The organism is Flexivirga oryzae, assembly GCF_014190805.1.
Lineage (GTDB): Bacteria > Actinomycetota > Actinomycetes > Actinomycetales > Dermatophilaceae > Flexivirga > Flexivirga oryzae.
The window spans coordinates 287,864-345,534 of sequence record NZ_JACHVQ010000001.1 but is presented as its reverse complement, the minus strand read 5'-3'; the positions used below and the strand labels follow the sequence as shown (position 1 = coordinate 345,534).

General features: G+C 68.7%; 49 protein-coding genes (2 of these 49 running past the window's edge). 11 read left to right on the top strand and 38 right to left on the bottom strand.

The features are described 5' to 3' along the window. The 8 genes from FHU39_RS01600 to gatC form a co-directional block, all read right to left on the bottom strand. Positions 1-461, bottom strand: partial view of a hypothetical protein gene (locus FHU39_RS01600; RefSeq protein WP_183318358.1) — the 5' portion only. Its footprint begins 301 nt before the window's first position; the window shows 461 of its 762 coding nt (coding positions 1-461); it begins with the start codon at positions 459-461; the stop codon falls past the left edge of the window. Between the two features lie 3 nt (positions 462-464). Continuing rightward, on the bottom strand, positions 465-956 hold the full coding sequence (locus tag FHU39_RS01595) for a SigE family RNA polymerase sigma factor (protein WP_183318356.1): 492 nt from the start codon (positions 954-956) through the stop codon (positions 465-467). 162 nt (positions 957-1,118) lie between these two features. After that, a complete protein-coding gene (gene ilvD / locus FHU39_RS01590; RefSeq protein ID WP_183318354.1) occupies positions 1,119-2,972 on the bottom strand; it encodes a dihydroxy-acid dehydratase in 1,854 nt (617 codons plus the stop codon). A gap of 46 nt (positions 2,973-3,018) precedes the next feature. Beyond that, a complete protein-coding gene (locus tag FHU39_RS01585) occupies positions 3,019-3,543 on the bottom strand; it encodes a SixA phosphatase family protein (RefSeq protein WP_183318352.1) in 525 nt (174 codons plus the stop codon). 12 nt (positions 3,544-3,555) lie between these two features. Beyond that, on the bottom strand, positions 3,556-4,485 hold the full coding sequence (locus FHU39_RS01580; protein ID WP_183318350.1) for a 2-hydroxyacid dehydrogenase: 930 nt from the start codon (positions 4,483-4,485) through the stop codon (positions 3,556-3,558). A 211-nt stretch (positions 4,486-4,696) separates the two neighbouring features. Continuing rightward, the gene (gatB, locus tag FHU39_RS01575; protein ID WP_183318348.1) at positions 4,697-6,211 is read right to left on the bottom strand and encodes an Asp-tRNA(Asn)/Glu-tRNA(Gln) amidotransferase subunit GatB; all 1,515 of its coding nucleotides are present in this window, start codon (positions 6,209-6,211) and stop codon (positions 4,697-4,699) included. After that, on the bottom strand, positions 6,211-7,728 hold the full coding sequence (gene gatA / locus FHU39_RS01570; RefSeq protein ID WP_183318346.1) for an Asp-tRNA(Asn)/Glu-tRNA(Gln) amidotransferase subunit GatA: 1,518 nt from the start codon (positions 7,726-7,728) through the stop codon (positions 6,211-6,213). Before gatA ends, gatB begins: the two co-directional genes overlap by 1 nt. Positions 7,729-7,736: 8 nt before the next feature. Then, positions 7,737-8,033, bottom strand: coding sequence for an Asp-tRNA(Asn)/Glu-tRNA(Gln) amidotransferase subunit GatC (gene gatC, locus FHU39_RS01565; RefSeq protein ID WP_183318343.1), 297 nt, complete (start codon positions 8,031-8,033; stop codon positions 7,737-7,739). Between the two features lie 150 nt (positions 8,034-8,183). On the opposite strand from gatC, the gene FHU39_RS01560 reads away from it, so the two are divergent. Continuing rightward, entirely contained in the window at positions 8,184-8,828 is a 645-nt protein-coding gene (locus tag FHU39_RS01560; protein WP_183318341.1) for a cytidylate kinase-like family protein, read from the top strand. Positions 8,829-9,096: 268 nt separating this feature from the next. Here the strand turns inward: FHU39_RS01560 and FHU39_RS01555 are convergent, their stop codons facing one another. From FHU39_RS01555 to FHU39_RS01510, 10 genes are all read right to left on the bottom strand, one after another. Then, positions 9,097-9,801 (bottom strand): nucleoside/nucleotide kinase family protein, encoded by a 705-nt coding sequence (locus FHU39_RS01555; RefSeq protein WP_183318339.1) that lies wholly within the window; start codon positions 9,799-9,801, stop codon positions 9,097-9,099. 23 nt (positions 9,802-9,824) lie between these two features. After that, complete coding sequence (locus FHU39_RS01550) at positions 9,825-10,265, bottom strand: DUF6278 family protein (RefSeq protein ID WP_183318337.1); 441 nt, start codon at positions 10,263-10,265, stop codon at positions 9,825-9,827. Positions 10,266-10,307: 42 nt separating this feature from the next. Further along, complete coding sequence (locus FHU39_RS01545) at positions 10,308-10,775, bottom strand: mycothiol transferase (RefSeq protein ID WP_183318335.1); 468 nt, start codon at positions 10,773-10,775, stop codon at positions 10,308-10,310. Positions 10,776-10,867: 92 nt separating this feature from the next. Beyond that, entirely contained in the window at positions 10,868-11,566 is a 699-nt protein-coding gene (locus FHU39_RS01540; RefSeq protein ID WP_183318333.1) for a 4a-hydroxytetrahydrobiopterin dehydratase, read from the bottom strand. A 26-nt stretch (positions 11,567-11,592) separates the two neighbouring features. Then, positions 11,593-13,743 carry an NAD-dependent DNA ligase LigA gene (ligA, locus tag FHU39_RS01535; RefSeq protein WP_183320822.1) on the bottom strand — a complete coding sequence of 717 codons (2,151 nt, stop codon included), beginning with the start codon at positions 13,741-13,743 and terminating at the stop codon, positions 11,593-11,595. A gap of 372 nt (positions 13,744-14,115) precedes the next feature. Next, positions 14,116-15,117, bottom strand: coding sequence for a uroporphyrinogen decarboxylase/cobalamine-independent methonine synthase family protein (locus tag FHU39_RS01530; RefSeq protein ID WP_343065691.1), 1,002 nt, complete (start codon positions 15,115-15,117; stop codon positions 14,116-14,118). 49 nt (positions 15,118-15,166) lie between these two features. Continuing rightward, on the bottom strand, positions 15,167-16,039 hold the full coding sequence (locus FHU39_RS01525; protein WP_183318331.1) for a septum formation family protein: 873 nt from the start codon (positions 16,037-16,039) through the stop codon (positions 15,167-15,169). A 5-nt stretch (positions 16,040-16,044) separates the two neighbouring features. Then, positions 16,045-16,998 carry a septum formation family protein gene (locus FHU39_RS01520; RefSeq protein ID WP_183318329.1) on the bottom strand — a complete coding sequence of 318 codons (954 nt, stop codon included), beginning with the start codon at positions 16,996-16,998 and terminating at the stop codon, positions 16,045-16,047. A gap of 94 nt (positions 16,999-17,092) precedes the next feature. Beyond that, complete coding sequence (gene mnmA, locus FHU39_RS01515) at positions 17,093-18,184, bottom strand: tRNA 2-thiouridine(34) synthase MnmA (protein WP_183318327.1); 1,092 nt, start codon at positions 18,182-18,184, stop codon at positions 17,093-17,095. Next, positions 18,184-19,431, bottom strand: a complete 1,248-nt coding sequence (locus tag FHU39_RS01510; protein ID WP_343065690.1) for a cysteine desulfurase family protein — start codon at positions 19,429-19,431, stop codon at positions 18,184-18,186. The genes mnmA and FHU39_RS01510 overlap by 1 nt, the downstream gene beginning before the upstream one ends. Positions 19,432-19,527: 96 nt before the next feature. Between FHU39_RS01510 and FHU39_RS23940 the strand changes: the two genes are divergently transcribed. Continuing rightward, positions 19,528-20,604, top strand: a complete 1,077-nt coding sequence (locus FHU39_RS23940; RefSeq protein WP_246336138.1) for a hypothetical protein — start codon at positions 19,528-19,530, stop codon at positions 20,602-20,604. An 89-nt stretch (positions 20,605-20,693) separates the two neighbouring features. Here the strand turns inward: FHU39_RS23940 and FHU39_RS01500 are convergent, their stop codons facing one another. From FHU39_RS01500 to FHU39_RS01485, 4 genes are all read right to left on the bottom strand, one after another. Then, positions 20,694-21,659, bottom strand: a complete 966-nt coding sequence (locus FHU39_RS01500) for an electron transfer flavoprotein subunit alpha/FixB family protein (protein ID WP_183318320.1) — start codon at positions 21,657-21,659, stop codon at positions 20,694-20,696. 28 nt (positions 21,660-21,687) lie between these two features. Next, complete coding sequence (locus FHU39_RS01495; RefSeq protein WP_183318318.1) at positions 21,688-22,473, bottom strand: electron transfer flavoprotein subunit beta/FixA family protein; 786 nt, start codon at positions 22,471-22,473, stop codon at positions 21,688-21,690. Between the two features lie 169 nt (positions 22,474-22,642). After that, positions 22,643-23,008 (bottom strand): hypothetical protein, encoded by a 366-nt coding sequence (locus FHU39_RS01490; protein ID WP_183318317.1) that lies wholly within the window; start codon positions 23,006-23,008, stop codon positions 22,643-22,645. A 93-nt stretch (positions 23,009-23,101) separates the two neighbouring features. After that, complete coding sequence (locus FHU39_RS01485) at positions 23,102-23,647, bottom strand: hypothetical protein (protein WP_183318315.1); 546 nt, start codon at positions 23,645-23,647, stop codon at positions 23,102-23,104. A 68-nt stretch (positions 23,648-23,715) separates the two neighbouring features. Between FHU39_RS01485 and glgX the strand changes: the two genes are divergently transcribed. Beyond that, positions 23,716-25,857 (top strand): glycogen debranching protein GlgX, encoded by a 2,142-nt coding sequence (gene glgX, locus FHU39_RS01480; protein ID WP_343065689.1) that lies wholly within the window; start codon positions 23,716-23,718, stop codon positions 25,855-25,857. Positions 25,858-25,944: 87 nt separating this feature from the next. Here the strand turns inward: glgX and FHU39_RS01475 are convergent, their stop codons facing one another. From FHU39_RS01475 to FHU39_RS01440, 8 genes are all read right to left on the bottom strand, one after another. Beyond that, the gene (locus tag FHU39_RS01475; RefSeq protein WP_343065688.1) at positions 25,945-27,318 is read right to left on the bottom strand and encodes a GH1 family beta-glucosidase; all 1,374 of its coding nucleotides are present in this window, start codon (positions 27,316-27,318) and stop codon (positions 25,945-25,947) included. Beyond that, positions 27,315-29,306: a cellulase family glycosylhydrolase gene (locus FHU39_RS23935; RefSeq protein ID WP_343065687.1), complete on the bottom strand. Its 1,992-nt coding sequence runs from the start codon at positions 29,304-29,306 to the stop codon at positions 27,315-27,317. The genes FHU39_RS01475 and FHU39_RS23935 overlap by 4 nt, the downstream gene beginning before the upstream one ends. After that, positions 29,303-30,145 (bottom strand): carbohydrate ABC transporter permease, encoded by an 843-nt coding sequence (locus tag FHU39_RS01465; RefSeq protein ID WP_343065686.1) that lies wholly within the window; start codon positions 30,143-30,145, stop codon positions 29,303-29,305. The genes FHU39_RS23935 and FHU39_RS01465 overlap by 4 nt, the downstream gene beginning before the upstream one ends. Further along, the gene (locus FHU39_RS01460) at positions 30,138-31,130 is read right to left on the bottom strand and encodes a carbohydrate ABC transporter permease (protein ID WP_183318311.1); all 993 of its coding nucleotides are present in this window, start codon (positions 31,128-31,130) and stop codon (positions 30,138-30,140) included. Before FHU39_RS01460 ends, FHU39_RS01465 begins: the two co-directional genes overlap by 8 nt. Then, entirely contained in the window at positions 31,130-32,449 is a 1,320-nt protein-coding gene (locus FHU39_RS01455) for an ABC transporter substrate-binding protein (protein ID WP_343065685.1), read from the bottom strand. The genes FHU39_RS01460 and FHU39_RS01455 overlap by 1 nt, the downstream gene beginning before the upstream one ends. 160 nt (positions 32,450-32,609) lie before the next feature. After that, positions 32,610-33,626, bottom strand: a complete 1,017-nt coding sequence (locus tag FHU39_RS01450; RefSeq protein ID WP_183318309.1) for a LacI family DNA-binding transcriptional regulator — start codon at positions 33,624-33,626, stop codon at positions 32,610-32,612. A gap of 36 nt (positions 33,627-33,662) precedes the next feature. Beyond that, complete coding sequence (locus FHU39_RS01445; RefSeq protein WP_183318307.1) at positions 33,663-34,070, bottom strand: hypothetical protein; 408 nt, start codon at positions 34,068-34,070, stop codon at positions 33,663-33,665. Between the two features lie 58 nt (positions 34,071-34,128). Further along, positions 34,129-34,446, bottom strand: coding sequence for a hypothetical protein (locus tag FHU39_RS01440; RefSeq protein WP_183318305.1), 318 nt, complete (start codon positions 34,444-34,446; stop codon positions 34,129-34,131). A gap of 144 nt (positions 34,447-34,590) precedes the next feature. Here FHU39_RS01440 and FHU39_RS01435 point away from each other — a divergent pair, with 144 nt between their 5' ends. Beyond that, a complete protein-coding gene (locus FHU39_RS01435) occupies positions 34,591-36,144 on the top strand; it encodes an FMN-binding glutamate synthase family protein (protein WP_183318303.1) in 1,554 nt (517 codons plus the stop codon). Beyond that, positions 36,141-37,865: a thiamine pyrophosphate-dependent enzyme gene (locus FHU39_RS01430; RefSeq protein WP_183318301.1), complete on the top strand. Its 1,725-nt coding sequence runs from the start codon at positions 36,141-36,143 to the stop codon at positions 37,863-37,865. Before FHU39_RS01435 ends, FHU39_RS01430 begins: the two co-directional genes overlap by 4 nt. Positions 37,866-37,974: 109 nt before the next feature. On the opposite strand, the gene glgP is transcribed toward FHU39_RS01430, so the two are convergent. Continuing rightward, positions 37,975-40,569 (bottom strand): alpha-glucan family phosphorylase, encoded by a 2,595-nt coding sequence (gene glgP, locus FHU39_RS01425; protein WP_183318299.1) that lies wholly within the window; start codon positions 40,567-40,569, stop codon positions 37,975-37,977. Positions 40,570-40,693: 124 nt separating this feature from the next. Between glgP and FHU39_RS01420 the strand changes: the two genes are divergently transcribed. From FHU39_RS01420 to glgB, 3 genes are read left to right on the top strand one after another with little or no spacing between them, the layout of a single operon-like run. Then, positions 40,694-42,745: an alpha-1,4-glucan--maltose-1-phosphate maltosyltransferase gene (locus FHU39_RS01420; protein WP_425484748.1), complete on the top strand. Its 2,052-nt coding sequence runs from the start codon at positions 40,694-40,696 to the stop codon at positions 42,743-42,745. Between the two features lie 6 nt (positions 42,746-42,751). Then, positions 42,752-44,473 carry a maltose alpha-D-glucosyltransferase gene (treS, locus tag FHU39_RS01415; protein WP_183318295.1) on the top strand — a complete coding sequence of 574 codons (1,722 nt, stop codon included), beginning with the start codon at positions 42,752-42,754 and terminating at the stop codon, positions 44,471-44,473. 3 nt (positions 44,474-44,476) lie between these two features. Next, entirely contained in the window at positions 44,477-48,187 is a 3,711-nt protein-coding gene (glgB, locus tag FHU39_RS01410) for a 1,4-alpha-glucan branching protein GlgB (protein WP_183318294.1), read from the top strand. Positions 48,188-48,257: 70 nt separating this feature from the next. Here the strand turns inward: glgB and FHU39_RS01405 are convergent, their stop codons facing one another. Further along, positions 48,258-50,219, bottom strand: coding sequence for a S53 family peptidase (locus FHU39_RS01405; protein ID WP_183318292.1), 1,962 nt, complete (start codon positions 50,217-50,219; stop codon positions 48,258-48,260). A gap of 189 nt (positions 50,220-50,408) precedes the next feature. On the opposite strand from FHU39_RS01405, the gene pgm reads away from it, so the two are divergent. From pgm to FHU39_RS01390, 3 genes are read left to right on the top strand one after another with little or no spacing between them, the layout of a single operon-like run. Beyond that, positions 50,409-52,058, top strand: a complete 1,650-nt coding sequence (pgm, locus tag FHU39_RS01400; protein WP_183318290.1) for a phosphoglucomutase (alpha-D-glucose-1,6-bisphosphate-dependent) — start codon at positions 50,409-50,411, stop codon at positions 52,056-52,058. Between the two features lie 18 nt (positions 52,059-52,076). Further along, on the top strand, positions 52,077-52,691 hold the full coding sequence (locus FHU39_RS01395) for a nucleoside/nucleotide kinase family protein (protein WP_183318288.1): 615 nt from the start codon (positions 52,077-52,079) through the stop codon (positions 52,689-52,691). After that, complete coding sequence (locus FHU39_RS01390) at positions 52,688-53,200, top strand: P-loop NTPase family protein (RefSeq protein ID WP_183318286.1); 513 nt, start codon at positions 52,688-52,690, stop codon at positions 53,198-53,200. The genes FHU39_RS01395 and FHU39_RS01390 overlap by 4 nt, the downstream gene beginning before the upstream one ends. A gap of 3 nt (positions 53,201-53,203) precedes the next feature. Here the strand turns inward: FHU39_RS01390 and FHU39_RS01385 are convergent, their stop codons facing one another. The 6 genes from FHU39_RS01385 to FHU39_RS01360 form a co-directional block, all read right to left on the bottom strand. Beyond that, positions 53,204-54,475 carry an ATP-grasp domain-containing protein gene (locus FHU39_RS01385; RefSeq protein WP_183318284.1) on the bottom strand — a complete coding sequence of 424 codons (1,272 nt, stop codon included), beginning with the start codon at positions 54,473-54,475 and terminating at the stop codon, positions 53,204-53,206. A 3-nt stretch (positions 54,476-54,478) separates the two neighbouring features. Beyond that, positions 54,479-55,222: an alpha/beta hydrolase-fold protein gene (locus FHU39_RS01380; protein WP_183318282.1), complete on the bottom strand. Its 744-nt coding sequence runs from the start codon at positions 55,220-55,222 to the stop codon at positions 54,479-54,481. A gap of 73 nt (positions 55,223-55,295) precedes the next feature. Beyond that, positions 55,296-55,508 (bottom strand): ferredoxin, encoded by a 213-nt coding sequence (locus FHU39_RS01375; protein ID WP_183318280.1) that lies wholly within the window; start codon positions 55,506-55,508, stop codon positions 55,296-55,298. After that, positions 55,498-56,583 (bottom strand): NADH-ubiquinone oxidoreductase-F iron-sulfur binding region domain-containing protein, encoded by a 1,086-nt coding sequence (locus FHU39_RS01370; RefSeq protein ID WP_183318278.1) that lies wholly within the window; start codon positions 56,581-56,583, stop codon positions 55,498-55,500. The genes FHU39_RS01375 and FHU39_RS01370 overlap by 11 nt, the downstream gene beginning before the upstream one ends. Further along, the gene (locus FHU39_RS01365; protein WP_183318276.1) at positions 56,580-57,137 is read right to left on the bottom strand and encodes a ferric reductase-like transmembrane domain-containing protein; all 558 of its coding nucleotides are present in this window, start codon (positions 57,135-57,137) and stop codon (positions 56,580-56,582) included. Before FHU39_RS01365 ends, FHU39_RS01370 begins: the two co-directional genes overlap by 4 nt. Further along, positions 57,137-57,671 carry the 3' portion of an FAD:protein FMN transferase gene (locus FHU39_RS01360; RefSeq protein ID WP_221185092.1) on the bottom strand. Its footprint extends 383 nt past the window's final position, so 535 of the gene's 918 nt are visible here — the last part of the coding sequence; its start codon lies beyond the right edge, outside the window; its stop codon occupies positions 57,137-57,139. Before FHU39_RS01360 ends, FHU39_RS01365 begins: the two co-directional genes overlap by 1 nt.

The window sequence follows — 57,671 nt, the reverse complement described above, 5'->3', positions numbered from 1 at the left end:
GACGCCTCGGGCTGACCCGGAAGCTTCAGGGTGGTGTAGACGAGCAGGGTCTCGCCGTTGGACAGGTGGTAGTAGAGCTGCCACTCCGTGGCATTCGCCGCCTGGTCGGCCGGCAGCGGTGTGTTGCGGTTCCAGTCGCTCGGGTAGACGTTGTACGGCGCCGGCAGCTCGGGTGCCGCGGCGGCCACGGACGCCTGCATCCGCTCGCCGACCGGGTTGGCGGTCGCGAGGTGCTTCAACTGTCCGGCCGGCTTCGGCGTGTCGGCCGACCGGCCGGCGTGCACGAGCGGCACGGCGGCTGCCGCGACCGCGGCCACCGCGACCACCGTCCCGGTGGTGTAGGCGACGGTCCGGCGACGACGATGACGACGGCCGCCGGTCAGCACCGCGTCCAGGTCGGGGCCCGGAAGCCCTTCGGCGGCTCGGTCGAACTGATCTCGCAGCAGTTGCTCGACAGTCATTGCTCAGTTCCCCTCGATCGGTTGTGCCAGTGATGTCTCCAAGCGGGCCAACGCCCGCGCGGTCCTGCTCTTGACGGTGCCTTCCGGCAGTTGCAGCACCTGCGCGACCTCCCGCACCGACAGGTCCTCCAGGAAGCGCAGGGCGATGACGGCACGGTCCTGCTCCGGCAGCTGCGTCAGCACGTCGACGAGTTCGGCACGCTGGTGGTCGGCGGCGACCGGCTGCTCGGGCACCCGGTCCGTGGCGAATTCGCGCCGGCGCGAGCGCCATACGGCGATGCAGGTGTTGATCAGGGCACGCCGGGCGTAGGCCTCCGGGTTACCGGTCCGGATCCGCGGCCACCGCGCGTAGATCGCGACGAACGTGGTCTGCACCGCGTCCTCCGCGGCGGCCGGGTTGCCCAGCATGGCGTAGGCGGTCCGCATCAGTGTGCGTTGCCGCCCCAGGAAGAACTCGGTGAACTCGCTCTCCCACTGCGGTGTTCGGAACGCCATCTCGCCATACCTCCCTCACGTGGCTGTCCACGTGCCGTCACCCCTCAAGAGCGCGCAGCAGGGTGATCGGTTCCCGGTCCCCGACAGTTTTTCAGCCGGGGGTGAGAACGGCCGGCCCCGCTGCCGGAGAAGGGCAGCCGGGCCGGCCGGTTCGGTGGTGGGTCAGTGGCGGGTCGGCACCTCACGCACGGCGCCGCGGTCGGCCGAGGTCGCCATGGCGGCATACGCCTGCAACGCCTTGGTGACCACGCGATCACGCGACACCGGCTGCCAGGGCCGCTCGGCGGCCTCCATCTCGGCGCGCCGGCGCTCGAGCTCGGCGTCGTCCACCTGCACCTGCAACGTGCGGCTGACCACATCGATGAGGATCGGGTCACCGTCGCGGACCAGACCGATCGCCCCGCCCGCCGCGGCTTCCGGTGAGACGTGCCCGATCGACAGCCCGCTCGAGCCGCCGGAGAACCGCCCGTCGGTGACCAGGGCGCACTTCTTTCCCAGGCCGGTGCCCTTGAGGAACGCGGTGGGGTGCAGCATCTCCTGCATGCCGGGGCCCCCGGCGGGGCCCTCGTAGCGCACGACGAGAACCTCGCCGGGCTGGACGACCTTGTTGAGGATGACCTCGACGGCCTCCTCCTGGGACTCGACGACGCGGGCCGGGCCCTCGAAGTGCCACAGCTCCTCCTCGACGCCGGCGGTCTTGATGACCGCGCCGTCCGGGGCGATGTTGCCGCGCAGGATCGCCAGGCCGCCCTCCGCGGTGTAGGCGTGCTCCTTGTCGTGGATGCAGCCGTTCTCGGCATCGGTGTCGAGGTCGGCCCACCGGTTGTCGGTGGAGAACGGTGTCGTGGTGCGCACTCCCCCGGGTGCGGCGTGGAAGAGCTCGATCGCCTCGTCGGTCGCCTTGCCGGAGCGGATGTCCCACTCGTCCAGCCACTTCTCCAGCGTCGGCGTGTGCACGGTGGTCACGTCGCGCTCCAGCAGGCCGGCGCGCCGCAGCTCGCCGAGGATCGCCGGTATGCCGCCCGCGCGGTGCACGTCCTCCATGTGGAAGAACGAGTTGGGCGCCACCTTCGACAGGCAGGGCACGCGCCGGCTGATCTCGTCGATCGTGGCGAGGTCGAAGTCCTTGACCTCGCCCTCCTGCGCGGCCGCGAGGATGTGCAGCACCGTGTTGGTCGAGCCACCCATCGCGACGTCGAGCGACATCGCGTTGCGGAACGCCGCCGAGGTGGCGATGTTGCGCGGCAGCGCCGAGTGGTCGTCCTGCTCGTAGTAGCGCTGGGCCAGATCGACCACGACCTGCCCGGCGCGCTCGAAGAGTGCGCGGCGGGCGGCGTGGGTGGCCAGCGTGGAGCCGTTACCGGGGAGCGCGAGGCCGAGGGCCTCGGTCAGGCAGTTCATCGAGTTGGCCGTGAACATGCCCGAGCAGCTGCCGCAGGTGGGGCAGGCGGACAGTTCGATCTCGCTGAGCTTCGCCTCGTCGACGTTGTCGTCGGCCGACGCCGAGATCGACGTGATCAGGTCGGACGAGGGGTGCACGACGCCGTCGACGACGACGGACTTGCCGGCCTCCATCGGGCCGCCGGAGACGAAGACCGTCGGGATGTTCAGCCGCATCGCGGCGTTGAGCATGCCGGGGGTGATCTTGTCGCAGTTGGAGATGCACACCAGTGCATCGGCGGTGTGCGCGTTGACCATGTATTCGACCGAGTCGGCGATGATCTCGCGGCTCGGTAGCGAGTAGAGCATGCCGCCGTGACCCATGGCGATGCCGTCGTCGACCGCGATGGTGTTGAACTCGCGGGGTACGCCGCCCGCCGCACGCACACCCTCCGCCACGATCTCGCCGACGTCCTTGAGGTGAACGTGGCCCGGCACGAACTGTGTGTACGAATTCGCAATCGCGACAATCGGTTTGCCGAAGTCGTTGTCCGTCATGCCGGTCGCCCGCCAGAGCGAGCGGGCGCCCGCAGCAGCGCGTCCGAAGGTAGTTGTACGAGACCTCAGAGCTGGCATGGCGCCAGTGTACGACCGGCCGTCCACGGACTGGGACGACATCCCATCAGTCGGACGCGCGTGCGGTGTGCATGTCGACCAGGCGCGCGGTGCCCGGCGCGAGGTCCTGCCACGCCACCTCGACGTCCAGAACGGCCGCCGTGCAGGTCGAGAAGCCGCCGTCCAGGCTCGGCCCGTCCGGGTCCTCCGCAGCGCCCTCGGTGAGGGTCGCGGCCAGCCCCGGCATACCCGGCGCGTGGCCGACGAGCGCGATGGACCGGGCCGACCCGCCCTCCTGCGCAACGACGTTCAGCAGCCGATCCGCGGACGCGTTGTAGATGCGCCGGTCGTGGTCGACGAGCGCGCCGAGGCCGCTGCTCTCGACGATGTCCGCCCAGGTCTGGCGGGTGCGCACGGCGGTCGAGCACAGCACCAGGTCGACGCGGACACCCCGCTCCTTGAGCCACTCGCCCATCGCCCGCGCGTCGGCGTGACCGCGCTCGGTGAGCGCACGCTCGTGATCCGGGCTGCCGCCGGGGTCGGCCGTCTTGGCATGGCGGATGACGACCAGTTGGCGGGTTGCTGCAGTCATGCCGAGATCATGTCATTGCGGGCCGGTCGCAACCACGTTCTGGAGGGGTTCGTCGGCGGCGAAACGGGCCAGTTCGCGGCGCAGCAGGCGTAGGGCGCGCGGTTCGAACGCGGTCGACGCGCCGCCGATGTGCGGTGTGATCAGCACGCCGTCGGTCCGCCACAACGGGTGGTCGCCCGGCAGCGGCTCGGGGTCGGTGACGTCGAGCGCAGCACGCACCCGGCCGCTGGCACACGCCTCCACCAGGGCGTCGGTGTCGACGACGCCTCCCCGGGCGACGTTGACCAGCAACGCGTTGGGCGGCATACGGGCCAGGAAGTCGGCGTCGACGAGGTGCCGGGTCGCATCGGTGAGCGGCAGGATCAGGAAGACGACGTCGTGTGCCGGCAACAGCGCCGGCAGCTCGTCGATGCCGTGCACCGTGTCGACGATGTCGTCACCCGCACGCGCCCTCGACGCCACCGCGGTGATCGAAACCTCCATGGGCACCAGGCGTTTGGCGATCTCCAGCCCGATCGACCCGTAGCCGACGATGAGGGCCTTGCGGTCGGCCAACGACGGTAGCCCGGCCAGCCGCAGCCATTCGCCGTGCTCCTGGGCGCGAGCAGCCTGCGGTATGCCGCGCTGCGCGGCGATCGCCAGGCCCACCGCGAGCTCGGCGGTCGAGGTGTCGTGAATGCCGCGCCCGTTCGCGAGGACCACGCCGTCGGGCAGGTACTGCAGCGCGTGCTCGAACCCGGCGGTCACCAGCTGGACCGCGCGCAGCTTCGGCAGCCCCGCGAGCCTGGCCAACCGGTTCGGGTTGCTCATGTACGGCGGCACGACCAGCTCGATGTCGTCCCGCGGCGGTGCCCCCGTCATGTCCCACACGACCGGCTGCACACCCTCGACATCCGCCAGCGCGGCGGCCCAGTGCTCCTCCGGCAACGACACGACACTCATGCCCCGAAAACTAGCGCGACCCGCCACGCCCGCCACACAGCGGCCCAGGTCACCGCCGACCGCGCACACCCCCAGCCGAGAGGCCCACAAACCACCGACCGGCTCAGAAATATCGGTCGTTCGAGCCCGTTTTGGACCGGACTTGCTGAGCCTTTCGGTGATTAGTAGGCCTGTCGGTGAACTGGGGATGCCGGTGAACTGGGGATGCCGGTCAGCCGGTCAGCTTGGCCAGGATCAGCTCGCGCGCCTTGGCCGCGTCGGCCTGACCCTTCAGCTCCTTCATCACCTGACCGATCAGCGCGCCGGCGGCGTTGAGCTTGCCGTCGCGGACCTTGGCGGCGATCGCCTCGTTGGCAGCGATCACCTTGTCCACCGCCGCCTCGAGCGCGCCGTCGTCCTGGACCAGCTCCAGCCCGCGGGCATCCGCCACCTGGGTCGGCGAGCCCTCGCCGTCGATGACACCTTCGAGCACCTGGCGGGCCATCGAGTCGTTGAGCCGGCCACCCTTGACCAGGCCGTCCAGCTCGGCGACGTACGCGGGCGTGACGTTGAACTCGTCGATCGCCTTGCCCTCGACGTTGGCGCGCCGCGCGAGTTCACCGGTCCACCACTTGCGTGCACCGGCCGGCGTCGCGCCGGCAGCGACCGACTCGTCGATGAGGTCGATGGCGCCGGCGTTGATGACGTCGCGCATCTCCAGATCGCTGTAACCCCAGTCGGATTGCAGCCGCTTGCGACGCTGCGCCGGCGGCTCGGGCAGGGTGCCGCGCAGCTCCTCGACCAGCTCGGCGGCCGGGGCGACGGGCACCAGGTCGGGCTCCGGGAAGTAGCGGTAGTCGTCGGCGTCGGACTTCGGCCGACCGGCCGTGGTGACGCCGGTGTCCTCGTGCCAGTGGCGGGTCTCCTGGGTGATCGATCCGCCGCCGTCGAGGATCGCGGCCTGCCGACTGATCTCGTAGCGCACCGCGCGCTCGATGGACCGCAGCGAGTTGACGTTCTTGGTCTCGGTGCGGGTGCCGAGCTTCTCGGTGCCGATCGGTCGCAGCGACACGTTGGCGTCGCAGCGCACCGAGCCCTGCTCCATCTTCACGTCGCTGATGCCGAGCGCCTTGACCAGGTCACGCAGGGTGGCGACATACGCCTTCGCGATCTCAGGTGCCCGATCCCCTGCACCCTCAATGGGTTTCGTGACGATCTCGATGAGCGGGATGCCGGCCCGGTTGAAGTCGACGAGGGAGTACTCGGCGCCCTGGATCCGGCCGGTGGCGCCACCGACGTGCAGCGACTTGCCGGTGTCCTCCTCCATGTGGGCGCGCTCGATCTCCACCCGGAACGTCTCGGTGCCCTCGCCGGACGCCGCCGGGATCTCCACGTCGAGGTGGCCGTCGAAGCAGATCGGCTCGTCGTACTGGCTGGTCTGGAAGTTCTTCGGCATGTCCGGGTAGAAGTAGTTCTTCCGGGCGAACCGGCACCAGGACGCGATGTCGCAGCCCAGTGCGAGGCCGAGTCGGATCGCCGACTCCACGGCCTTGCCGTTGACCACCGGGAGCGCACCGGGCAGACCCAGGCACACCGGGCAGACGTGCGAATTGGGTTCTGCGCCGAAGACGGTCGCGCAACCGCAGAACATCTTGGTGTCGGTGTTGAGCTCGACGTGCACCTCGAAACCCATCACCGGGTCGTACGTGGCGAGCGCCTCGTCGTAGTCGATCACTGCGTCGGTCATCAGCCGGCCGCCTTTCCTGCCAGAGCCGGTGCTTGCGCCAGGATCGGCGCACCCCACTTGTCGTGCAACGCGGCCTCGAGCGCCGCGGCGACCTCGTAGAGTCGCTCGTCCTTGGTCGCCGGTGCGAGGATCTGGAAACCGCTGGGCAGTCCGTCCTCGGCCGCGAGGCCGTTGGGGATCGACATACCCGGAACTCCGGCGAGGTTCGCCGGGATGGTGGCGACGTCGTTGAGGTACATCGCCATCGGGTCGTCCAGCTTCTCGCCGAGCTTGAACGCCGTGGTCGGCGCCGTGGGCGTGACGAGCACGTCGACCTTTTCGTATGCCGCCGCGAAGTCACGCGCGATCAGGGTGCGGACCTTCTGCGCCTGGCCGTAGTAGGCGTCGTAGTAGCCCGCGGACAGCGCGTAGGTGCCGAGGATGACGCGGCGCTTCACCTCGTCACCGAACCCGGCCTCGCGGGTGGCCGCCATGACCTGCTCGGCGCTCGGGCTGTCGACACCCTCGGGGCCGACGCGCAGGCCGTAACGCATCGCGTCGTAGCGCGCCAGGTTGGAGCTGGCCTCGCTCGGCATGATCAGGTAGTAGGCGGCCAGGCCCTTCTCGAAGCTGGGGCATTCGACCTCGACGACACTGGCGCCACGATCGACGAGCAATTGCACCGACTCGTCGAAGAGCTGCTTGACACCGGGCTGGAAACCTTCACCCGAAATGCCTTTGATGACACCGATTTTCATACCGGAAACGTCGCCGCGGCGGGCTGCTTCGACGACCGGTGGCACCGGCGCGTCGATCGACGTCGAGTCCATCACGTCGTGGCCGCCGATCACCTCGTGCAGCAGTGCGGCGTCCAGCACCGACCGGGTGCACGGGCCGGCCTGGTCCAGCGAGCTGGCCAGCGCGATGATGCCGTACCGCGAGACACCGCCGTAGGTGGGCTTGGTGCCGACGGTGCCGGTGACCGACGCGGGCTGCCGGATCGAACCGCCGGTGTCGGTGCCGATCGCGAGCGGCGCCTCGAACGCGGCGACCGCAGCGGCGGAGCCGCCACCGGAGCCGCCCGGGATGCGCTCCGGGTCCCACGGGTTGCGGGTCGGCCCGTATGCCGAGTGCTCGGTCGAGCTGCCCATCGCGAACTCGTCCATATTGGTCTTGCCGAGGATCGGCATACCAGCAGCACGCAGCTTGCTCACCACTGTCGCGTCGTACGGCGGGATCCAGCCCTCCAGGATCTTGCTGCCCGCCGTCGTCTCCAGGCCCTTGGTCGCCAGGATGTCCTTGACAGCGATCGGCACGCCGGCGAGCGCGCCGAGTTGCTCGCCGGCGGCGCGTGCGTCGTCGACCGCCTTGGCCGCAGCGAGCGCACCCTCGGCGTCGACCTGCAGGAAGGCGTGGATGTCGCCGTCGACGTCGGCGATGCGGTCCAGGTGGGCCTGGGTGACCTCGACGGACGTCGTGTCGCCCGAGGCGAGAGCTGCGGCGATCTCCGCCGCGGTCATCCGGGTGTAGTCGGTCATCGGGTCCCTCAGTCCTCGTCCAGAATGCGCGGCACGGCGAAGCGCTCGGCCTGTGCCTTCGGTGCGGCAGCCAGTGCCTGCTCCGGCGTCAGGCTCGGGCGCACGACGTCCTCACGGGTGACGTTCTCCAGCGGCAGCGGGTGCGACATCGGCGGAGTGTCGTCGGCGGCGATCTCGCCGACCGTCGCGACGAAGCCGACGATCTGGTCCAGCTGACCGGCCAGCCGGTCGAGCTCGGCGTCGGTGAGTTGGATGCGGGCGAGCATGGCGACGTGGGCTACCTCGTCGCGGGAGAGCGCAGACATGGCGACGAGTCTATTTCGCGTTCATCGGCACGGTGCGCCCGGCCGGACCCTGCGGCCCGCTAGGTTCGGACGCCACACTGGTCACAGCACAGTGATACAACTTGATAGCAGACCAAAGTTTCTCCGAAGTCGCTCTCCGAGGAGGCTGTCATGCCAGGGATCACCATTTCGTCCGCCTACGGCGCCGGGGGTGGTGTGGTCGCCCCGCGAGTCGCCGAACGCCTCGGTTTCGCCATGCTCGACCGGGCCATCAGCGCCCAGATCGCCCAGGATCTGCAGGTGTCCCTCGACGAAGCACAGGAGGGCGAACGCAAACTGAGCTTTGCCGACCGCTTCTTCCGCAACCTCGCGCCGCTCGCCGACACCATTGCCGGTGGCGCCGCGATCGCCGCTGCCGACGGCGCCGCGGCACAGGAGTTCCGCGCGGACGCCAACCGCATCATGTGCGAAGCGCTGGCGAAGGGGGCCGTCATCCTCGGCCGCGGTGGGGCTGCCGCGATGCAGAGTCGCACCGACGTCCTGCGGATCCGTCTGTATGGCGCCCCCGAGGAGCGGATCCAGGCCGCGGTGAAGTTCGGCGTCGTCGGCGCGGAGGCCGCCGAGGAGAACCTCCCGAAGGTGGACGCGGCCCGGGCGAAATACGTCCAGCACCTCTACGGACGGGACATCGACGACCCGGCGCTCTACCACCTGCAGCTCAACACCCCGCGGCTGGAGCTGGACCAGTGCGTGGACATCATTCTCGCGGCATACCAGGCGTTCACGGCTGCGCAGCAGCCGACCGAGCACGCCTGATCCGACGCTGGACCCGCGCAACTGGTCGAGAGAGCACTTGTTGCCGTTTCAGCACCCTCGAAACGACGACAAGTGCTCTCTCGCGGGTATGACGCCCCGCGACTCACCTCACCGCGCCGCCGGGCATGCCCCGTTTCGAGCCTGCCGTCGTCGATGTCCAGATAGGTCTCGATCTCCGCATCGGACCACCGCTGACCGACAGGCCCACAAAACGCCGACCGGCCCAGTAATAGCGCCCCTGCTGGGGTCCTCGTTCTGAGCCTTTCGGTCATTGCTGGGCCTGTCGGCGATGTGGATGCCGGTCGTCCTCCACCGCCCGGTTGCGCAGCGTGGGCCGCTCGAGGTCGGTGTTGTCGAACACCCACGTGCTGTGTGAACGCGGGTCCGCCTCGGCGAGGTAGAGCCGCTGGCCCCCGACATACCGTTGGTTGACCGGCGCCTCCGGGTCAGGGTCATGGGTTCCTGGGAAGCGCGCGTTGCCCCGGGGCACGGTGATCTCGAGTGGTGCGTCGACCCAGACCGTGGCGTCCCACACATCCGCGAGCTCGGGACGTTGTAGGAAGATGCCGTCCACCAGGACGATTACGTCCGAGGAGACGTCGACCGTCGCAACGTCGACCGCTTCATCGGCGTCCACATCCCAGACTGCCGGAGTGATCGGCTGTCGGGCCCGCGCAGCGTCCACCACGAGCGCGCGGAACACGTCGTACCGGTAGGAACCGCGGTAGAAACCCTCCGCCCCCAGGCCAGCGGCCACGCGCTCAGCCTTCGGTCGGTGGAACCCGTCGATGCTCACGTTGAGGATGGGGCGGGTCGCGGCATCCGCCAGAGCAGCGAGTTCCTGGGCCAGATATGTCTTGCCCACGCCATCGAAACCATCGATCGCGATCAACGCCGGCTCGTCCGGCCGGACCGCTTGCAGCGCGGTGAGCAGTTGGGTCACCACGCGTTCGCGCAGAGTCAGCCCATCCACCTGCGCAACTCTACGAGCCCGGTCTATCGCACGTCGTTGTACATCTCGCTGAGGCTCCTGCGCCGCGACCGCATTCGATGCGCAGCCTCGGCGATGACGTCGAGGTCACGGCCGGATCGCAGGTGTACGACAGGATGCCCGTTCGGCCACGCTCGCCATGCCGAACCGGGGATGTTCTTGACGATCACGGTTCCGAGGTAACAGCCGACCTCGTTGCCCAGGCGCGGCCCGATCCCGGGCTCAGCGCTCCATGCGTCGAGTTGCTGATCCAGCCCGAGCAGGCTGCCGGGAGTGTCGTCCAGGACGACGTCGTGCTCCCTTGCCCATCCGCGCAGCGCCTTGCACTCACCCAGCAGTTCAACGAGCTGAGCCGGGTCGACATCACTGGATGGCCCGAAGACGCCGACACCACGGGCGGCTCCATGCTTTCGCCCGGGCAACCACGACCGCCACAACCCAGACACAAGGCGAGTGTGGCAGGCAGACCGGGCGCCCGCCAGTGGCGGTCACCGAGCCCGCACGATGTCGGCGGTGATGTCCAGATGGCCGCGGTGCTGGGACAGTTCCTCGTAGACGTGGATCAGGACACCGCCCTGGGTGCGCACCTCGTCCCGGTCCAGGTCCCGCTCACGCAACGGGCCGCGTGGCGGCGCCGAACCGTCGAACCCGGCGAGGTCCTGTGTGAAGGCGTCCCGCTGGCGTTCCAGCAGCAGGATGAGCTCGTCGACGGAGCCGGACGAGGTGAACTCGGCGGGACGGTCACGCGTGATCTCCCGATCGGCCAGCACCTGACCGCCCCAGAACTCCAAGACCCCGCAGCAGTGCCGCACGATCTGGTATGCCGTGTTGCCTCCCGGCAGCCCCGTCTCGGCGTTGGCGAGGTCGTCACCCAGCTCGCGCAGCGTGGCCGCCATACCGGTCAGGGCACGGTCGACGTGCACCAGCACGACGTCCAGCGGAACCTCTTCGGGCATCTGTGAAACTCCTTGTCGTTATTGCCGCTTCGCGATCTCGATACGCGACCTCGTTCCTCGGTCGCTACTCGATCCGCAGGGTTCCTCGGTCGCTACTCGGCCTCGTCGGGAGACAGGGCGACGCAGAGGACGCCCCTGTTGCCGTCCTGGTCGGCGAGCACGGTGAGCGACGGGGACTCACTGTCGTCGACGACGGTCGCACCCGCGGCGACCGCTGCGGCGATCCGTTGCTCGGCCGCCTCCGGTGCGACGTAGACCTCGACGTGGAACCGCTGGGCCGAGTCCTCGCCGTCGCCGAACCAGAGGTTGGGAACGCGGCCCCGGGCGTCGCGGATCTCGTCGCTGGGTGAGCCATAACCCTGGGACTCGGGGTCCCCGGTGAGCAGCGCCGCCCAGACCGGGGCGATGGTCTCCGAGTGCTGGGTGTCGAGGCCGAGCTCCATGACACTCACCGAGGCCGGGTCCGCGTCGAGCCCGTGCTCGGCAGCGATCCCACTGATCCGCCTGGCGAGGTCGACGTCCTGCTGGGTGACCCATTCGACGACGAGTTCGGTGCCGTCGTCGGTGCGGTAGATCGCGTCAGGGCTGACGAGCCGGAGGTCGACATACCCGTCGCCGATCGTCACCCTCGGGTGGTGCCCGACGGCGTCACCCGCTTCCCCCACGGTGCTGACGAATCGTGCGCCGGTGCCGAAGTCCGCAACGAGGTACCGGGCGTGCAACCCCTGTGCCAGCTTGCGCCAGTCGGCCAGCTGAGCCCTGACGATCTGATCATCCTTCAGCATGTCCATGCCGGACGACCCTAGCTGCGATGCTGCTACCGCGCAGGCAGCTCGAGGGAGTCCGCGGGCGGCGGTTCAGGATCAGACTGCTCCGGCCCGTTCGCCAGCAGCGCCTCGAAACCCTCCTCGTCGAGGGTGGGGACGCCGAGCTGCTCCGCCTTGTCGGCCTTGGAGCCGGCGTTGGCGCCGAGCACGACATACGAGGTCTTCTTGGAGACCGAGCCCGCCGCCTTGCCGCCGTGCGCGATGATCTCCTCCTTGGCCGAGTCGCGCGTGAAGCGCTCCAGCGAGCCGGTCACGACGACCGTCAGACCGGTCAACGTCTGCGGGATCGACTCGTCACGCTCGTCGGCCATCCGGACCCCGTCGGCGGCCCACTGCTCGACGATCTCACGGTGCCAGTCGACGGTGAACCAGTCGGTGACGGCCTGCGCGATCACGCCGCCGACGCCGTCCGCGGCCGCCAGGTCCTCGACGGATGCCGCCCGGATCGCCTCGATCGAACCGAACTCGGTCGCGAGCGCCCGTGCGGCGGTCGGGCCGACGTGCCGGATCGACAGCCCCACGATCACCCGCCAGAGCGGCTGCTCCTTGGCCTTGGCGAGATTGTCGAGAAGACGAACTCCGTTGGCGGACAACACCTTTCCGTCGACAACGACGTCCTCCGGGTCGGTCTTCTTCGCCGCGCGGGTGTAGAGCGGCACCGTGATCAGCCGCTCGCGGGTCAGCCCGAAGAGGGTGGACTCGTCGGTCAGCACACCCGACTCGAGCAGGGCCACCGCGCCCTCCCAACCGAGCGCCTCGATGTCGAACGCGCCACGACCGGCCAGTCCGAAGAGTCGCTCACGCAGTTGCGACGGGCAACTACGCGAGTTGGGACAGCGGATGTCCTTGTCACCGTCCTTCTCGTAGGCCAGCAGCGTGCCGCACGACGGGCAGTGCGTCGGCATCTCGAACTCCCGCTCGCTGCCGTCGCGCAGGTCGACGACCGGCCCGAGGATCTCGGGTATGACGTCACCGGCCTTGCGCAGCACCACGGTGTCGCCGATCAGGACACCCTTGCGCTTCACCTCGGATGCGTTGTGCAGCGTGGCGTTCGCGACCGTGGATCCGGCGACCACGACGGGCTCCATCACCCCGAACGGGGTGACCCGCCCGGTGCGCCCGACGTTGACCTCAATGTCGAGCAGCTTGGTGTTGACCTCCTCCGGCGGGTACTTGTACGCGATCGCCCAGCGCGGGGCGCGCGACGTCGCACCGAGGGCACGCTGCACCGGCACCTCGTCGACCTTGACGACGACGCCGTCCAGCTCGTGCTCCACCGAGTGCCGGTTGGCTCCGGCCCATTCGACATACTCCTGCACCTGCTCGGGGGCGCGCACCACCTTGTAGTGCGTGGACGTCGGCAGCCCCCACGCGTGCAGCAGCTCGTAGGCCTGCGACTGACGCTGGATGTCCAGCCCACGACGCGCGCCGATGCCGTGCACCAGCATCCGCAGCGCGCGACTCGCGGTCACCCGCGGGTCCTTCTGCCGCAGTGAACCGGCGGCGGTGTTGCGCGGGTTGGCGAACGGTGGTTTGCCGGCCTCGACCAGGGAGGCGTTGAGCTGCTCGAAGTCCGACATGCTCATGAAGATCTCGCCGCGCACCTCGACCAGCTCGGGCACGTCCTCCCCGGTCAGCTTGTGCGGAATGCCTTGGACCGTGCGGACATTGGAGGTCACGTCCTCCCCCGTGGTGCCGTCGCCGCGGGTCACACCGCGCACCAGCCGGCCGTTCTCGTACGTGAGGTTGATCGCCAGGCCGTCGATCTTCAGCTCGCACAGGAAGTGCAAGGACTGGTCGCCGGCCTCCCGCTGCACGCGCGCGACCCAGGCCGCCAGCTCCTCGGCGCTGAAGACGTTGTCGAGGCTGAGCATCCGCTCGGCGTGCTTGACCGCGGTGAAGTCGGTGTTGAAGATCGCGCCGCCCACCTGCTGGGTCGGGCTGTCCGGCGTCCGCAACGCGGGGTGGGCGTCCTCGATCTCGTTGAGCCGGCGCACCAGCCGGTCGTATTCGCCATCGCTGACCGTGGGCGCGTCGCGCACGTGGTAAGCGAACTGGTGCCCCCGCACCTCGTCGGCGAGCTCGGTCCACTCGTGCCGGATGTCTGTCGGGATGCCGTCGGTCTCGGTCACGGCTGCCATCCTGCCGTATGGCGGCGACAGCACAGCGCCATACCTCGTGGCGGTGGTGGGCGTCCGGCGAGGAAGTCCCCACTGGGGCGACCTACGCATGCCCGGGACGCCACCACCCGCACCGGAATCCCCACTGGGGCGACCAACGCACACCCGGGAGGCCCCAGCCCGTACCGGACTCCCCACTGGGGCGACCTACGCACGGCCGGGACGCCACCACCCGCACCGCAGTCCCCACTGGGGCGACCTACGCACGGTCGGGACGCCGTAGCCGTTCCGGAATCCCCACTGGGGCGACCTACGCACGCCCGGGACGCCACCACCCGCACCGGAATCCCCACTGGGGCGACCCACGTACGGGCGTCGCGGCGCCCGCGGGGGTCACTCGGCGACTGCGTCGCGCAACATGTGTGCGGCGTCGACGGTCAGCCGGCCGATGCGTATGGCGTCAGCGGGTGCGGCGCCCGCCAAGCCGCACGCGGGTGTCACGACCAGCCGCTCGAACAGCGCGGTTTCCAGCCCGACCCGGTGCCACTGCTCGATGAACGGCTCCACGTGGTCCCGGGGGTGGCGCGCGGTCGAGTTCGTCGGGATGATCCCGGCCCAGATCCGCCGGCCCGACTCGACCAGTTCCGCCAGACCGTCCCATTGCGCGGTGCGGACCAGCGCGACATCGAGTGACGGCTCGAGCGCGGACACCTGGCGGATGAGCGGCAGCGGCACGTCCGCCGCACAGCAGTGCAGCACCTGCGCATCGACATGGGACGCCACGACTTCGGTGATGTGGGTGAGCCCGTCACGCACGACGGACGGATCGGTCGCCGGGACCCGGCCGAACCCGGAGGCAGTCGGCAGCCGGCCGGCGAGCACCGCCGGCAGCGCCGGCTCGTCCCACTGCTGCACCAGGCTCGCGCCGGGCACGAGACGCTGCACGCTCGTCAACAGTTCGACCGCGGTGTCCGCGAGCGACTGGACGATGTCACGGGTCGCTCCGGGGTCGCCCGCCACTCGCCCGCCACGCGGCAACTCCAGGGTCGCCGCCAGCGTCCACGGGCCGCACAGTTGGACCTTGAGCGGTCCGGTGTAACCGTCGTAGACCTCGGCGAGCACGTCCAGGTCCTCGCGCAGGAAGGACCGGGCGCGCGACGCGTCGCGGCCGGACCCGTCCGTCAGCCGCCAGCCGGACGGCTGCAGGTCGACGGCAAGGCCGACCAGCTGCGCTGCCGTGCGCCCGACGAGGTCCGCACCCGGCCCCCGCGCGGGAAGCTCCGGGAGGTAGGGGACGCCGCCCTCGCCATACAACTCCCGCACCGACTGCGTCGCACCCCGCACATCGCTGCCCGGCAGCGATCCGACGCCACTGGCCGACACCTCGTCGCTCACGCCGTCGTCCCTTCTCGTGGCCCGCTCATGAAGAGATCTTCGCGCCCGCCTACCGGAACTTCGACAGTGGCTGGTGTTTCATGCCCTTCAGCGGTTTGACGAAGGTGCCCTTGGTCGACTCGATGAAGCACCCGACAAGCGTGGTGCCGCGCTCCCAGCCGGTCTTGCCGGTGATGCTGGAGTAGGCGGTGACCTGGGTGGTGTGCTCGACGCCGAGATAGGTCCGGTCGAGCGGCAGACACTCGTTGGTCGCATCGCTCTGGGCCGTCTTCAGACCGGGATACCGGCCGTCCGGGGAGCCGAGGACGAATCCCCCGGTGGTCTCCGCCTGGTGCGGCTCGTTGCACGAGATGAAGGTCAGCGAGTCGGACGTGGTCGTACTCGGCCGTTCCTTCGTGCACAAGCGATAGGGCACGTAACCCTTGTCCTTGATCCGGTCGCGCACGGTGTACGAGACGGTTTGCGCGCCCGAATCGTCCGGCTTGTCCACGCTCGCGGCGCACACGATCTGCTTGTCCGAGTCCGGTACGTCGGCGGTGGGCACCGACGTGGCGAAGATCCGCGAGAACCCGGCGGTGGAGCTGCCGACATACCCGGGCAGCACGTTGTTGCAGGTCCAGGTGCGCAGCACGCCGCGCATGACCATGTCGTCGGCATACCTCGTCGTGTCGACGACCGCCGTGATCTCCTTCTCGTGCGGCTGCGTGCACGGGGTGAGCTGCCAGCCGTCGTCCCGATAGCACTGGCCGACCACGTACTGCTGGGCCGGTGAGCTGCTCGAACTCGTCGCGACGGTGCCCGTCGTGGGTGCGGTGTCCTGTGTCGCCGCACTGGTGACCGCGACCGGCCCGCTGCCGCCGCCGCACCCTACGAGGCCGACGCACGCCAGCGCCAGGCAGCCCGCTCCGAGGAACCCGCGCATCACGATCACTGGAACTTGGACAGCGGCTTGTCCTTCATGCCCTTGAGCGGCTTGAGGAAGGTGCCCTTGGTCGCCTCGACGAAGCAGGCGGTCATCGTCGTCCCCTTCACCCAGCCGGCCTCGCCGGTGCTGTTCGCGGCGGCGATGACGTCGCCGCGGACCGTGCCGAGGTAGGTCTTGGCCAGCGGCACACAGTGCTTGAGGGCCGACTGGTCGACGGCCTTGCCACCCGGGTACTTGCCGTCGGCCTTGCCGATCACGTAGCCGCCGATGGTCTCCGCCTTGTGCGGATCGCTGCACGGCACGATCTTGGGTGAGTCCGACTTGCTCGGCCGATCGCTGGTGCAGATGCGGTAGTCGACGTAGCCCTTGTCCTTGATGCGGTTCTTCAGCTTGTAGGTGATCTGCTCGTAGCCGGAGTCGTCCGGCTTGGCCACCGCGGCGGCGCAGACGATCTCCTTGTCGGAGTTCGGGTCGATGATCGACGGCACCGGCTGACCCAGGATCCGGGAGAAGCCGGCGGTGGGGCTGCCGACGTATGCCGCGATGGCGTTGTTGCAGGTCCAGGTCCGCAGCACGCCACGCTTGACCATGTCGTCGGCGTCCTTGGTGGTCTTCACGACCGCGGTGACCTCGAGCTTGTGCGACTGGTTGCAGGGCGTGACCTGCCAGTTGACGGTGTCGTCATAACACTGGCCCGGCTCGAAGTGGGCGGCGACCGTGTCGCCGCTCGCCGCCGAGCTCGAGCCGCTGGTCTCGGACGCCGGGGTGCTCGGCGCCGACGACGAAGAGCTGGTCTGCGACGTCGTCGGGGCCGTCGAGGTGTTGCTCGTGCTCGGAGGAGCCGCGACCGTCGGCGAGTCGTTGCCGCCGCCGCAGGCAGCCAGCCCGAGACACACGGTGCTGATGGTCGCGACGGTCAGTATCGGGCGCGTCAGTCGGTGGTTGGTCAGAGCCATTGGCGGATCCCCTCATGTTCCTTCGATCGGCCGCCACGATAGCCGGTGTTACGGCGACCTTCCCAACCCTGACGGTCCGCCGCCCCAATCGGTTTCACCCGGACGCGGATCGCCTGCGGTCCGTCGCCGTGATGGTCGCGGACCCGACGACCCGTGTGCCGTCATACAGCACCACGGACTGTCCCGGTGCGACACCGCGCGCCCGCGCATCGAGCCGGACGGTGACACGCTCGCCCTCCGCGACCGCGGTGGCGGCGAACTCCTCTCCGTGCGCACGCAGTTGGGCGCCGACACGCAGCTCCCCGACCGGTGCCTCCCCGCACCAGCGGGCGTGCTCCCCGACGACGAGGTCGATGCCCAGCAGGTCCTCGGTGCCGACGACCACGGTGTTGCTGCTCGGCTGCACGTCGACGACGTAACGCTTGGCGCCGTCCTCCCGCGGGACCTTCAGGCCCAGCCCGCGTCGCTGGCCGACGGTGTAGGCGAACGCCCCCTCGTGGTGGCCCACGACCGTTCCGTCGGTGTCGACGATGTCGCCCGGCTGCTCGCCCAGCCGGCGGGTCAGCCAGCCCTTGGTGTCCCCGTCGGCGATGAAGCAGATGTCGTGACTGTCGGGCTTCTTGGCGACCGAGAAACCCCGGGCGGCGGCCTCCTCGCGGATCTGCGGCTTGGTCGTGTCGCCGAGCGGGAAGAAGGAACGCGCGAGCTGGTCGGCGTCCAGGACCCCCAGGACGTAGGACTGATCCTTGGCCATGTCGACCGCCCGGTGCAGCTCCCGGCCCTGCCGGCCGTCGACGATCTGGGCGTAGTGCCCCGTGGCGACCGCATCGAAGCCGAGCGCGAGCGCCTTGTCGAGCAGGGCGGCGAACTTGATCCGCTCGTTGCATCGCAGGCACGGGTTGGGTGTGCGGCCGGCGGTGTACTCGGCGACGAAGTCCTCGACCACGTCCTCCTTGAACCGCTGCGCCATGTCCCAGACGTAGAAGGGTATGCCGACCTTGTCGGCGACCCGGCGGGCGTCGCCCGCGTCCTCGATGGTGCAGCAGCCACGAGCGGATTCGCGCAGCGTTGCGGCGGATTGGGACAGCGCGAGGTGCACACCGACCACCTCGTGACCGGCGTCGACCATCCGGGCGGCGGCGACCGCGGAGTCGACGCCGCCGCTCATCGCTGCGACGACCCGCATCAGCGGCTGCTCCCGCCCGCCGCGTTCGTGCCGGCAGCGCTGCGGGACGCCGGGCTCCTGGTGGTCGACCGGGCCCGTCGAGCGCGCTCCACCGCAGGCGGCAGCGCGTCGAGGAACGCTGCGACGTCCGCGTCGGTCGAGGTGTGTCCCAGGGTCAGCCGCAGCGCGCCGCGGGCGTCGTCCTCGCTGATGCCCATGGCGAGCAGCACATGGCTCGGTTGCGGCACACCGGCCTGGCACGCGGAGCCGGTCGAGCACTCGATCCCGGCGGCGTCCAGCAGGTAGAGCAGCGAGTCGCCGTCACAGCCGGGCACCCGCAGGTGGGCATTGCCGGGAAGTCTGGTGGTCACGTCGCCGACCTGGTGCGCACCGGTCACCTCGATGTCCAGGCCCAGGTCGAGTGCTCCCCGAATCAGCTTGTCGCGCAGCGCGGACAGCTTCTCCTGTTCCTGCTCGAGCGACCCGATCGCGAGAGTCGCCGCGAGCGCCATACCCCTGATGCCGGCGACGTCCAGGGTGCCACTGCGCAACTGGCGCTCCTGGCCACCGCCGTGGGTCAGCGGGGTCAACGACACATCACGACGCGCGAGCAGCACGCCGGTGCCCTGCGGGCCGCCGAACTTGTGCGCGCTCGCGGTCAGCAGATCGGCACCCGACGCGGTGAAACCGACCGGCACCTGACCGATCGCCTGGACGGCGTCGGTGTGCACGGGTATGCCGTGCTCGTGCGCGACCGCGGCGACTTCGGCCACCGGCTGGACGGTGCCGACCTCGTTGTTGGCCCACATCAGCGACACCAGCGCGACGGACCCGGGGTCCCGCTCGATCAGCGCCCGGACCTGCGCGGGATCGCTGCGTCCGACCGAGTCGACCTCGATCCAGTCGACGGTGGCGCCCTCGTGGTCGACGAGGTGTTCGACGGCGTCGAGCACCGCGTGGTGCTCGGTGGTGCCGACGATCAGCCGACGGCGCTGCGCGTCGGCGGCGTGGCGGCTCCACCAGGTTCCCTTGATCGCCAGGTTGTCCGATTCGGTGCCCCCGGAGGTGAAGATCACCTCGGACGGACCGCAGCCGAGGGCGGCCGCCACGGCCTCCCGCGACTCCTCCACGACCCGCCGGGCCGCTCGCCCGGCAGTGTGCAGCGACGACGCATTGCCTCCGACGGCGAGTTGTTCGGCGATCGCCGCGATCACTTCGGGACGCGTCGGCGTCGTCGCAGCGTGGTCGAGATAGACCTGGTCAGGCACCGGACCAGCGTACGCGCCGGGTCCGGCCGTCGGGAAAGTCGTCCCGCCCAGCGGGCTGCGCACGGCGGCGGCCGGCGGTTTGCCAGACTGTCGGTCGTGACGCGACCTGTGACCCGATCGACGCTGCGCCGCCCCGTTCTCGCCGCCGCTTGCGGCCTGCTCGCGTCGCTGCTGGCCGGCTGCAGCTCCGGCGGCCCCGACGGCTCGGCGAGCAGCAGCGACGGCTCGGTCACCGCGGCACCGGCGACCTGCTCGACCAGCGTCGCGCCCGGTCTGAACGGCGCGGCCGTCCCGTTCGGCACGCACGCCACCACCGGGAGTTCCTCCGCCCTGCAGGTCAGTTCCGGCCGCCCGATGGCGACAACGGTCCCCTCGGGCCACGCCGGCTACCGCTTGGTGGAGGTCCCGATCACGGCGGACGTGCGCACCAACGGCACCTTCGCGGTCGACCGCTCCCAGTTCGTCCTGGTCGGGCCGGACAACCGCCTGTGCACCCAACCGAAGATCAATCCGCTCGCCGGTGGCTTCGTGGCACTCACCGTGGACGAGGCCCATCCGGGATCCGGCGTGGTCGCCTTCCTGGTGCCCGCGTCGGTGTCGACGACGCAGCTCAGCGTCCGCTACCTGCCGGCGACCGGGGCACCATCGGCGAGCCTCGCCTGGCGGTCCGACGCGACGGCACCGCCCACCCCCGAGGTCACGAACGCCTGTGACGGCGCCAAGTCGACCTACCGGGCCACGGGGGTCCACAGCGTGTCGTTCGGTTCGTCGGTCGAGCACGGCGACAGCGTGGTGTCATCGACGGTGCGGGCATCGACACCGACCCGTCGTGCTTTCGAGCCGGGGCCGAGCCAGCCGAACAACATGGATGCGATCGACGTCAAACTGCACGTCACCGCGTCCGGTGCGGATGCGTATGTCGATCGGCTGGCGTTCGTGCTCGTCGACGGCACCGGACGACTGTGCCGACGCGCCGCCGTCAGCAGCCAGGGCGAGACCCTCAGCAGCGCCCTGGTCAAGAAGGGCCACTCGGCGAACTACACGATCGTGTTCTGGGCTCCCAAGGACAGCACGATCAAGGGCCTGCGACTGCTCCAGCTGACCAAACCGAGTGGGAAGAAGGTCGGGTCGATCTGGTCCGCGCCGAAACTCACCCTGTCCCCCACCGATTGAGCGGCATACGAATGTGTTGAGCGGCATACGGATCCGGGGTGGATCCGTATGCCGCTCAATGCACGGGTGTGCCGGTCGATCGGTGGGTGTCAGCCGTTCTTGGCTTTGCTGACGGCTTCGGTGGCTTGGGGTAGGACGTTGAACAGGTCGCCGACGACGCCGAAGTCGACCAGTTCGAAGATGGGTGCTTCCTCGTCCTTGTTGATCGCCACGATCGTCTTGGAGGTCTGCATCCCGGCCCGGTGCTGGATCGCCCCGGAGATCCCACACGCCACATACAACTGCGGCGACACCTGTTTACCGGTCTGACCCACCTGATTCGAATGCGGGTACCAGCCCGCATCCACCGCCGCCCGGGAGGCACCCACCGCCGCACCCAGGGTGTCCGCGAACGCCTCCACCGGGGAGAAGTCACCACCGGTACCCCGGCCACCGGACACCACGATCTGCGCCTCGGCCAACTCCGGACGCCCCGACTTCGCCTTCGCCTGCGTCCCGGTGATCCGGGCAGCCTTCGCAACCTCGGACACGCTCACGTCCACTGGGACCACGGTGGCACCGGCCTGGTTGGCCTGCGGCGGGGCCGTGTTCGCCTTCACCGTCACGATCGCCGGGGCAGCCGTCACCTGCGAGGTCACCGTGTAATTGCTGGCAAAGGCGGACTGGGTGGTGGTCACCCCACCCTCACCGGACGCCTCGACATTGGTGGCGTCGGTGACCAGGCCGCCACCGGTCTTGACCGCCAGGCGGGCCGCGGCCTCCTTGGCCACCGCACCCGTCGGGATCAACACCGCCACCGGGTCACCGGCCGCCGCCACGACCGCAGCCAACGCCTCCGCCAACGGCGCGGCCAGCCCGCCGGTCACGTCGGGGTTGTCCACGACATACACCGTGCCGGCACCGAACTGTGCAAGACGCGGCCGGGCCGCCTCCACGGTGCCGCCCACGAACACCGCGGACGGCTCACCCAACCGGGCCGCCAACGTCAACAACTCCGCAGTGTTCTTCTTCACCTGTCCGTCGGTGTGATCGACCAGAACCAGGACTTCACCCATCACAAACTCCTCAACGATTTCGGTGCGATCAGATCAACTTGGACTTGGCCAGGAACTCGGCCAGCTTCGTGCCGCCATCACCCTCATCGACCACGATCTCGCCCTGCTCCCGCGCCGGACGCGCCGTGAACGACACCACCCGGGTACCCGCGTTCGCCAAACCCACAGCCCCCGCGTCCACGCCCAGATCCGCCAACGACCACGTTTCCACCGGCTTCTTCTTCGCCGCCATGATCCCCTTGAACGACGGATACCGCGGCTCATTGATCTGATCGGTCACCGACACCACCGCCGGCAACGACGCCTCCAACGCATCCGACGCCGTATCACTATCCCGCCGGCCCTTGACCAGCCCATCGGCGACCTCCAGCGTCGACACCTGCGTCACCTGCGGCAACCCCAGACGCTCGGCCAACATCGCCGGCACCACACTCATCGTCCCGTCCGTGGACGCCAACCCCAACAACACCAACTCCGGTGCACCGTCCGCGGCCTTCTTCACCGCCTGCGCCAACACCAACGACGTCGCCGCCGCGTCGCTGCCGTGGATCGCGTCATCCAACACGTGCACACCCTTGTGCGCACCCATCTGCAACGACTTCTTGATCGCATCCGCAGCACCCTCCGGGCCGACGGTCACCACCGTGACCTCACCCCCGGACGCCTCCGCGATCTTCAACGCCTCCTCCACGGCGTACTCGTCCAACTCGGACAACAAACCATCGACATTCGCCCGATCCGTCGTGTTGTCCTCACTGAACGTCCGATCCGCTTGCGCATCCGGCACGTACTTCACACAGACCACAATGTTCATGCGTCTCTCGTCCTCTTCCATCAGGGTGCGAGTGTCTGACCCGAGGTCAGGTGCTTTCCGGTGGGCACAGCGCGCCCAAGCCTCAGGCGATGGTATGCCGAGGCGGTCGTGCCCGGTACGCGCAGCATGCTACCCACGGGTAACATCCGGTCGGCGGGCGACCCCGCCCTCAGTGGTGACGGAGCCAGATGATGATCATGCCCACGATGGTGAGCGCGACGATGATCCACGGTGCGAGCTTGTTGAGCACGAACTGTGTGGTGGTGAGCTGTTGGCCCGGGGCGACTATATAGACGTCGGACCGGGAGCCGGCGGCGAGGTCGAAGACCGCGGCGCCCACGACGACCACCGCTCCGATGGCGAACAGCAGCGAGGGTGGCAGTCCTGCGGTCCGGTCGACGTCCTTGGCGACGCCCGTCCAGCCGAGGAGCGCCAGGAACATCCCGATGAGACCGACGACGGCAACGCTGATGGCGATCAGCCGGCTTCGCTCGGCGGCCGCGCTCCCCGGGGTGATGGGTGCGTCGGTACTCATGAAATCTCTGTCCTCTTCCTACGACGAAGGACCGGTGATGATCGCGAGATTAGCGTCATCACCGGCCCTCGTGGGGTACGAACCGCTGGAGAACTACTGCTGGGCGCCGTCTGCGCCCTCCTGAACAGCCTGGGCCATGGCCTGCGCCACGGCGGGAGGCTCCGAAGAGGTGGCGGCGTGCGGGCCGTCGCTCGTGACGGCCTGGTGCCACAGCTGCACTGCGGTGAGGACCATCTGCGTGGTCGACTGCACCAGCGTCTTGACGTCGTCGGCCTCCGACACGAGATGCTCGCCGGTGACGATCAGGTTGCCGTTGGCCAGGCCGGTCTTGACGATGTTGAGGCTCAGCGACACGTCGTTGGCCGCGAGCAACTGCTTGGTGACGTCCTGGGGAAGGTCGTCGGTGATCTGCCACTGGCCGAAGACACGCATCATGGCCGGCTCCCCGTCGACGCAGCGCACGAACAACTGCTGGCCCTCGACCTTGTAGCTCACGTCGCCGTCGGCATCGACCTCGGGGCGGAAACCCTCGGACTGCAGCGCGTCCAGCACCCGCTGCTGCAGCTGGTTGTCCCCGGCCGGAGCGGACGGTGCCGAGGCAGGCGGTGCGAAGTTGGGCAACGATGTGGGATCTGTCATACGAGCCACGCTACTTCACCCGGCGACTCGCCAGTAAATCTCGGGGGCGGGTGGCTAATGTTCGACGGGTGCCCGAGTCACTCACCGCAACAGCCAGGACCTCCCCCGACGCTCCCCCGCCCCTCGGCGCGACAGCCGACGGGACCGGGGTGGAGTTCTCGGTGTATGCCGGCAACGCGACCGCGGTCGACGTGTGCCTGTTCGACGAGCACGGCGCCGAGCGGCGCGTGTCACTGCACCGGCACGCACACGGCATGTGGGCCGGGCACGTCCCCGGGATCGTGGTCGGCCAGCTGTACGGCTACCGCGCCACGGGTCCGTGGGATCCGACCCAAGGTCACCGTTACAACCCGGCCAAGCTGCTGCTCGACCCGTACGCGCGCGGCGTGGTCGGTGAGATCGACTGGCGCCCGGAGGTTTTCGGCCATCGTGTGGAGGACGACCTGAGCGGCGATGCGGAGGTGCGCGACGACCGCGACAGCGCGCCATACGTGCCACGCAGCGTCGTCGTCGGCAACGGCTTCGACTGGGGCGACGACAAGCCACCGCACACACCGTGGGATCGCACCTTCGTCTACGAGACCCACGTGCGCGGGCTCACCCGGACGCTGCCCGACGTGCCCGAGCACCTGCGAGGCACGTATGCCGGGGTCGCGCACCCGGCGACGATCGCGCACCTGACCCGGCTGGGCGTGACCGCGGTGGAACTGCTGCCGGTGCACGCGTTCACGTCCGAGCCCGAGCTGGTGCAGCGCGACCTCACCAACTACTGGGGTTACAACACGCTGGGCTTCTTTGCGCCCCATCCGGCATACGCCGCCGCCCAGTCGCCGCAGGAGGCCATCCACGAGTTCAAGGGCATGGTCAAGCTGCTGCACGCGGCGGGCCTGGAGGTCATCCTCGACGTGGTCTACAACCACACCTGCGAGCAGGGCAGCGGGTCCGGCGCGACCCTGTCCTGGCGTGGCCTGTCGTCGGCTACCTACTACCGGCTCGACGAACGCGGCAACGACGTGGACGTGACCGGCTGCGGCAACACTCTCGACATGCGGCATCCGGAAACCGTTCGGATGGTTCTCGATTCGCTGCGCTACTGGGCGACGGAGATGCGCGTCGACGGTTTCCGTTTCGACCTCGCACCGGCGCTGGCGCGCGGGCTCGACGACGCCTTCCACCCGGACCATCCCTTCCTGATGGCGCTGCGAACCGACCCGGTCCTGTCACGGGTGAAGCTCATCGCCGAGCCGTGGGACGTCGGGTCGCACGGCTGGCGGACCGGCCAGTTCCCCGCGCCGTTCGCCGACTGGAACGACCGTTTCCGGGACACCGTGCGCAACTTCTGGCTGGTCGATCTCGCCGGCGACCAGGCCGGTCATCCCGGGCACGGCGTCAGCGACCTGGGCACCCGGATCGCCGGCTCGCGCGACCTGTTCGCGTCCCGGTCGCCGCTGGCGTCGATCAACATGATCACCGCTCACGACGGTTTCACCGCGGCCGACGTCGCGTCATACGACCACAAACACAACGACGCCAACGGCGAGGGCGGCACCGACGGCAGCAACGACAACCACTCCTGGAACTTCGGGGTCGAAGGCGACGACGGTGCGAGCGACGTGATCGAGGCGTCGCGGCGCCGCGCGATCCGCAACCTGCTCGCGACGCTGCTCACCTCGGCCGGCGTGCCGATGCTGCTCGGCGGCGACGAGTTCGGACGCAGCCAGCAGGGCAACAACAACGCCTACTGCCAGGACAACGAGATCAGCTGGTACGACTGGGATCTCGCGAAGCGGCAGGCCGATCTGATCGATACGACGACCTTCCTAATCGAGCTACGGGCAGCTCACCCGGTACTGCGCCAGCGCACCTTCTTCCCGGGTGACCCGATCGACGGGGATGCGTTGGCCGCGCTGCACTGGCACGGCGCGGACGGGTCGATCATGACCGCCGACGAATGGAACGACGGTGGCACGCGCACGCTCCAGGTCGTCTTCGACGGCTCGGACGTCGGCGATGACCGGATCCTGCTCGTGTTGCACGGTGGCGCGCACGACCGCGAGGTGACGCTGCCGGCACAGACCGGTGTCACCCGGTGGGAGCTGGCGTGGGACAGCTTCTACGAGCGACCGGACGAGCTGCCGAGCGCGAGCGTCGCCGTCGGTGCCGAACTCACCATGCACGCCGGCTCGTTCGCCATCCTCATCGGCGCCTGACCGAGAGGAGCACATCCGCACCCGCAGGAGTGGAAATCCCGGCCGGATTCGTCGTCCGGTGAGTCGGTTTGTGCTCCTCTCGGTGGGTCAGTCGACCTCGTGGGTCGCGATGACCTCGCGGTACCAGTCGAAGCTGGCCTTCGGCGTCCGCTCCAGCGTGTCGTAATCGACCCGGACGAGACCGAAACGCGGCTGGTAGCCACGAGCCCACTCGAAGTTGTCCAGCAGCGACCACACGTAATAGCCACGCACGTCGACGCCCTTGGCCATCGCGCCGCGGACCGCTTTCAGGTGGTCGCTGACGTACCGGATCCGGTCCTGGTCGTCGATCCGGCCGTCCGCGTGCACGATGTCGGGGCAGGCGATGCCGTTCTCGGTGATGTAGATCGGCGGCAACTGCTCGCCGTAGGTGTCCCGCAACCAGGTGAGCAGATCGGTGAACGCATCGGCATCCACCGGCCAGCCCATCTCGGTGCGGTACTCACCCTCGCGCTCCTGCAGCTGGTAGCCGAGGTCGGACGCCACCCGCCGGGCGGCCTCCGGCTCGTCCGGGGCGCTCGCCTCCGGGCGACTCGGGAAGTAGTAGTTGACCCCGAGGAAGTCCAGCGGCTGGTGTGCCGTCCCCAGGTCGCCGTCCCGGATCCAGGAGAAGTCGGTGATCGGCGCCCACACCTCCCGCGCGTGCTCCGGGTAGGTCCCCGCGAGCACCGGATCGGTGAAGATGAGATTGCTGACCAGCTCGCAGCGGCGGGCCGCTTCGATGTCTTCGGGTGAGTCCGAAACCTGCTGCACCGAGGCCAGATTGAGCGTGATGCCCACCTGTGCGCCAGGAACGGCAGCGCGGACGGCCTGCGCCGCGAGCCCGTGACCCAGCATCAGGTGATGGGCGGCTTTGAGCGCTCCCTCGCCTTCGTGTGCGCCCGGTGCGTGCACGCCCTCGGAGTAGCCGAGGATCGAGGAGCAGAACGGCTCGTTCAGGGTGATCCACCGCTTGACGCGGTCGCCCAGGTGGCCGGCCGCGACCGCGGCGAACTCCGCGAACCGCTCCGCCGTGGCGCGTTCCCGCCAGCCGCCCTGATCCTCCAGTGTCTGCGGCAGGTCCCAGTGGTAGAGCGTGACCGCCGGTTCGATGCCGGCGGCGAGCAGTTCGTCCACCAGCTTGTCGTAGAACGCCAGGCCCGCCGCGTTGATCGGTCCGTCGTCGGGTTTGATGCGCGGCCAGGCGAGCGAGAAACGGTAACTGTCGAGGCCGAGCTGCCTCATGAGTGCGACATCCGCGCTGAAGCGGTGGTAGTGATCGCATGCGACGTCGCCGTTGTCACCGCGCGCGACCATACCGGGGGTGTGACTGTAGGTGTCCCAGATCGACGGGGTGCGGCCGTCCTCGGAGACCGCACCTTCGATCTGGTACGACGCGGTCGCCGCCCCGAAGCTGAAATCGGCAGGGAACTGAACGGTCACAGTGATGCTCCTTCGGGGCGGTGCGGTTGGATCTGACGGTACTCGGCGGCACTCGGATCGTTCGGTGCCAACGGTGTTGCAGGTAGGTGGACGACGGCGACCCCGTAGGGCGGCAACCGGTCGACGCCGTACGCATCCACGTCGACCGTGTCGGCGGAAGCGTTGATCAGCCAGCCGAATTCGTCGCCGTCACGGTGGGTGAGGCCATCGGTCAGCACGCGCGGGTCGTCGATGTTGATCCGTCGCTCGACCCCCGCCTCGACCGCCAGGGCGTCATACAGCCGCCAGCTGTCCTCGGGGTTGACCCGCGAGGTCCGGGCGGCGAAGTACTCGACCGGCAGGGTGCAGAGCACGGCCTGCCCGTCGCCGTGCCGCTTCCTGGTGAGCACCGGCCGGCCGTGCTGGTCGACGGCGACGACCTCGGCGTCGAGCGGCAGCACCGGCAGGATGCTGCGTCCGCCGGCGGACCCGGCGGCGGTGAAGCGCAGGGTGTCACCCGCCTGCAGCGAGCCGAAGTCGACGAGGAGACGGACCTCCACGACGTCGTCCTCGACCGGTTCGACCAGCCCGTACCGCAACGCGTGACGCACACCGAAGGTCGGCTCCAGCCCGGTCCACCACGGACCTCGTTGGATCGGTGAGTCACCCAATCCGTAGGAGACGTAGACGGTTCGGCCGTTCGCGGCCTGCTCGTTCAGGTGGCGCCAGGTCGGCGCCGTGAGTGCCTTGACCGACGGAACGATCACCAACCGCGCTTTGTCGGGAACCGGCTCCGGCTCGCGGATGAACGCGGGGCCGAGCCCCGACTCCCGGCAGGCGACGTATGACTGCTCCAGCGCGGCGACGATGTCGGTGCGCTCCTGCTCCTCGAAGGTCCAGTGCTGGGGTGCGTCGAGGTATGACGGGACGAGCAACGCCACCTGCGATGGCCACCTGCTGCAGTGCGTCAGGTCGAGCCGATCGACCAGGGCGCGGAACTGCGTGATCTCGTGCAACTGCGGCTTGGCCGACCCGTCGACCCGGGTGAGCCCGAAGTGCAGCTCGAACGGGTGGTGCCGGTACGGGTCCTGGTCGGGCAGATTGTCGAAATCGGTGTTGTTCCAGGCCAACCAGCCGGTCGCGCCGGCCAGCAGGGTGGTGTGCAGCACCTGGCGGTAGTAGTCGGCGGAGTGCTCATCGGACGCGAAGTCCGAGGTCACCCCGAACTCCTCGAGGACCACGGGTAGCTCGGCAACACCGGCCAGCTCGCAGATGAACGCGGCACGCAGGTGCTGGCGAACCGGATCGTCACCCATCGGGTAGGCGTGCGGCCCGACGAAGTCGGTGAGCCGGGCGAGGTCGCGGACGCTGAAGCCGTTGTCCTTGCCGGTGACCTCCTGACCCCACGCGCCGTCGCCGATCGACACCGGGCACGCCGGGTCACCGGAGCGGATCGCCGTCACCATCAGCTGCGCCCAGGCGGTCACGTCCTCCCGCCGCGCCGAGCCGCCGTAGATCGGCATCTCGTTGGAGACCAGCCACCCGACGATCGCCGGGTGGGCGGCGAAGCGTGACGCGACCCGGGCCAGGTAGCCCGACTGCTGGGCGACCAACCAGGTATCGGTGTAGAGATTCCGATCGCCGCGCCAGGACGGATCCCAGTTCTCTCCCGACATGTGCCCGACGAGAAAGGTTGGGATGGTGCGCATTCCGAGCTCGACGTGCAGGTCGAGGAACTGCGCGTAGCGCTCCATCACCGCCTCGTCGAGACGCCCCGCCTCCGGCATCGCGTGTGGCCAGAACAGGAACGACCGGGTGACGTCCAGTCCGGCCGCCGTCATGGTGGACAACTCCTCGCGCACCAGGCCTTCGTCGTACGACTGCCACATGAAGGGCCCACCGCCACGGGACCAGAAGTTGCTGCCGAACCACACCTGGTCGGTGTCCCCCACCCGCACGAAGCGCATGGGTCGCTCGATGCCGCCGCTCAGGTGCTCCGTCGCGCTCACTTGACCGCTCCCGCCGTGAGACCGGCCACCAGATAACGCTGCAGGAGCAGGAAGGCGATGACGATGGGGACACTCACCACGAGGGACGCGGCCATCACCTGGTTCCAGTAGACGTTGATCTGGGTGGAGTAGCTCTGCAGGCCGATCGACAGCGTCTGTGTGTCCGGGCTGGTCATCTGCGAGGCGAACAGCACCTCACCCCACGAGGTCATGAACGAGTAGACGGCGACCGCGATCACGCCGGGACGTGCGGCGGGCAGCACCACGCGGAACAGTGTCCCGAGTGTGGATGCTCCGTCGACGCGCGCTGCCTCATCCAATTCCCTTGGTATGCCGTCGAAGTAGCCGGCGAGCATCCAGATCGCGAAGGGTAGCGAGAAGGTCAGGTAGGTGATGATGAGACCGACCCGTGTCTGGTAGAGCAGCGTGAAACCCAGGACCTTGTCGATGTTGACGAAGATCAGGAACAGCGGCAAGAGGAACAGGATGCCCGGGAACATCTGCGTCGACAGGATCGTGGTGGTGAATACGCTGCGCCCGTGGAACCTCCACCGGGACACCGCGTAGCCGGCGAAGATCGCCACGATGACACTGAGCACCATCGAGATCGAGCACACGATCAGGCTGTTGAGGAAGTACTTGCCGAGCGGCACCGTGCTCCAGATGTCCTTGAACGGCTGGAACGTCACATGGCTGGGCCACCACTCGAACTTGCCCTGCACGTCGCCGAGCGGTTTGACCGAGCTGGTGAACAGGACCCACATCGGCACGAGGATGAAGGTGGTCAGCACCGCGAGCACGACGACGCGAAAAACCTTGAACGACACCGGTTCACGCACGACGTGACCTCCGATTGAATACGAGCAGATAGAGACCTGTCACGACGAGCAGGAAGACGAGCAACAGCACGGACATCGCCGAGCCGAAGCCGAAGTCCCAGTTGACGAACGACGCACCGTAGATGTGCACCGAGATGATGTCCGCCGACTTGGGCGGCTGGGCACCGAAGAGCACGAACGGGGTGTTGAAGTCGTTGAAGGTCCACAGGAACAACATCAGGATCATCACCAGGTTGACCGGACGCAGCGCCGGCAGAGTGATGTGGCGGATCTGCTTCCAGATGCCGGCTCCGTCGACGGCGGCCGCGTCATACACGTCGTCCGGGATGTTCTGCAGGCCGGCGAGCAGCATCAGGAACGCGAACGGCCACGAACGCCAGACGGCGACGATCACCATCGACCAGAACGCGTTGCTGCCGATCAGCCAGAAACTGTCGCCGTTGGTCAGACCCAGCGACTTCAGCACGTGGTTGACCAGACCGTTGTCCCGCTGGAGCATGAAGCTCCAGGTCATGATGCCGGCGTAGATCGGCATCGCATAGGGCACCAGGAACAGCGTGCGGAACAGCCCACATCCACGGAAGTTGCGATGCAGCACCAGTGCCGCCGACATGCCGAAGGTCCACGAAATACCAACGACCAGAACGGTGTAGAGACAAGTGACCTCGAAGGAGTGCAGGAAGCTGTTGCCGACCGGCGAGGAGAAGTCCAGTGCGAGCTTGTATGACGACAGGCCCTGCCACGGCGCGGTGGACCAGTTGGCGATGTACGCCTGGGTCAGCCCGACGAAGGACATCCACACCCCGACGACCATCGGGACGATGTGGATCAGCAACTCCAGGATGATCGCCGGCGCGATCAGCAGGTATGGCGCGAGCCGGTGTGAGGTGCCACGTCCACGGCCCGGCTTCTCGGGCCCCGGCGAGCCCCGACGGGCGGCCTTGCGCCGCCCGTCGGTCCGGTCCAGCGTGGTGTGCGACGTCATCAGCCCGCAGCGGCCATCTTGTCCTGCGCCTGCTGCAGCGCCGCCTTGATGTCACTGTCGGAGGGAGCCTTGCCGGTCGCCGCCTGGGCGATCAACTGGTTGACGGCGTTGCCGACGTTCGTCTCGAACTGCGACTCGTTCGCCAGCAGCGGCAACGGAACCGCGCGCGTCGCCAGGATGTTCTGGAACGCCTTGGCCTCCGCCGCGTTCTTGGTGAAGTTCGGTGTCGCACCGGCATTGACCGGCAGGGCGGCGAACGGAACGTCGAGGATCTTCTGCTCGGCCGGGCTGGTCATGAACTTCACGAACTTCAGCGCCGCGTCCTTGTTCTTGGTGTTCTTGAAGATCGACATGTTGATGCCGGCGACGAAGCTCGCGGTGTTCTTCTTCCCGGTGGGGGCCGGGATGGCGACCACACCGTAGTCGCTGGTCTTCATCCCGTCGGCAACCAGCGTGTTGTCCGCGTTGTTCTGGCTCATCAGCATCGCGGCCTTGCCCTTGGCGAAGTCACCGGGCGCTTCCGGGCCGTTCTTGTACTGCACGCTGCTGGGGTTGACGACCTTGTTGCTCATCAGGTCGACGTACTGCTTGACGCCGGCCACCATGCCCGGCGAGGTGAAGTTCGCCTTTCCGCTCGAGTCGAAGGGGTCGGCTCCCTGCTGCTGGCCGAAGATGAAGGCGAAGTGGACGCTCTCGGTGTAGCTGCCGCCCTCCATCGCCATGCCGTAGACGCCCTTGCTGGAATCGGTCAGCTTCTTGGCGTCCGCCTGCAGTTCCTCCCAGGTCGTCGGTGGCTTCAGGCCCGCGTCGGCGAACATCTTCTTGTTGTAGTAGAGCCCGTAGACCAGCGAGTAGAGCGGGACCGAGGTCGGGTCCTTACCTGCCACGCCACCGGTCGCGAAGGACGCCGGCACGAACTTCGACTTGCCGCCGATGGCGGTCAGGGCGCTGGAGTCGAAGGGCAGGAACGCCCCGGTCGCCTGGAGCGAGGGCGCCCAGGTGTTGCCGATGTTCAGCACGTCGGGTCCCTTGCCGCTCGAGGTCGCGGCCAGGATCTTGTTGAGCAGGTCCGGCCAGCCGATGACCTGCAGGTTGACCTTGATGCCGGTCTGCTTCTCGAACTTCTTCAGCTCCGGGCCCAAGACCTTCTTGTCGACGTCGATCGACGCACCCTGGTTGCTGGCCCAGTAGGTCAGGGTGGTGCCCGAGCCGGAGCCCGAACCGCCGCCCGATCCGCTGGACCCGGAACTGCCGCCACACGCGGCCGTACTCGCGACCATTGCCACGATCGCCAGCGCTGGAATGAGACGTCTCTTCACGATTGAACCTCCGGGCCACGCAGAAGGATCGTGCTGCGTGCGCCTGCTCTGAAATGACTTCCGCACGACGCCTTGTCGCGCGAAAGACATCACATCACTTACTCGTGTAAGTTCATAGGCGCGTTATCGAATCGTTACCTGCGGTTTCTTGGCCCGATGCTCAGCGCGCCGGGCCGGAGCTGGCTCGCTCGCGCAGTTGCGAGCGGGCCACCGGCACCAACCCCGGCTGCTTGCCGGAGACGAGGTCGAGCAGCGTCTCGGCCGCCTGGCGGCCATAGGCCTGGTTGTTGCGGTAGAGCGCTGTGAGCTCCGGATCGACCGCTTGCGTCAGCGGCGAATCATCCCATCCCACAACGGAGAACTCGTCAGGAACCGATCTGCCGAGCTCGCGGAGCATCTTCAGCCCGGCGACCGACATGTGGTCGTTGCTGAAGATAAACGCAGTGGGCGGCTCGGCCTCGGAGAGGAATCGCCGGACGGCGGCGCGTGCATCCTCCGGCGCGTAGTTGCCCTCCACGGAGACGACGGACATGCCGCGTCGCGCGGCCGCGGTGCGCACACCTCGCTGGCGACCCCGCTCGTGCACGAACTCCCGTGGCCCGCTCACGTGGGCGATCCGCCGGTGTCCGAGGTCCGCCAGATGGTCGACCAGCAGCGCGGCGTCGCCGGCCTGATCGGTCCAGACACACGGCAGGTCGATGCCCTTGCGGGGACCTCCACAGAGCACGGCGGGTAGGCCGATCTCCTCGACCGCGGCGAGTCGAGCATCGTGATGACGCTCGTCCACGAGGATGACCCCGTCGATGCGCCCCTCGCCCCACCACCGTCGATAGGTCTCGATCTCCACGTCAGGAGCGTCACCGATGACACGCAGGAGCAGGCTCCAACCACGTTCCACCAGAACGCTTTCCACGCCCGCGAGAAACTCGAAGAAGAAGGAGTCGACGGCGAAGGTCGCCGTCGGCCGGGACAGCGCCAGGCCGATGACCTGGATGTCGGACCCCATCAGCGCCCGGGCGTTCGCGCTCGGGTGCCAGCCGAGCTCGACCGCGAGTTCGAGCACGCGTTCCCGGGTGTCGGCCGCGACGCCGGGCTGGCCGTTCAGGGCGTAGGAGACCGCCGCTCGCGAGATGCCCAACTGTCGGGCAATGTCCGCCATCGTCGCTTTTGCAGCCATCGGTTCCCTCCCGTGCTCGCACCCAGTGCGCCGAGTTTACTTACTCCCGTCAGCCGAGTTTGCCGCACCGGACCGGCGAATGTGCCGCAACCACAGCAGACCGAGGACCGGCAGGATCAACGGCACATAGCCGTAGCCCTGGCCGAACTTCGACCACACGGTGGTGTCGCCGGCCTGCCCCGCGGCCACAAAGGCCGCCGTGTCGGCATACGACCAGATCCCCACGGCAACGACTCCGAACAGCTCGAAGCTGATGGTTGCCAGCGCAATTCGGGCGCTGGTGCGGTTGCCACGGCCGAGCGCCACCGTCGCCACGCAGTAGACGACGGCGGCCACCGCCGACAGCCAGTAGGGCAGGTGCTGATGCGGCCAGGTCTGTGCGATCTGCATGATCGACCGCCCCGTGGCCGCGAGCGCGAAGAGGCCGTAGATGGCCACCAGCATGCGGCCCGGGCCGGTGTTGACGCGAGAACTCGTGGGTGTCGGTTGGCTGCTGATGTCTCTACGCTCCGTTCCAGAGTTGCAGGAGGCGGGCGACCATCACGAGCAGGCCGAGGGTCGCGACCAGCAGGACGCCTGTCCCCCAGCGGGACTCCCGCTCGGCGATGCCCCAGAAGCCGGCGACCGGCAGCACGCAGACCAGCCCGGCCAGGTAGGCGATGAACAGGCCCTTCGACATGTGCGCGTCGGCGTCCCCGATCCGCACCAGCCCCACCACCAGCTGCGCGATGACGGCCACCTCGGTGACGCTCGCGAGGTAGAACATCGGGTTGTCCACCGGTCGCCCCCGCGCGGTCAGATATGCCGCATAGATAGCCAAGACCGCCAACAGTGCGATAAGCAGGATTGTCAAGGGCAGGAGCACCCGCACATCGTACGGAACCCTCCGACTCAGCAAGCACGCAGCTGAGCCACCGACGATGACGTGCGGGGCCCGGGATCGCAGGAGATCGAAGGAGACGGTATGGCGCGATGGCAACAGGCAACGGCCCTGGCAGCAGGGTCCCTCGTGGGTCTGGCGGTACGTGACCTGGTCCAACGGCAGCACTCGGTGCTGCGCAACTACCCCGTCGTCGGCCACCTGCGCTACCTGCTGGAGGACATCCGCCCGGAGATCCAGCAGTACTTCATCGAACGCAACTGGGACGGGCGCCCCTTCGACCGCGACACCCGCTCGGTCATCTACCAGCGGGCCAAGGGTACCCACGGCGAGCAGCCCTTCGGCACCGAGCGCGACGTCGACCGCGCGGGCTACGAGGCGTTGGTCCACTCCACCGCGCCGCTGGAGAAGCCCGACCGTCCGCCCCGGGTCCGGGTCGGCGGGAAGGACTGCGGCAAGCCGTACGACATGTCGCTGCTCAACGTGTCCGCGATGAGCTTCGGGGCGTTGTCCGCCAACGCGATCCGAGCGCTCAACAAGGGTGCTGCCATGGGCGGTTTCGCCCACGACACTGGGGAGGGCGGCCTGACGCCATACCACCTGGAGAACGGCGGCGACCTGGTCTGGGAGATCGGTTCGGGCTATTTCGGCACCCGGACCAAGGACGGCGACTTCGACCCGGACATCTTCCGCGACAAGTCGACCGACGACCGCGTCAAGTGCGTGTCGCTGAAGCTGAGCCAGGGTGCCAAGCCGGGGATCGGCGGGGTGCTGCCGGCGGCCAAGGTGACCGCGGAGATCGCCCAGTTCCGCGGCGTGCCCGAGGGGCAGAAGTGCGTCAGCCCGGCGCGTCACAAGGTCTTCTCGACGCCGGTCGAGCTGATCGAATTCATCGCGAAGATGCGCGAATTGAGCGGTGGCAAGCCGGCCGGATTCAAGCTGTGCATCGGCTCCCGGCGGGACGTGCTGGCCATCTGCAAGGCAATCCGCCAGGTCGGCACCGCACCGGACTTCATCATCGTCGACGGCTCCGAGGGCGGCACGGGAGCCGCACCGCTGGAGTACGAGGACTACGTCGGTATGCCGCTCAGCCACGGCCTGATGACGATGCACAACGCGCTCGTCGGCACCGGGCTGCGCGACGACATCAAACTGGGTGCGAGCGGCAAGATCGCCGGCGGGGCCGACATCGTCAAGCGGCTCATCCAGGGCGCCGACTACACCAACTCCGCGCGGGCGATGATGATGGCGATCGGTTGTATCCAGGCGCAGCAGTGCCACACCGGCAAGTGCCCGGTCGGCGTCGCCACCCAGAACAAGCGGCGGGCACACGCGCTGGACGTGCCGTCCAAGAGCGAGCGGGTGCAGCGCTACCACCAGGCGACCGTGGAGCAGGCGGCGCAGCTGATGGCGACGCTCGGCGCCCGCGAGCCGCACGAGCTCAGCCCGCACATGCTGCGGCACAACATCTCCCCGGGCGAGAGCCGCAGTTATGCGGAGTTGTTCACCTGGCTGCAGCCCGGCGAGTTGCTCGCGGCGGCACCGGAGACGTGGGCGACGGACTGGGAGGCGGCCAGCGCGGACAGCTTCAGTCCGCAGATCTCGCAGTACCGCGCCGGTGAGGGGCGCTCGGCATGACCGACGTCGCGGAGCTGATCGTCGCCGCACTGGCCGAGCACGGGGTGCGGCAGGTCTGGGGTGTGGTCGGCGACGCACTCAACCCGGTCACCGATGCCATCCGCCGGCAGGAGGGCATCGAATGGATCGGCGTGCGGCACGAGGAGGCTGCCGCCTTCGCGGCCGGCGCCCAGGCGCAGCTCAGCGGCCGCATCGGTGTCTGCATGGGCACCGTCGGACCGGGCTCCATCCACCTGCTGAACGGCCTGTATGACGCCAAGAAGTCGCACGCACCCGTCCTCGCGCTGTGCGGCCAGGTGCCCACCCCCGACATTGGCACCGACTTCTTCCAGGAGGTCAACAACGACGTGCTGTTCGCCGACGTGGCGGACTTCGCGCAGACGATCACCAGCCCGGGGCAACTGCCGCAGCTGCTGGAGCAGGCGGTCAACACCGCGTATGCCGAAGGCGGTGTCGCCGTACTCACCCTGCCCGGTGACGTGGGCTCCCTCGACATACCGCGGGGCACCCGGCCACCGCACTTCGCGCCGCGCGCCGCCCAGGTGACCGCGCCCGAGGACCAACTGACTGAAGCCGCGCGAGCCCTCAACGCCGCCGAGAAGGTGACGTTGCTGGTCGGGTGCGGCGCGGCCGGGGACCGCACCGAGGTGCTGACGATCGCCGAACGGCTGAAGGCGCCGATGGTGCTGACGCTGAAGGCGAAGGCCGGGCTCGAGGCGGACAACCCCTACCAGCTCGGCCAGTCCGGGCTGATCGGCAATCCGTCCACCCGGAAAGCGTTCGACGACTGCGACACGCTGTTCCTGATCGGCACCGACTTCCCCTACCGTGACTGGTACCCACAGGGCAAGACCGTGATCTCGCTGAACTCCCGCGCCGGGCACATCGGCCGTCGGACACCGGTCGACCACGCCCTCGTCGGACACGCCGGGCCGACGTTGCGCGCCCTCGCCGACCTGCTGGACACCAAGGACGACACCGACCACCTGCGCTCCGCGACGGACGCCTATGCCGGCTGGTTGGACGATCAGGCCGAACTCGCCGACCCGGACCACGACGACCGCACCTGGCTGGGCAAACTGCGCGGCAAGGCGGACAACCCGGAAGGCCTCATCCGGCCGGAGGTCGTCGCCGCCGCTCTCGACCGGCACGCCGCGACCGACGCGGTCTTCACCACCGACACCGGTATGTCGACGGTGTGGATCAGCAGGTTCGTCCAGCTGCGCGGCGACCGGCAACTGATCGGGTCCTACAACCTCGGCTCGATGGCCAACGCGATGCCGCAGGCGCTCGGCGCGCAGGCTCTCGACCGCGGCCGGCAGGTCATCGCCAACTGCGGCGACGGCGGGCTGATGATGCTGCTGGGCGACCTGCGGACGGCCGTGACCTACCGGCTGCCGGTCACTTTCGTGGTCTACGACAACGGTCGGCTGGGCATGGTCAAACTCGAGCAGGAGCAGGGCGGCCTGCCGGAGTTCGGGACCGAACTGGACAACCCCGACCTGTCCGCGGTCGCCGCGTCGCTCGGTCTGCGATCGCGCCGGGTCACCGAGGCCGAGGACGTGGACACCGCGGTCCGGGAGGCGCTGGCGCACGACGGGCCGTACCTGCTGGACTTCGTGACCAACCCCGACGAGATCGCGCTGCCGCCGAGGACGACGGCCGCGGACGCCTGGGGGTTCGCGATCGCCAAGTCCAAGGAGTTCCTGGAGAGCCGGTGATCCCGCACCCCTCTGACCGAGAGGAGCACTTGCCGACCGACAGGAGGACGAAATCGGGCGGATTTCGTACTCCGGTGGGACCGGATGTGCTCCTCTCGGTCGGCGGGGATCAGGCGTTGGCGACGAGTCCCAGCTCGGCGACGTTCGCCAGCCCGGCGTGGCGCGGCAGGACGCGGACGCTGTAGCCGAAGGCTCCGCCGCGCACCAGCGTCAGGGTGCCCTCGAACCTCGCGCGGCCGTCGCCCAGGTCCGCCACCGGGTAGAGCTCGGTGGTGTCGACGTCGTGCAACTCGTCGCTCTCGCTCGCCCGGCCGTGGACGACCTGCACCAGGACCTGGTCGGGTCGCAGCCCGGCGAGCGCGACATACGCCCGCACGGTGAGCTTGTCGCCGATCAGCGGGGTGTCGGTGACGCCGTCGGCCTCGACGTGTTCGATCCGCAGCCCGGGGAACGCTTCCTGGGCCCGGCCGACGTATGCCGCCAGGTCCTTCGCGAGCGCGAAGTCGTCGTCGGCCGCGGCGCGTCCGGCGATCGCCGCAGGCGTGTAGAGCCTGGTCGTGTAGTCGCGCACCATCCGGGTCGCCAGGACCTTCGGGCCCAACACGCTCAGGGTGTGCTCGACCATCTCCACCCAGCGCTGCGGCACGCCCTCGGCGTCCACGTCGTAGAAGCGCACCGCCACCTGCGACTCGATCAGGTCGTAGAGGGCTGCCGCCTCCAGGTCGTCACGCCGGTCCGGGTCCATCGTCGAGGACTCGGTGCCGTGCGCCGGGTCCGCGGACGGGATCGCCCAGCCGTTGCTGCCGTCGAACCACTCGTCCCACCAGCCGTCCAGGATCGACAGGTTGAGCGCGCCGTTGAGCGCGGCCTTCATGCCGGACGTGCCGGAGGCCTCGTAGGGCCGCAGCGGGTTGTTCAGCCACACGTCGACGCCGGGCATCAGCGTCTGCGCCATCCGCATGTCGTAGTTGGGCAGGAAGACGATCCGGTGCCGCAGCTCCGGGTCGTCGGTGAACTGCACCATCTCCTGGATCAGCTTCTTGCCGGTCTCGTCGGCCGGGTGCGACTTGCCCGCGATGACCAGCTGGACGGGGCGTTCGGGGTCCAGCAGCAGCTTCTTGAGCCGCTCCGGGTCGCGCAGCATCAGGGTCAGGCGCTTGTATGTCGGCACCCGACGCGCGAAGCCGATCGTCAGCACGTCGGGGTCCAGCAGATCCGCGATCCAGCCGAGCTCGGCGTGGCTCGCGCCGCGGGTCTGCGCGGAGGCGCGCATCCGCTTGCGCACGTCCTCCACCAGTTGCTCGCGCAGTTCGCGCTTGACCGCCCACAGCTCCCCGCGCGGGACGCGCCCGATGCGCTCCCAGCCGATGGCCTCACGCACGTCGGTGTCGCCGAGGTACTTGCGGCCCAGCGCGATGACCCGCCAGTCCATCCAGGTCGGGGCGTGAACACCATTGGTGATGCTGGTGATCGGCACCTCGTCGTCGTCGAACCCGGGCCACAGCACGTCGAACATCGAACGGCTGACCGCTCCGTGCAGCTGCGAGACGCCGTTGCTGCGCTGCGCCATCCGCAGACCCATCAGGGCCATGTTGAAGATGCCCTGCTGGCCGCCCTCGTAGTCCTCGGCGCCGAACGGCAGGATCGCGTCGACCGGGACACCCGGCAGCTCGGCGGTGCCGCTGAAGTGGGTGTGCACCAGCTGCGCGTCGAACCGGTCGATGCCCGCCGGGACCGGGGTGTGGGTGGTGAAGACGTTGCTCGCCCGGACGGCGCGGCGGGCCTGCTCGAAGTCGAGCCCGTGGCCGGTGACCAGCTCGCTGATCCGCTCCAGCGACAGGAAGCCGGCGTGGCCCTCGTTGCAGTGGTAGACCTCCGGGGCGGGCGCGCCGGTCAGCCGGCTCCAGACCCGCAGCGCACGCACGCCGCCAATGCCGAGCAGCATCTCCTGCTGCAGCCGCTGGTCGCCGCCGCCGCCGTAGAGGCGCGCGGTGAGCTCCCGCGCGGAGTCGTCGTTGGCCTCCACGTCGGAGTCGAGCAGCAGCAGCGGCACCCGGCCGACCTGGGCCCGCCATACCCGCGCGTGCAGCGTGCGGCCCTCGGGCAGCGCCAGCGTGACGTCCACCGGGGTGCCGTCCTCCTCGCGCAGCAGGGTCAGCGGGACGTCGTCGGGGTCCAGCAGGGGGTAGTTCTCCAGCTGCCAGCCGTCGGCGGACAGCTGCTGACTGAAGTAGCCCTCCTTGTAGAAGAGGCCGACACCGACGATCGGCACCCCGAGGTCGCTGGCCGACTTCAGGTGGTCGCCGGCCAGGATGCCCAGGCCACCGGAGTACTGCGGCAGCACGTGGGTGATGCCGAACTCGGCGCTGAAATAGGCGATCGACGCCGGCGCGGGCTGCTCGCCGGAGAACTGGTCGTACCACGCCGGGGCGGTGAGGTATGTCGACAAGCCGCGTGCCGCGTCGTGCACGCGGCCGACGAACTCCCCGTCCGCAGCGAGCGCCTCCAGGCGTTGCGGGGTGAGGCCGGCCAGCAGCGCCACCGGGTCGCCGTGCACCGCCTCCCAGACCGACGGGTCCATGTCCCGGAAGAGGTCACGGGTGCGGCGGTGCCAGGACCAACGCAGGTTGGTCGCGAGGTCCGACAACGGGGCCAGCGGCTCGGGCAGCGCGGTGCGGACATTGAAACGACGAATGGCTCTCACGGGAGTGAATCGTAGGGGCGCACGGCGCTGACGCGAATTCGACCGGATGCTGGTCACCCGCCGATCCGGACACCGGGGGCCAACAGGTGTCCCTGTCGGCCCCGGATCTTGTAGCGTCGCTCAGGTGACTGAAACGCAGCCGACGTCGCCCACGGTGCCGACCACCGGCACGACCGCCATTGCGGCAGCCGTGCCGTCCCGACCGGTCGGGCGGATCCCGTCCCTCGACGTCCGCCCAGCCGTCGGAGACGGTGACTTCCCCACGAAATCCGTTGTCGGAGAGTCGTTCGCGGTCACTGCAACCGTCTTCCGGGAGGGGCACGACGCCGTCAACGCGTCGGTTGCCGTCACCGACCCGGACGGCGAAGTCAGCCAGGTGCCGATGCGGTGCACCAATCCGGGCCTGGACACCTGGATCGCCACGATCAGCGCCGACCGTCCCGGTATGTGGTCCTACTGTGTCGAGGGCTGGTCCGATCCCTACGCCACCTGGGCCCACGACGCCGTGATCAAGATCGCAGCCGACGTCGACACCGAGGTGATGCTCGAGGAGGGCGCCCGGTTGCTGGAGCGGGCCGTCGACTCGGTCGACCACACCCCGGACGACACGCGCACGCTGCAGGCCGCGATCACCGGGTTGCGGGATGCCGACGAGGAGCCGGGCACCCGGATCTCGGCGGGCACCTCGGCGGCGGTGCGCCACATCATGACCAGCACGCCGTTGCGCGACGCGGTGACGCCGGGCACGTCATACAGCTGGTGGGTGGAGCGGGAACGCGCGCTCTACGGCGCGTGGTACGAGATCTTCCCACGCAGCGAGGGAGCTCACCTCGACCCCGAGACCGGCACGTGGTTCACCGGCACGCTGCGGACCGCGGCGCAGCGGTTGCCCGCCATCGCGGGGATGGGCTTCGACGTGGTCTACCTGACACCGGTCCACCCGATCGGGCAGACCAACCGCAAGGGCCCCAACAACACGCTCGTCGCGGGACCGGACGACCCGGGGTCGCCGTACGCCATCGGCAGCGCGGACGGCGGGCACGACGCGATCCACCCCGATCTGGGCACCTTCGACGACTTCGACGCGTTCGTGGCGGCCGCGCGCGAGCAGGGCCTGGAGGTCGCGCTCGACCTGGCGCTGCAGTGCGCCCCCGACCACCCGTGGGTCACCTCGCATCCCGAGTGGTTCACCACCCGCGCCGACGGATCGATCGCGTACGCCGAGAACCCGCCGAAGAAGTACCAGGACATCTACCCGCTCAACTTCGACAACGACCCGGACGGCATCTACGCCGAGGTCCGGCGCGTGGTCCAGGTGTGGATCGACCACGGCGTCACGATCTTCCGGGTCGACAACCCGCACACCAAGCCGGTGGAGTTCTGGCAGTGGCTGATCAGTGATGTGGCCGCCGCACATCCGGACATCATCTGGCTGGCCGAGGCGTTCACCCGCCCGGCGATGATGGCGACGCTGGCGAAGGTGGGATTCCAGCAGAGTTACACCTATTACGCATGGCGCAACGAGGCGCCCGAACTGCGCGAGTATGTCGAGGAGCTGGCGCGCGACTCCGCGCCGTACATGCGACCCAGCTTCTGGCCGACGACCCACGACATCCTCACTCCTTACATGCAGTACGGCGGGCCGACGGCGTGGAAGCTGCGCGCAGCGCTCGCGGCGACGCTGTCACCCACGTACGGCATCTACGCGGGGTACGAGCTGATCGAGCACGTGGCGCGCCCCGGCGCCGAGGAGCAGATCGACAACGAGAAGTACCAGTACAAGGACCGCGAGTGGTCCCGCTACGAGGCCGGCGGCGACCGTGAGGGCCAGTCCCTGGCACCGTTCCTCACTCGTCTCAACGAGATTCGCGCCCAGCACCCCGCGCTGCACTGGCTGCGCAACATCACCTTCCACCACGTGGACGACCAGCAGATGCTGGCCTTCTCCAAGAAGCACGGCGACGACGTGATCATCGTGGTCGCCAACACCGACCCACACGCCACCCGAGAGTCCACCGTGCGGCTCGACATGGGTGCGCTGGGGCTGGCGCAGCACGACGGGTTCGTCGCACACGACCTGCTCAGCGACGCCAGCTGGCGGTGGGGCGCCGACAACTACGTGCGGCTCGGACCGGACACCGAGCCGTTGCACATCGTCCATCTCCGGAGGTTCTGAAGCACCGTGACGACAGTAGGTTTCAACCTTCCGCAGCCCGGCCTGCGGCACGACCCGCAGTGGTTCCGCAAGGCGGTCTTCTACGAGGTCCTGGTGCGCGCCTTCGGGGACTCGACGGGCAACGGGTCGGGTGACTTCACCGGCCTGATCAACCGGCTGGACTACTTGCAGTGGTTGGGCATCGACGCCCTGTGGATCCCGCCGTTCTACGCCTCACCGCTGCGCGACGGCGGCTACGACATCGCCGACTACAAGGCGGTGCTGCCCGAGTTCGGCACGCTGCCGGAGTTCACCGAGCTGGTCTCCCAGGCGCACGCGCGCGGCATCCGCATCATCACCGACCTGGTCATCAACCACACCAGCGACCAGCATCCGTGGTTCCAGGCGTCGCGCTCGGACCCCGAGGGCCCCTACGGCGACTACTACATGTGGTCCGACACCGACGAGCTGTACGCCGACGCCCGCATCATCTTCGTCGACACCGAGGTGTCCAACTGGACCTTCGACCCGGTGCGCCGGCAGTTCTTCTGGCACCGCTTCTTCTCGCACCAGCCGGACCTCAACTTCGAGAACGGAGCAGTGCACGAGGAGATCTTCGACATCGTCCGGTTCTGGATGGACCTCGGCATCGACGGATTCCGTCTGGACGCCATCCCCTACCTCTACATCGAGGAGGGTCACAACGGCGAGAACCACCCGAAGACACATGAATTCATCGCCAAACTGCGTGCGATGGTCGACGAGGAGTACCCCGGCCGGATGCTGCTGGCCGAGGCGAACCAGATGCCCGACGAGGTGGTGGACTACTTCGGCACCGAGGAGGCCCCCGAGTGCCACATGTGCTTCCACTTCCCGATCATGCCGCGGCTGTACTACGCACTGCGCGACGAGAAGGCGACCCGCATCAACGAGGTGATGGCCGAGACGCCGCCGATCCCGCGCGGCGGGCAGTGGGGCACGTTCCTGCGCAACCACGACGAGCTGACGCTGGAGATGGTCACTCCGGAGGAGCGCGCCGCGATGTACGGCTGGTACGCCCCGGACCCGCGGATGCGCGCCAACGTGGGCATCCGGCGCCGTCTCGCGACCCTGCTGGACAACTCGCGCGCCGAGACCGAGCTGATCAACGCCCTGTTGCTGTCCCTGCCGGGATCCCCGTGCTTGTACTACGGCGACGAGATCGGCATGGGCGACAACATCTGGCTGCCGGACCGCGACGCGGTCCGCACCCCGATGCAGTGGACACCGGACCGCAACGCTGGGTTCTCCACCTCCGATCCCGGAAAGCTCTACCTGCCAATCATTTCCAGCCTCGTCTACCACTTCAACAATGTGAACGTCGAGGCTCAGATGGGGTCCAGCGCGTCCTTGCTGCACTGGACCCGCGAGATGCTCGCCATCCGCAAGCAGTACCCCGTGTTCGGGCTGGGTGACTACCGGCCGGTGGAGGCGGACAACGACGCCGTGCTGGCCTTCACCCGCACGATCCATCCGGACGACGACCCGGATGACGAGATCGCGACCCGCACGGTGCTGTGCATCAACAACGTGTCCAGCCGGCCCCAGTCGGTGACCATCTCGCTGCCCGCCGACCTGGCCGACGCGAAGCTGCGCGACCTCTTCGGCGGAGCCCATTTCCCTGCGGTCGGCCCGGACGGCACCGCCACCTTCACGCTCGGGTCGCGCGACTTCTTCTGGCTCGCGGTGCGGCCGGGGTCGGCGGGCTGACCCATGGCGATCATCCATGCCGGGGCGAGCCTGAAACCCACCAAACTGGAGCTGTTGCAGGGCTGGATCGGCGACCGCCGCTGGTATGGCGGTAAAGGCAGCCGGCCGCACCTGGAGCTGCGGGGCAGTTACCGCTTCGACGACCCGGACGGCGAGGTCGGCGTCGAGATCCTCCTGGTGACGGACACGTCCGGGCCGGAGCCGGTCCTCTACCAGGTGCCGCTCACCTACCGCAGCGCACCGCTGGACGGCGCCGCCGAGGCACTCGTCGGGGAGATGCAGCACTCCGCGCTCGGCAACCGCTTCGTCTACGACGGCTGCCACGACCCGGTGTTCGTGCGCGCGCTGTTACGCGCGATGGTCACCGGTGGTCGGCAGGCCGAACTCGAGACGCACGACGTGACGACGGGTGAGGTCGGGCACCGCGAGTCGACGGTGACCGTGCGCGGCAGTGGTCACCGGCACTCCTCGGTCCCGGCGGTCACTGCGTCCCGGGTGCTGTCGGGTGAACAGTCCAACACCTCGATCATCGTGGACGTGGCCGACGACGATCCGTTGATCATCAAGGTGTTTCGCGTCGTGCACGCGGGTGACAACCCTGACGTCACCCTGCAGACCGCGCTCACCGCAGCGGGCAGCGAGCAGGTGCCGCGGATGGTCGCATCGCTCCGGGGCGACTGGCCGGCACCCCACGACAGCGATGGCCGAGCCACCACCCACGACGGCCGAGCCACCACCAGCGATGGCCGAGCTTGTCGAGGTCACCTCGCCTTCGCGCAGGAGTTCTTCCCGGGCGTGCGCGACGCCTGGCGGGAGGCGCTCGACGCGGCGACCGCTGACCGCTCGTTCGTGACGTCGGCGCACGCGCTCGGTGCCGCGACGGCGCAGGTGCACGCGCAGCTGGCGCAGGCGCTGCCCACCGCGCCGAGCACCGCCGAAACCGTTGCGGCGCAACTGGACACCATGCGCCGGCGTTTCGGGTCCGCGGTGCACGCCGTGCCGGAGCTTGGCTCCGACCAGGCTGCGTTCGAGGCGCTGCTGGACCGGGCGACCGACGCGAACTGGCCGGCACTGCAACGCATCCACGGCGACTACCACCTCGGCCAGGTGCTGGACGTGCCCGGCCGTGGCTGGGTGCTGCTGGACTTCGAGGGTGAGCCGTTGCGCCCGCTGCCGGAGCGCAACGAGCTCGACACCCCGCTGCGGGACATCGCAGGCATGTTGCGGTCGTTCGACTACGCCGCCGGCTCGGTCGAACAGGACGACCCGGCAGTCTCCCGGCGGGACTGGGCGACGCAGTCTCGCGAGGCCTTCCTCGCCGGGTACGCCGCGCAGAGCGAGACCGAGCTCGCGGCATACCAGGAGCTCATCGAGCTCTTCGAGGTGGACAAGGCGGCCTACGAGGTCGTCTACGAGGCACGCAACCGGCCCGACTGGCTGGACATCCCGCGCAGTGCGATCCATCGGCTGTTGCCGACGACGAGGAGCGACCAGATGAGCGATCAGGACAACGGCAGTACGGCCCCGTCGACTGCGTTACGTCAGGAGACCGCCGACGAACTGCTCGCCGGGCGGTACGGCGACCCGCACCGGCTCCTCGGCCCCCACACCGACGGATCCACCGCACTGGTGCGGGTATTCCGTCCACTCGCCCGCACCGTCCAGGTGCAGCTGCCCGACGGCTCACGCACCGACCTGGGCCACGACTACGAGGGCCTGTGGAGCGGCACGCTGCCGGGTGCGGAGGTGCCCGACTACCGCGTCGTGACGACGTACGACGACGGGGTCGAACACGTGACGGACGACCCCTACCGCTTCCTGCCCACCCTGGGCGAGATGGACCTGCACCTGATCGCGGAAGGCCGCCACGAGCAGCTGTGGACTGTGCTGGGCGCACACGTGCGACGCTACGAGAGCCCGCAGGGCACCGTGCACGGCACGTCGTTCGCGGTGTGGGCGCCGGGCGCGCGTGGCGTCCGCCTGGTCGGCGACTTCAACACCTGGAACGCGCAAGGACACCCGATGCGCCGGTTGAACGGCGGGGTGTGGGAGCTGTTCGTGCCGGGAGTCGGTGCAGGCACGCGGTACAAGTTCGACATCCTCGGCCCCGACGGCATCTGGCGGGAGAAGGCCGACCCGCTGGCCCGGAAGGCGGAGATCGCGCCCGCGACGGCGTCGGTGGTCACCGAGTCGTCCTACGAGTGGGGTGACGCCGACTGGCTGCAGCAGCGTTCTACGACGCATGCCCACCAACGCCCGATGAGCGTCTACGAGGTCCATCCGATGTCGTGGCGGCAGGGCAAGTCCTGGCGCGATCTGGCATCCGAACTCGTCTCGTACGTCTCGGAGCTCGGCTTCAGCCACGTCGAGTTCATGCCGGTGATGGAGCACCCCTACCCGCCGTCCTGGGGCTACCACGTGACCGGCTACTACGCGCCCAATTCGCGTCTGGGCGACCCGGACGACTTCCGGTTCCTAGTCGACGCGCTGCACCGGGCCGGCATCGGCGTCATCCTGGACTGGGTGCCCGGACACTTCGCCACCGACGAATGGGCGCTGGCCCGCTTCGACGGCACCGCACTCTACGAGCACCCCGACCCACGACGCGGCTGGCACCCCGAATGGGGTTCGTACATCTTCGATTTCGGCCGCCCCCAGGTGCGCAACTTCCTGGTCGCGAACGCAATCTACTGGATGCAGGAGTTCCACGCGGACGGCCTGCGGGTCGACGGCGTGGCGTCCATGCTCTACCTCGACTACTCACGCAACGAGGGCGAATGGCTGCCGAACCGGCACGGCGGCCGGGAGAACCTCGAGGCGGTGCAGCTCCTGCAGGAGACCAACGCCACGGCATACCGGAGGATGCCCGGCACGTTCATGGTGGCCGAGGAGTCCACCTCCTGGCCGGGCGTCACCAAACCGACCAGCGCCGACGGTCTGGGCTTCGGCTTCAAGTGGAACATGGGCTGGATGCACGACACGCTGGATTACGTTGCGCAGCAACCGATCTACCGACGATTCCACCACGACGAGCTGACCTTCTCGCTGGTCTACGCATGGAGCGAGCAGTTCGTGCTGCCGATCAGCCACGACGAGGTCGTCCACGGCAAGGGGTCCCTGCTGCGCAAGATGCCCGGCAACCGGTGGGAGCAGCTCGCCGGTGTCCGCGCGTTCCTCGCGAACATGTGGGGGCACCCCGGCAAGCAGTTGCTCTTCATGGGTTGTGAGTTCGCGCAGGAGTCGGAGTGGGCGGACGGCCGCAGCCTCGACTGGTGGTTGCTGGATCAGCCGGCGCATCGGGGTGTCGCCGAGCTGGTGGTGGATCTCAACCGGATCTACAAGGATCACCCCGCGTTGTGGATGCACGATCACGATCCCAGCGGTTTCCAGTGGATCGACGCCAACAACCGGGACGCGAACCTCTTCTCCTACCTGCGTTTCGAGAACCCCGAGCGCACCGGCGACGTCATCGCGGCGGTGATCAACTTCAGCGGCTCCGAGGCCCGTGACGTGCGCATCGGGCTGCCCCGCGCCGGTCGCTGGACCGAGGCGCTCAACACCGACGCGGAGCGGTACGGCGGGGCGAACCGCGGCAACCTCGGTGGAGTGACCGCGGACGCCGTACCGGAGCACGGGCAGGAGTTCTCGGCGGTGATGACGGTTCCACCGCTCTCCGCGATCTGGTTCGTGCCCGAGGCGTCCACGCCCGAGTAGCCGGCGACGACCAAGGGCGCCACCCGGACCAGCCGGGTGGCGCCCCCAGTTCCGTGGGCGGTGCAGGAAGCTACTTGCGCAGGGCCTTCACGAACGCCTTCGTCGAGGTCGGCACCCCCAAGCCGGTCAGGTTGTCGTAGCCCTTCTCGGACGTGAGGGTCTGGTCCTGGACCTGCTGGGAGTTGACACCCACCGTGGTGAGCACGCTGACCAGCGAGCCGCTGCTGGTCAGCATGGTGGCCTTCACCTCGAATCCGTGCTTGAACTGGTTGCCCTTCACGTCGGTCAGGCCGGCATGCCCTTTGCTGTAGATGATCGGGTTGAGGAAACCGACGCGCTTGCCGGTCAACGCGACCGTCCCGGCGGTCCACGGCGACGACCAGCTCGTGCCGCCGATCTTGCCGAGCGTGAAGTTGCCGGTGTCCGGGTCGTGGTAGCCGATCAGGTAACCGGTGTAGGGATCACCGGCTCCCGCCAGATCCGGATAGGCACGGTGCGGGTCCACGCCGGTGAACCGCGTCGGGACGACACCCTGCTGGTAGTACGGCTCCTCGTGCACCTGGCTGACGCCGCCGCCTCCGCCGTACCGGTAGGTCCATGCACCCCAGGCATCGTTCGCCTGGATGCTGCGCGAGGTGTTCCACGCCTGCTCCCACAGGACCTTCGAGCCCTTGGCGTTGCCGGTCGCGAGGGAGGTGCCGCCCACGGCGGTGATCCAGGGGTTGGCGGCCGGGTAGTCCGCGGACGGCGGGTTTTCCTGCTGGTTGCCCAGGGTGTTGTCGCCGTAGTCCCCCGAGGAGAACAGCACCGAGATGCCCTGCGCTGCCGCCTGCATGAAGACCGCGCTGTAGGCGTCGTTGCTCGCCGGATCGTCGACCTCGCCGCCGCCCCACGAGTTGGTGATCACGTCGACCTTGTTGCCGTCGACGAGCGCGTGCAGTGAGACCAGGAGCGCATCGTCGAACGGCCGGGAAGCCGCCGAATAGACGATCTTGGCGTCCGGTGCCGCACCATGGATCGACTGCACGTCCAGGGCCTGCTCCTCGTTGACACCGCCCGATGCCAGGTCGTCGCAGTAAGTGGAGTCGAATCCACCGGCGGGGAGCAGCACCTGCAGCTGGTTCTTCCGCAACTGCTGATAGCCGAGATCCTTGGCCCACGTGTTGGTGTCGTCCTTGATGCGGGGGTCGTTGCACCAGAGGGTGATGCCGACCTTCATCCCCTTCCCGGTGTTCTGCACCTTGGTGATCCCGCGCGCGGCCTGCATCTGCTGCGGGGTGTATCCGCACAGGCTGCCCGCCTGCACCCCCTTCAGCGGCGTCTTCGCCTTCGGGATGGAGGGCAGGTGGTACTGCCCGTAGTACGACGAGCACGCATCGCTCGCACCGGATTTCGCGTTCGGTTTGGCGCCGAGCGCGGCGAGGCTGCGAACGTTCTTCCGGCTCGCGGTGGTCTCGTTGGTTCGCACGTTCGTGGTGTGCAACTGGCGTGAGTGGTCCAACCCGATGACGCCCGAGATCACCCCGACACTGCTCGGGACCGTGACGGCCTTCGCGGGAGCGGTGAAGGTGCGCCCGCCGGCGGTGTAGGACCGCATCGTGGTGCCGAACGCCTTGTTGACTGCGGCGACCGTCCCGGTCACCTCGACGTAGCTGCGGCTCGAGGACACGGCGCCGGGCTTCAGACCCTGGCTGCGCAACCATTGCAACGCTTTCGCCACGTCGGTCGTGCTCGCGGCATACCTGCGGGTGAACTGCGCGGCGGACAGATAGTGGCCGTGCAGCGCGCTGTGCGGGTCGGACACGGCCCTGACGAACCCGGCCGCGCCCGCCTCGTCGCGCAGTTTGAACGTGACGATGAAACTGGTCGTCTGCCGGGCCGCGGCGGCGCCGAGCGAACGCCCGGGATCCTGCACGGCGTGCGCGACGACCTTGCGACCCGAATCGGAGTGGCTTGCGGCAGCGAGCGCCGGACTGCCGATTGCACCTGCGGCGAGGGTGACGGCGCCGAGCAGGGCGATCTGTGTGCGCATCGAATTTCCTTCCTGGGGACCGGCGGTCACGGTGGTGAGCCGCCTGGCCACAAGCTAGTGACGCGGCGTTGCCCTATGGGGTTAGCGAGCCGATCGATTGTCAGGAACTCGTCACCGCGCTCCCAGGAGCGACGTTTCGTCATCGCGATCCCGGCACCGCACGACCCGATCCCGTGGCAGGCTGTTTCCATGACTCCCCAGAACGCGAGCCGAGCCGGACAACCTGCAGCTGCCAGCGACCTGGTCGACGTGCCCCATCTGGTCGCGAGCTACTACGAGATCGAGCCGGATCCCGAAAACATCGACCAACAGGTTGTTTTCGGCACATCGGGACATCGGGGTTCGTCGCTGAAGGCCGCGTTCAATCAGGCACACATCCTGGCGACCACGCAGGCCATCGTCGACTACCGGCGCTCGCAGGGGTATGACGGGCCGCTGTTCATCGGTCGCGACACCCACGGGCTGTCCGAGCCGGCGTGGTGCTCGGCCCTGGAGGTCCTGGCGGCGAACGATGTGCAGGTCCTGGTCGACAGTGCCGACGGTTACACACCGACACCGGCGGTGTCGCACGCGATCCTGCGCGCCAACAAGGGACGCACAACCGGTTCCGGCCTTGCCGACGGAATCGTCGTGACGCCGTCGCACAACCCGCCCACCGACGGCGGTTTCAAGTACAACCCACCGCACGGCGGGCCGGCCGACAGCGACGCGACCAAGGTGATCGCGCAGACGGCGAACGACTACCTGCGCGGCGCTCTGCAAGGCGTCCAGCGGGTCCCGTTCGCCCGGGCCCGGGCTGCGGCGGGTTCCTATGACTTCCAGAGCAACTACGTCGAGGACCTGGTCAACCTGGTCGACGTCGCGGCGATCAAGTCTGCCGGCGTCCGTATCGGTGCGGACCCGCTCGGCGGTGCCTCGGTCGCCTACTGGGGCGCGATCGCGGACCACTTCGGGCTCGACCTCACGGTCGTCAACCCGCTCGTCGATCCCACCTGGCGCTTCATGACGCTGGACTGGGACGAGAAGATCCGGATGGACTGCTCGTCGCCGTACGCCATGGCCTCGCTGATCGACAAGCGGGACGTCTACGACCTGGCGACCGGCAACGACGCCGACTCCGACCGGCACGGCATCGTCACACCCGATGCCGGTCTGATGAACCCCAATCACTATCTGGCGGTGGCCATCCAGTATCTCTACGGCGGGGCACGGCCGGGCTGGTCGTCGCGCCGGGTGGGCAAGACCCTCGTGTCGTCGTCCATGATCGACCGGGTGGTCGCCTCGATCGGTGCCGACCTGTGGGAGGTGCCGGTCGGCTTCAAGTGGTTCGTGCCCGGGCTGCTCGACGGCAGTGTCGGTTTCGGCGGGGAGGAGTCTGCCGGCGCGTCGTTCCTGCGGACCGACGGGAGCGTCTGGACCACGGATAAGGACGGCATCGCGCTCGCCCTGCTGGCCTCGGAGATCCTCGCCCGCACCGGTGAGACACCGAGCCAGCACTACGCGAAACTCGTTGCTGAGCACGGCGATCCGGCATACGCACGCATCGACGCACCCGCGAACCGTGAGCAGAAGGCCAAGCTGGCAGCGCTGTCCCCCGACGACGTCACCTCCACGTCCCTCGCGGGCCAGCAGATCTCCGCGAAACTCACCCGGGCCCCGGGCAACGACGCGCCGATCGGCGGGCTCAAGGTCGTGACGCAGGACGCCTGGTTCGCTGCGCGACCGTCGGGCACCGAGGACGTCTACAAGATCTACGCCGAATCCTTCCGGGGCACCGATCATCTCGCGCAGGTGCAGACCGAGGCCAAGGAGATCGTCGCGGCGGCGCTCGGCGGATGAGCCGCCTACACTGACCCGGTGACCGGACACACGGTGAAGCCCGCGACCGCGTCGGGGACGGGGACGGGTCGACTCTTCGTGATCTCCGGGGCCCAGGCCGCGGGCAAGACGACCGTGGGTCAGGCGCTCGCCGATGCGCTGCCGCGGTCGGTGTTCATCGACGGCGACACGATCGGCAACGTCGTCGTGTCCGGCAAGGCGCTGATGACGCAGCCCCCGCGGATCGAGGCGATCGAGCAGCTCTTCCTGCGGTACGCGGGCGCGCTGACCGTGGCCGACGTCTATCGCTCGGCCGGTTTCGACGCGGTGATCGCCGACAACATCTTCGGCAGCTACCTCGACGATTTCCTGATGATCGCCGCACCGGAGCCGGTCCACTTCGTGATGCTCACCCCGTCGGTGGACGTGATCCGTGCCCGGGAGATCTCGCGTGGGAAGAACGCCTACCGGCACGGCTTCACCGTCGAGGGTCTGGTGGACACGATCGAACACGACACCTTCCGCGTCGGGTTGTGGATCGACAACACGTCCCTCTCCCCCGGCCAGACGGTGACCCGCATCCTGCGACGCACCGAGGAGGCGTTGATCGACACACGCGAGTTCGAGCAGCAGGACGAGGCGCCCGCGCCGTGACCGCACCGGTCGGAGCCGCCACCACCCGGCTGGTCGTGCTGCGCGGCCCGTCCCGGGCCGGCAAGTCGAGCCTGTCGATGGCGCTGCGTCAGCGGCCGATGTCCGTCGTCGGCCAGGACCACGTGCGCCGCATCATCCTGAAGGAACGTGACAAGCTCGAGCTCGTCGCCGCCGTCGAGCTGATCGACCTCAACGTGCGCTTCTGCCTCGACCACGGCAAAGACGTTGTCCTGGAAGGCATCCTGTGGTCGCAGAAGTACGGCGCGATGATCCGCCGGCTGCTCGCGGACCACCGCGGGCACAACCTCGTCTACTACCTGGACGTCGATTTCGCCGAGACCGTCGCGCGGCACACCGCCAGCCCGGACGCCGCCGAGTGGACGCCCGACGACATGCGCGACTGGTGGCTCGGGGACGACCGGCTCGGCATACCCGAGGAGACCGTGCTCGACGCGAAAGCGCCCCACGACGAGCTGCTTTCGCGGATCGGGCGCGACCTGGACGGTTAGCCGTCAGCCGAGGACCTTCTCCTCGTCCTTGGCCCACAGGCCGGTGAGGCCGCGGAAGTGCCCCAGGAAGCGTTCGTGCTCGTGCTCCGGGTAGGTGGACTTCACGGTCTCGACGAGCAACCTGTCGAAGTCGTCGGACAGCACCCAGTCGAGCACCATCTCGTCGAGGTCCGGCAGCGACGTCTCGACGAACTCCCGGTAGCGGTCGACCTCGAAGTGCTGATCCGAGAGCCGCTGGTACGCATCGAGTTTCGCCTGATAGTCGTCGTCCCTGTCGGCGATCTCGAACCAGGGGTCGGTGTCGACCTGGGTGCGGCACCTGCGATCGGTCACTACACAGTAGATGGACCACTTCAGCAGCGACTTGATCGCCCACGGGAAGTAGTAGTGCAGCGAGGTCACCGCGACGTCCGGGCAGGCGTTGGCGTAGTCGATCGGGTAGACGACACCGTCCTTGACGAGCATCTCGCAGCTGTTGAACTCCCACCGGAAGAACGCATTGACGGTCTGCGCGATGGTGCGGGTCTCCGCGCCGATCTCCGGAGTGAGGAAGTCGTAGGCCACCTCGTAGCGGTCGTGCATCGGCTCGTCGGGGCGGAACTTCATCACCATCGTCTCGGGGCCGATGGTCAGCGCGCGGGCGAACACCTCGTAGCCGTCCACCGCGCGTTGCAGGTGCATCAGCATCTCGCCGGACTGGTCGTAGCTGCGGCGCAGGTCCTCCTCGCCCCGGATCATCGACACACCACGCCAGGCGCCGCCGTCGAACGGCTTCACGAACATCGGGTAGCCGAGCTCCGCCGCGACCGACGGCAGGTCGAACGACCGGTTGTACTTCGCCGACGTGTAGGCCCAGCGCACGTTGTCGACCGGGTTCTTGTAGGGCACCAGCACCGTCTCGGGGACGTTCATGCCCATCCGCATCAGCGCACAGTATGCCGAGTGCTTCTCCATGGACTGGAACGTGAACGGGCTGTTGAGCAGGTAGACGTCGTCCATCAGCGCGGCCTTCTTCAACCACTCGCGCGGGTGGTAGTACCAGTGCGCGAGCCGGTCGATGACCAGATCGGTACGCGGCCGGTCGCGCAGGTTGAACGGCTCGATGGTCATCCGCTCGGTGCGTATGTCGTGCCGCGACCCGTCCGGCGCGGTGATCGGTCCGACGCGGCGGGCGAGTTCCTCGAACGCACGCGGCCAGTCCTCCTCGGCTCCCAGCAGCAGGCCGATCAGGTGTTCAGTCACTGTGCGCTCCCTTCGTGGGCCGCGGCTCGCCATACATCAGCAGAACCTCGGCAGGTGGTGTGCCAATTGCTTCCGCCACCACGGCCAGTCGTGTGCACTGTCGTGGCCCCACACATCCAGCTGGTGGGGAATCCCCTTCTCGGACAACAATTCCGCGAAGGCGAGGGTTGACGGGAGGGCTTGGGTGGGTTGCACCTCGAACGGCCCCTGGCCGACGACGAGCAGCACGCTCGCGACGCTGCGCAGCCAGTCCAGGTGCTCGCCGTGCATCCCCGCGACATAGCTCACCGGGTTGGCGAAGTAGGTAGCGTCCCCGTGGTCGCCGTGGCCGTGCCACGACCGCACGTCGTAACTGCCCGACATACCGATGGCCAGCGGTGCCTGATGCGCGTGGGTGAGCGTGAAGTGCACCGCGTGATAGGCGCCCATGGAGACGCCGAGGGTGGCCAGCGAACGCTCACCACCGAGCTGGTCGGCGATCCAGGGCAGGACGGCGTGCTCCAGCCACGAGGTGTAGTCGCGCTGCCGGATCGCGCGCTCCTCCGTCGTGGCGGCGTTGTCGGACCAGGTCCACCGGTCCGCGGAGTCGACGCAGAAGAACGACACGCGACCCGCGTCCACCAGGTCCTGGACCGCTTCGACCATGCCGTTGCTCGCGAAGTCCTCGGCCCGGCCGGCCTCACTGGGGAAGACCAGGACCGGCCTGCCCCAGTGACCATGTCGGATCACACCCAGCGAGAGGTCCGTCCCTGGCACGTTGAACTCGACGCGTTCGCTCACCCGATCATCCTGACGCAGACCCACCCGTGTGCACGAGGTTTGGCGCAAATCGAGTTCTGAGCCGCCACGCCGCTCAGTCGGGTGTTGTCCGTCGGAGCGCCGCGGCGGGGCAGAATCTGACCAGCGCGGCAGCGGTCTCACCGTCCGTGACGACGACGGACGGGATCGGGTAGCCCCATTCGTCCAGGGCAAGGTGCTCCGGAGCGATCGCACGACACGCCCCGTGCGCGCTGCAGGCGATCCGGTCGACGCGCACCACTGCCGGGTGCTCCCGCTCAGCTCGCATCGGCGTACCTGGCCTCTTCGGTGACCACGCAGGTGCCGGCCCGGTGCGCGTCGAGGTCGGCGCCGAAGACACGCAGCGCGCCCGCGAGGTAGCGGGCGACCCCGTCGGGGAAGTGACAGGCACCTCGACCCGGCAACAGACCCAGGCGTCGCTGCAGGCCGGTCAACCTGCCTCGGTCCCCCGTGGCGAGAGCGGCGAAGTCTGCTGCCACCGCAGGTACGCCGAACATGCACGGCCCGCACTGGCCCGCGCTCTGCCCGCCGGCGAAGTCCAAGGTCCGGGCGACGTGGGCGACGGGGCACTCGGCACCACCGATCACCCGGATCACGCCGCTGCCCAGGCTGCAGCCGAAGTCGGCCAGTTGCGTCCCGTCCCAGCGCAGTCCGGACGCCTCGTCCCGGGTGAGGAAGCCGCCGCTCAGCCCGCCCACGCTGAGCGCCCGGAACGCCGGGTCCGCGTCGGCGCGCTGCAACAGCTCGGTGATCGGGACGCCGGCCGCGGTCTCGAGCACGCCGTGCCGCCGGACCGCGCCGGCCGTGGTGACCAGTCGTGGCCCCGGCTCGGAGAATGTGCCGAACGAGCGGAACCACCGCGGACCGTTGTGGACGATCTGACTTGTGCTCCATACGGTTTCGGCATTCATCACCAGGGTCGGTCGTAGCTTCTTGCGGTTGGTGTCGCGCCCGCCGAAGATCAGCGATCGCTCGCGGCTCACGGGTCGGGCCGCGCCGCCGTGTGCCAGCGCGATGAGCGCCGACTCCTCGGAGGCGACATACCGGTCCGGCACCTCCAGCACCGGGAGTCCGGCGCCGACAAGCAGATTCAGCGTCTCACTGCCCGTCCGGGCGGCATACCGGGTCTCCCGCGCGATCATGCCGGCGCCGTGCACCAACTCCTCGAGATGTCGCGACACCACGAACCAGTCCTTGGCCGCGTCCATCTCGCCGTCGCAGGCGTTCACGATCAGGCCTGCACCGTTCGCACGCGCCGCCGCGATCTTGTGCGCCGCGGGGTACGCGGCTCCACCACGACCGGTCAGCCCCGCCTCGGCGAGCAGCTGCTCCAGCTCCGTCATACCAGCTCCTTGGTCCGGGCGAACCGTCGCCGGTCGGCATCCGGATGCGTTGCGAACATTCGCCATCCGACGGCCACGACACCGATCACGGCGCACCCGAGCGTGCAGCCGCGCAGGATGGGCTCATCCGCCGTGCCCAGTGCGTAACTGTGGATGACAGCCACCGGCCAGGACAGGTATGCCGCGAGGTGGACCCAGCGCCACGTCCTGCGACCGATCCGATGGCGCAGCAACGACGTTGCGACCACTGCGATCAGCACGTCGAACGACAGGGTGCCCAGCGTCATCCAGGTCGTCTCGTAGCCGGAGGTGAAGGGCAGCACGGTCGCGAACCAGCCGATGTGCACATAGCTGTCGAGCATCGCGCTCACGATGTGCACGACCAGGAAGATCATCGAACCGAGCGACAGGCTGCGGTGCACGCCCATCGCGACCGCCTGGCCGGAGGGCGTCAGTCGGCGTTGCCCCGACAGCAGCACGCCGAGCACGAGCACTGCGGTGAACAACACGAGCGCTGCGACCCCGGTCGCGCGCGAGAGGTACCAGAGGAACATCAGGCGGCCTCCCGTTCCGGCCACCCGGGTGTATGACGCCACGCGCCGTCGACGCCGAGGAGCAGGGCCGGGAGGCGGCGGGCACCCAACCACGCGGGTGCGTCGTGGCCGAGCAGGATCGCAGCGGTGGAGGCCGAATTCGCCTCCAGCGCAGTGCCTCCCGCCACCGTGACCTGCCGCCAGACGACTTCGGCGGGTGCGCCGGTGCGTGGATCGATGATGTGGTGCTGTCGCACTCCGTCGCATCTCCAGGTGCGCAGCTGGGTCGAGGACGTCGCGAACGCCTGTCCCCTCGCCAGCACGGTCTGCAGCACGTCCCCCGTCGCCGTCTCGACGCCGATCCGCCACCCGCCCACGGGCGTCGGCCCTGCCGTTGCGATGTCGCCACCCAGGTCGACGAGCGTGCCGGCGCCGGTCGTGTCGTGGATCCGGGCTGCGAGCCGGTCGGCGCAGAACGCTTTCGCGGACGCACCGAAGTCGAGCGTGCAGTCCGGCGGGATCGCGAGCAGGTGCAGCCTGTCGTCATACCGCACC

Bases quoted from the DNA above. Each gene is read 5' to 3' on its own strand.
- FHU39_RS01520 (WP_183318329.1), bottom strand. From the start codon at position 16,998: ATGGCTCTGACCAACCACCGACTGACGCGCCCGATACTGACCGTCGCG.
- gatC (WP_183318343.1), bottom strand. From the start codon at position 8,033: ATGTCTGCGCTCTCCCGCGACGAGGTAGCCCACGTCGCCATGCTCGCC.
- ilvD (WP_183318354.1), bottom strand. From the start codon at position 2,972: ATGCCAGCTCTGAGGTCTCGTACAACTACCTTCGGACGCGCTGCTGCG.
- pgm (WP_183318290.1), top strand. From the start codon at position 50,409: ATGACTCCCCAGAACGCGAGCCGAGCCGGACAACCTGCAGCTGCCAGC.
- FHU39_RS01370 (WP_183318278.1), bottom strand. From the start codon at position 56,583: ATGACGGAGCTGGAGCAGCTGCTCGCCGAGGCGGGGCTGACCGGTCGT.
- FHU39_RS01545 (WP_183318335.1), bottom strand. From the start codon at position 10,775: ATGCCCGAAGAGGTTCCGCTGGACGTCGTGCTGGTGCACGTCGACCGT.
- FHU39_RS01560 (WP_183318341.1), top strand. From the start codon at position 8,184: ATGCCAGGGATCACCATTTCGTCCGCCTACGGCGCCGGGGGTGGTGTG.
- FHU39_RS01580 (WP_183318350.1), bottom strand. From the start codon at position 4,485: ATGAGTGTCGTGTCGTTGCCGGAGGAGCACTGGGCCGCCGCGCTGGCG.
- gatB (WP_183318348.1), bottom strand. From the start codon at position 6,211: ATGACCGACGCAGTGATCGACTACGACGAGGCGCTCGCCACGTACGAC.
- FHU39_RS01595 (WP_183318356.1), bottom strand. From the start codon at position 956: ATGGCGTTCCGAACACCGCAGTGGGAGAGCGAGTTCACCGAGTTCTTC.
- FHU39_RS01450 (WP_183318309.1), bottom strand. From the start codon at position 33,626: ATGGCTGCAAAAGCGACGATGGCGGACATTGCCCGACAGTTGGGCATC.
- FHU39_RS01500 (WP_183318320.1), bottom strand. From the start codon at position 21,659: ATGGGTGAAGTCCTGGTTCTGGTCGATCACACCGACGGACAGGTGAAG.
- FHU39_RS01405 (WP_183318292.1), bottom strand. From the start codon at position 50,219: ATGCGCACACAGATCGCCCTGCTCGGCGCCGTCACCCTCGCCGCAGGT.
- FHU39_RS01375 (WP_183318280.1), bottom strand. From the start codon at position 55,508: ATGCGAGCTGAGCGGGAGCACCCGGCAGTGGTGCGCGTCGACCGGATC.
- FHU39_RS01430 (WP_183318301.1), top strand. From the start codon at position 36,141: ATGACCGACGTCGCGGAGCTGATCGTCGCCGCACTGGCCGAGCACGGG.
- glgB (WP_183318294.1), top strand. From the start codon at position 44,477: ATGGCGATCATCCATGCCGGGGCGAGCCTGAAACCCACCAAACTGGAG.
- FHU39_RS01445 (WP_183318307.1), bottom strand. From the start codon at position 34,070: ATGCTGGTGGCCATCTACGGCCTCTTCGCGCTCGCGGCCACGGGGCGG.
- mnmA (WP_183318327.1), bottom strand. From the start codon at position 18,184: ATGCGGGTCGTCGCAGCGATGAGCGGCGGCGTCGACTCCGCGGTCGCC.
- FHU39_RS01525 (WP_183318331.1), bottom strand. From the start codon at position 16,039: ATGCGCGGGTTCCTCGGAGCGGGCTGCCTGGCGCTGGCGTGCGTCGGC.
- FHU39_RS01365 (WP_183318276.1), bottom strand. From the start codon at position 57,137: ATGTTCCTCTGGTACCTCTCGCGCGCGACCGGGGTCGCAGCGCTCGTG.
- FHU39_RS01490 (WP_183318317.1), bottom strand. From the start codon at position 23,008: ATGAGTACCGACGCACCCATCACCCCGGGGAGCGCGGCCGCCGAGCGA.
- FHU39_RS01585 (WP_183318352.1), bottom strand. From the start codon at position 3,543: ATGACTGCAGCAACCCGCCAACTGGTCGTCATCCGCCATGCCAAGACG.
- FHU39_RS01540 (WP_183318333.1), bottom strand. From the start codon at position 11,566: ATGGACATGCTGAAGGATGATCAGATCGTCAGGGCTCAGCTGGCCGAC.
- FHU39_RS01460 (WP_183318311.1), bottom strand. From the start codon at position 31,130: ATGACGTCGCACACCACGCTGGACCGGACCGACGGGCGGCGCAAGGCC.
- gatA (WP_183318346.1), bottom strand. From the start codon at position 7,728: ATGACCGACTACACCCGGATGACCGCGGCGGAGATCGCCGCAGCTCTC.
- FHU39_RS01495 (WP_183318318.1), bottom strand. From the start codon at position 22,473: ATGAACATTGTGGTCTGTGTGAAGTACGTGCCGGATGCGCAAGCGGAT.
- FHU39_RS01485 (WP_183318315.1), bottom strand. From the start codon at position 23,647: ATGACAGATCCCACATCGTTGCCCAACTTCGCACCGCCTGCCTCGGCA.
- FHU39_RS01385 (WP_183318284.1), bottom strand. From the start codon at position 54,475: ATGGCGAGCCGCGGCCCACGAAGGGAGCGCACAGTGACTGAACACCTG.
- FHU39_RS01435 (WP_183318303.1), top strand. From the start codon at position 34,591: ATGGCGCGATGGCAACAGGCAACGGCCCTGGCAGCAGGGTCCCTCGTG.
- ligA (WP_183320822.1), bottom strand. From the start codon at position 13,743: ATGGCAGCCGTGACCGAGACCGACGGCATCCCGACAGACATCCGGCAC.